Here is a 54,482-nt window from a genome sequence, read left to right as displayed (position 1 = left end):
GCGGGGCGAGGACACCGCCCGCGCGGCCCGCATCAAGGGCGACGCGCGGATGGCCCAGGTGCTGCGGCGCGCGGTCCGGGCCGGGGTGACGACGCCGGCGGAGCCGGTGGTCGTGGTCCGCGGTTCGCGCCGCTGGCGCGTCCCGGCGCACGAAGTGGCGGAGATGGTGACGGAGTTGCTGGCCCGGGACATCCGGTACGGCGCCGCCCGGGAGGCGCTGCCGCAGCGGATCGCGCACGCCGTCCTGACCCGGATGGAGGCGGCGGGCGAGGCCCCGGACGACCGCGTGCAGAACGCGGTGGCCCGCTCCGCCCCCGTCAAGGCCGTGGTCAAGGAGGTGTGGCCGCCGGTGGATCCGGCGAAGCTCGTCCTCCGGCTGCTGTCCGACCCGGAGTTCCTCGCCGCGAACGCGGACGGCGTGCTCTCCGCCGACGAGCAGAAGGAGATCCTCTGGGCGAAGCCCGCCCGGGGCGTGAAGTCGGCCCGCTGGTCCCCGGCCGACGCGGTCCTCGTCGACGAGGCGTCCGACCTGGTCGAACGCACCCACTCGCTGGGGCATGTCGTCCTCGACGAGGCCCAGGACCTCTCCCCCATGCAGTACCGGGCGGTCGGCCGCCGCTGCTCGACGGGGTCGGCGACGGTGCTGGGCGACCTCGCCCAGGGCACCACCCCGTGGGCCACCGGCACCTGGGCGGAGGCGCTGGGTCACCTGGGCAAGGGCGACGACGCGCGGGTGGAGGAGCTGACGGCCGGTTTCCGGGTGCCGCGCGAGATCATCGCGTACGCCTCGCGGCTGCTGCCGCGGATCGCGCCGGACCTCGCGGAGTCCACCTCGGTCCGGGAGGCGCCGGGCTCGCTCGTCGTCCGGCCCGTGGCGACTCCGGCGGAGCTGGACGCGACGGTCCTGGACGCGTGCCGGGAGGCGCTGACGCGCGAGGGGTCGGTCGGTCTGATCGCGGCGGACGCCCGCCTTCCGGCCCTGACCTCCGCCCTGTCGGCCGCGGGGATCGCGTATCTGTCGCCCGGCGAGGAGACGTCGGCCGCGGTGCGGCTGACCCTGGTGCCGGCGTCGCTCGCCAAGGGCCTGGAGTACGACTACGTGGTCCTGGACGAGCCGGCCGCCGTGGTCGACGGCGAGCCGGACGAGCGCACCGGCCTGCGCCGGCTGTACGTGTCGCTGACCCGCCCGGTCTCCGGCCTCACGGTCGTCCACGCGGCACCGCTGCCGGCCGCTCTGGCGGACTGACGCCGAGGGGGCGAGGGCCGACACCTTGGCGTGCCTCCGCACGCGCTCCGCCGGTCACGGGGTTCATCCTTCATCAGCTGTCGCCTGATGGCCGGAAGAGGCACTCCGCGCCCGCTGGCGAAGCTCCCGCGGCGGCACTCCATAGGTTCTGCGGAAGGCACGGCTGAAGTCCGTAGCGCGGAGGAAGCCCCAGCGTGCGGCGAGGGCGTTGATGGGCATGTCGTTCAGGGTCGGGTCGGTGAGGTCGTGGCGTATGCGTTCCAGGCGCCGGCGGCGGATGAAGGCGGCGAGGGTGTACTCCTCCTGCCGGAAGAGGCGGTGCAGGTAGCTGAGGGAGATGTGGTGCGCCTCGGCGATGGCAGGCAGCGTGAGTTCAGGATCGCTGAGGTTGTCCTCGATGAAGGCGCGGATCCGTAAGGTCAGGGTCCGCCGGCGGGTCTCCGGCTCCAGTGAGTCGTCCTGGTCCAGGGTGTGGGCGAGCAGTGAGGAGAGCAGGTCGACGATGGAGCCCAGTCGCGGGCCGTCCGCGGGGCCGTAGGGGCCGGTGCCCTGCCGCCGGCCGTCAGAGCGCCGCGCGCCACTCCTCCACCGCTGCCGCCGACACCGGCGCGGTCCACCCCTCCGGCCGGGCCGCGCTGCCGATGTGGAAGGCGTCGATCCCGGCGGCGCGCAGCGTCGGGAGGTGGTCGAGGCGGAGGCCGCCGCCGGCCATGATCCGGGGTTCGTACCCCGGATCGCCGGAGCGCGCCGCCTCGGCGAGGAGGGTCGGCAGGCCGTCGTCGACGCCCGCCGGAGATCCGGCGGTGAGGAAGGTGTCCACGCCCGGCAGCGCGGCGATCCGGGTGCGCAGCGCGTGCCGGTCGGCCGCCCGGTCGATCGCCCGGTGGAAGGTCCACGGGCAGCCGTCGATGACGGCCATCAGCATTTCGACGGCCACCAGGTCCGGGTGTCCCTCGTGGTCCAGGAAGCCGAGGACGAACGCGTCGGCCCCCTCCGCCCGCAGTTCCGCCGCGGTGCCGCACAGCCGGCGGATGTCCGCGACGCCGAACCCGGCCTGCGGACGGAGCATCACCCGCAGCGGGAGATCGACCGCGGCCCGGATCTCCGCGAACGCCTCCCGGGACGGGGTGAGCCCGTCGGACGCCATATCGGTGACCACTTCGAGCCGGTCGGCGCCCCCGGACCGCGCGGCGACCGCGTCCTCCGCGGTGAGGGCGATGACCTCGAGAATTGGTCTAGACATATGTCCAAGGTTGCCACAGGAGAACCCCCACCGGAAGCAGCCGCGCACGCCCGGGGCGGGGCCACGCCGCTCGCGGCCGGGCGGGACACCGGTCCCCGGGACGGACCACGGCACGGCGGGGAGGGCCCGTCCGGCGCCCGTGGCCCACAATTGATCCATGGCCCCCACCGCCGTTCACGACATACTCCTCGCCCGCTGGTCCGAGCTGTTGCGCAGGTGCCAGGAGGACGCGTCCCCGGACCCCGCCCCCTACGGCGAGAACCTGCTCGGCCGCTGGGCGGAGCCGCAGCGCCGCTATCACACCACCGACCACCTGCTGGCGGTCCTCGACCGCATCGAGGAGTTGGTCCACCACTGCGCCGACCCCGACGCGGTACGGCTCGCGGCCTGGTTCCACGACGCGGTCTACCGCCCGGACCGCTCGGAGAACGAGGAGCGCAGCGCACAGCTCGCCGAACGCGCCCTGCCCGAGGCCGGGGTGTCCGCCGCGCGGACCGCCGAGGTCGCCCGCCTCGTCCGACTCACCGTCACCCACGACCCGGCACCCGGGGACACCGACGGGGAGGTGCTGTGCGACGCGGACCTGGCCGTACTCGCCGGGCCCCCGCAGGCGTACGCGGCGTACGCGGCGGCCGTCCGCCAGGAGTACGGCTTCGTCCCGCACGACGCGTTCCGCGAGGGCCGGGCCGCCGTGCTGCGCCAACTGCTGGATCTGCCGCGGCTGTTCCGTACGGAGACCGGGCACGACCGCTGGGAGCGGACGGCGCGCCACAACATGGCCACCGAGCTGGAACTCCTCACCTCCACCTGACAGGGGTGCAGGGCCGGGGCGATGAGCGCCGAACCCCGGCCCGGACTCCGCCCGTCCGTCCCGCCCCCCCTCACGTCCCCTCGCGTCCCGTCCGTCCCGTAAAGAAGTGGTCGAGTCCGGTCACGCATGGCACAGTCACCGTCGTGACCCTGCTGGATCTGCTCGTCGACTTCGCGCGCACCGGCCGCCTCGGGCCGCTGCACTGCGGCATGCCGCTCGCCGAGGCTGTCGATGCAGCGCTTGGATGAAGCGATGACCCTGCATTCCGATGTGGCCGCGTTGCTGGCGGAGGCCGGCATCCTCGACGTGGACGTCGACGAAGCCGTCGCGGACGAGCACGTCCGATCGTCCGCATACCAACGCATCGTCTCGGTAACCACTTCCTCGCGGAGCCGCGACCGAGACCGCGCGACAGTGGCCACGATCCTGCGCGACCCCATGGAGATGGTGTCCAAGACGGCGGTGGTCCACCTCGTGGACAGGGTGGCGATGAAGATGACCGGTCCTGCCGAGTTCCGGCAGTGGTCGGCCGAACTGCTGCCGGAGGTCGACCAGCTCACGACGGAGGGCTACCGCGAGTTCATTCGCCGCCGCATCCATGACTGGCTGTTCCACCTGTCCGTCAAGGACGGCCATGTGCCGACGTCGGCCGAGTTGGCGAAGGTCACGTACTGGATGCAGCGCTTCCTCGCCACGGAGTCGACGTCGCCGGCGGTACTCGCCCTGCTCGCCGAGTCGGGCAACAGCAAGAAGATACGAAACATCGCGAAGAACCGAGCCGCAAGCCGCAAGCTGAGAACGCGATGAGTCGGTAGTGGCCATGGCCAGGCACGCCGACTGCCTCAGCCACAAGAACGGCGCCATGCCCGACGGTCATGCGGGAGAACCCGTCCAGGGACAGCGGTCACGCCAGGGGGAGAGATGACAACGGAGAACGAGCGACGGCCACTGACCACCCGGGCAAAGGTCGCCGCCGCGGCGGGAGTTCTGGCCTCGCTGGCGCTCCTCGGCTATGCCACCAAGCCGCAGTGGCAGCCCTGGTGGTTCGCGGAGACCGTCTGCGGCGGACACCTGTCGGCCGCAGACCTCGACGCGCTCCTTCCGGCCGAGCGGCTCCAGCCGGGCGAGGAGGCGTCCGGCCCCGACGAGGTGTCGTGCAGGCTGAACACCGAAGACGACCACTTCGTCCTGAATATCCACGCCTCCACCGACCCGGACGACGTGCGGGAGGAACTCGAGTCGTATTTCAGCATCCCGTTCGTCGACTCCCTCCCCTTCCCCAAGGGAATCCCGGGGTTCGAGGCCGACAGCCAACTGGCCATCCTGCAGGAGTGCCCGGACCTCCCCCGGGACGACCAGGGACGGAAGCGCCGGATGCTCACCAGGGCCATGGGGTCGTGGCCGGACCGCCCGACCGGCGCCGCCCTGCGGACAGCCGTGGCCATGGCCAACGCCTCCTCCGCCGAACTGGGCTGCGGCGCCGCGACGTTGCCGATGCCGGAGAAGCCGGCCCCGGCCGATCCCGCCGGAGTTCCGCCCCGGCAGGCGACGGGCGCCCTGTGCGGCTGGCTCGCCGACGCCCCGGCGCTGCCGAGGAACCGGTACGGCCGCCCGTGGAAGGCAGCCGCCCGGACGGGCCGGACTGCCCCGATCACCAGCTGCCGCCTGACCTCGGACGGGGAGAAGTCGGTGACGGTGGAGTTCGGCGGCTGGTACGGGGACTGGACCGACGAGCTCTTCCACACCCTCACCGTCTCCAGCGTCGACCTCCCCGACGGCGGCCCCCGCTCCACGGAACCGGTGATGAGCGAACACCTCGGACGGGCCACCGCTCGCTGCTCGGGCGAGTCCGCGAACTACTGGGTGTACGCCTCCTTCTCCGACCCCGAGCAGCACCTTCCGGCGCGGCGCCTGCGCGAGCTCCTGGTGGCGTTCGCCGAGGACCAGGCGGAGCGGCACGGCTGCACGGATCTCGAACTGCCCGGGAGGACCATCCACCCGGCGCGCTGACGCTGCCCGCCCTTCGGCGGCAGGCCGTCCACGGCGCCCGGAAACGCCGGGCACCGGCTCCCACTCGCCCGGTGCGCCCCGGTCCGTCCCGTCCGGCGCGCGCCCGGAATCGGACCCCGTCGGCTCAGCTCCGCTCCGTGCTCTTCCGCCGCCGCAGCCCCGCCTCCGTCAGCCGCCGCACCAGCTCCTTGCTCCCGACCTCGATCGCCCCGGCCCCGACCGCGTCCGCGTAGCGGTGGCTCGGCACGTCGTAGTGGTCGCGCTCGAACGCCCGTTCCGGCGCTCCGATCCGGGCCGCGAACGCGTGCAGCTCCTCGTAGGAGACGTCACTGACCAGGTGCGACCACATCCGGCCGTGTCCCGGCCAGGTCGGCGGGTCGATGTAGACCGCCACGGTTCAGCGCCCCAGGGCGGTGCCCAGCCGCCCCACGGCAGCGACGACGACGCCCGCCTTGCCGCAGACCCAGTGCGGGTCGGTGCCGAGGGCGGGTTCGATGTCCAGCGCGTGCGGGTCGCCGCCCTCGGTGCACACCGGGCAGAGCGGCCACCGCCCGTACCGTTCGAGCAGCGCGTCCTGGACGTCCTGGGCGATGAGCCCGACCACGTAGGCCACGCCGTCGGGCCACTGCTCGACCCACCACCTCCGGTGCACCACCGAGTCCTCGACGAGGGAGACGACGTCGGCCTGGGCCACACCTCCCGCGGTGAGATCGGCGATGACGAGGGCGCGCGCGGCGTGCAGGGCGGACTCGAGCTCCATGGGGCCATTGTCACGCCCCTGGACACGAGGGGTTGACTGCACCCTGGGCTGAAAATACCTTCCAATAGTGAGCAGCAATGTGAAGGAAACTTTCAGGAACAGTGCAGTCGGCGGGACCGGTGCCGTCGGCGCGCCGCGGACCGCCGCGCGCGGCGCGGCCGACCCGTCGTCCGCATCCGGCCCGCACCACTCGTCCGCCTCGCACGGCGCGCCCCGTACTCCCGCCCCGCCCGCGCCCGCGGCCCTCGCCGCCAAGGTCCGGACGCTCGGGCCGTCGATGACCCGCTCCATGCAGCGGGTCGCCGAGACCGTGGCCGACGACCCGGCCGGCTGCGCGGCGCTCACCGTCACCGCCCTCGCGGAGCGCACCGGCACCAGCGAGGCGACCGTGGTGCGCACGGCCCGCAGCCTCGGCTACCCCGGCTACCGCGATCTGCGGCTGGCGCTGGCCGGGCTCGCCGCCCAGCAGCAGTCCGGCGCCGCGCCCGCCGTCACCGCCGACATAGCGGTCGACGACCCGATCTCCTCCGTCGTCGAGAAGCTCGCCCAGGAGGAGCGGCAGTGTCTCGCCGACACCGCCGCCGGTCTCGACACCGCCCAGCTGGAGGCGGCCGTCGCCGCGCTCTCCGGCGCGCGCCGCATCGACGTCTACGGCATAGGCGCGTCCAACCTGGTGGCGCAGGATTTGGTGCAGAAGCTGCTGCGCATCGGCCTCATAGCCCACGCGCACGCCGACCCGCACCTGGCCGTCACCAACGCCGTGCAGCTGCGCGCCGGTGACGTCGCCATCGCCATCACCCACTCCGGCGGCACCACCGACGTCATCGAGCCGCTGCGGGCCGCGTTCGACCACGGCGCCACGACCGTCGCGATCACGGGCCGTCCGGACGCCCCGGTGGCGCAGTACGCGGACCACGTCCTCACCACGTCCACCGCCCGCGAGAGCGAGCTGCGGCCCGCGGCGATGTCCAGCCGGACGAGCCAGCTGCTGGTCGTGGACTGCCTGTTCGTGGGGGTCGCCCAGCGGACGTACGAGTCGGCGGCGCCCGCCCTGTCCGCCTCCTACGAGGCCCTGGCCCACCGCCACAATCCCAAACACCCGTGAATCACTCTCACTTCCGGGAGAGAGCCACCCCATGACCTCGACCGCCGACTCCGCCCGGCTCAGAGCCGAGCTGGACAGCCTGACCACCGAGGCGTTCCGCAGCGAACTGGCCGACATCGACCGGCTGCCCACCCTCGACATCGCGAAGATCATGAACGGTGAGGACACCACCGTCCCGGCCGCCGTCGCCGAACAGCTCCCCCGGATCGCCGCCGCGATCGACGCCGTCGCCGCCCGGATGGCCCAGGGCGGACGGCTGATCTACGCGGGCGCGGGCACCGCCGGACGGCTCGGGGTGCTCGACGCGAGCGAGTGCCCGCCGACGTTCAACACCGCCCCCACCCAGGTGCTCGGGCTGATCGCGGGCGGACCGGCCGCCCTGGTCACCTCCTCGGAGGGCGCGGAGGACGACGCGGAGCTGGCGGCCACGGACCTGGACTCCCTCGCGCTGGACCGGCTGGACACGGTCGTCGGCGTCTCCGCCTCCGGCCGCACCCCGTACGCCGTCGGCGCCGTCGAGTACGCCCGCTCCTGCGGCGCGCTGACGGTCGGGCTGGCCTGCAACAGCGGTTCACCGCTGGCCGACGCGGCGGACCATCCCATCGAGGTCGTCGTCGGCCCGGAGCTGGTGACCGGTTCGACGCGGCTCAAGGCCGGCACGGCGCAGAAGCTCGTGCTCAACATGATCTCGACGATCACCATGATCCGGCTGGGCAAGACGTACGGGAACCTGATGGTCGACGTCCGGGCCTCCAACGAGAAGCTGCGCGCCCGGTCCCGCCGGATCGTTTCTCTGGCCACCGGCGCGACCGAGGCGGAGATCGAGGCGGCGCTCACGGCGACCGGCGGCGAGGTCAAGAACGCCATCCTCACCCTCCTCGGCGGCGTGGACGGCCCGGCCGCGGCCCAGCTCCTCCGGGAGGCCGACGGCCACCTCCGGACGGCACTGCACGCGGCCCGGGGGACGGAGTGATCCCGGGCCCGGTCCTGTGCCCGGCCCCGCGCCGCCGGTCCAGGGCCGGCCACCGGCCCGGGGCCCGTCCGGCACCCCGAACCCGCCACGCCCCGAACGCCCGAACACCCAACCGCCTGACCGCCTGAGCGCGGCCACCTGACCGCGTGACAGCGGTGGACCGTCCTCCTGGGCTCCCGCTTTCCCCCTGGCCCCGCCCCGGATGCGACGGCCCGTCACACCCCGACGGCCCGTCACACCCGCCCCACTGGCTCCACCACCGGCTCCCTCACCGCACTCACGGACCCGTCACCACCCGTCGCACGGCACCACCCGTCGCACGGCACCCGCCCCGACCGCCGTGGACACCCAACCCCCCGCGAACCCCACCCTCCTGTACGGCACTGCCCCCACAGCACTGCCCCGCACAGCAAGGCACCCACATGGCACCAGACCCGGACCAGTACCGCGCCACCGCCGCCGCGATCCTTCCGCTCGTCGGCGGTGCCCGGAACGTCACCTCCGTCGCCCACTGCATGACCCGGCTCCGCCTGGGGCTGGCCGACCGCTCCCTCGTCGACGACGAAGCGCTCAGAGCCCTCCCCGGCGTCCTGGGCGTCGTCGAGGACGACACGTACCAGATCGTGCTCGGCCCGGGCGTCGTCGCCCGGGTGACGCCGGTGTTCGAACAGCTCGTCGAGAACGGACGGAACGCCGACGCCGTACGCACCGCCTGGACCGGCCAGGGCGGTGACCCCGAGGACTCGCGGCCCGCCGCCCCGGGCCACGGCCCGGTCACCGCCGGGGAACTCGCCGACCGGGGCGCCGCGATGCGCGCGGACCGCAAACAGCGCAACGCCACCCCGGTCAAGCTGTTCCTGCGGCGCATCGCCAACATCTTCGTCCCGCTGATCCCCGCCCTCATCGGCTGCGGCATCGTCGCGGGCATCAACGGCCTGCTGACCAACCTCGTCAGCACCGGCCACGCCGCTTGGGCCACCTCCCTCGTCCCCGCGCTCGCCGTCATCGCCTCCGGCTTCATGTCGCTCATCGCGGTCTTCGTCGGCCTCAACACGGCCAAGGAGTTCGGCGGCACGCCCGTGCTCGGCGGCGCCGTCGCCGCGATCATCGTCTTCCCGGGCGTGGCGGACGTCAGCGCCTTCGGCCAGAAGCTGGCCCCCGGTCAGGGCGGCGTCCTGGGCGCCCTGGGCGCGGCGCTGCTGGCCGTCCAGGTGGAGAAGTGGTGCCGCCGCTGGGTGCCCGGCACGCTGGACGTGCTGATCACCCCGACCGTCACCGTCCTGGTCTCCGGCCTCGTCACCCTCTTCGGACTGATGTACCTGGCGGGCGAGGTGTCGACGGCGATCGGCTCCTTCGCCGGCTGGCTGCTGGGCGCGGGCGGCGGCGTCGCCGGGTTCGTCCTCGGCGGCCTCTTCCTGCCGCTGGTCATGCTCGGCCTGCACCAGGCGCTGATCCCGATCCACACGACCCTGATCCAGGAGCAGGGCTACACCGTGCTGCTCCCCGTCCTCGCCATGGCGGGCGCGGGCCAGGTCGGCGCCGCGGCCGCGGTCTACCTGCGGCTCCGCCGCAACACCTCGATCCGCACCACCATCCGCTCCGCCCTCCCCGCGGGCCTCCTCGGCGTGGGCGAACCTCTGATCTACGGCGTTTCGCTGCCGCTCGGCCGCCCCTTCATCACCGCCTGCGTGGGCGGCGCGTTCGGCGGCGCCTTCGTCGGCGCGCTCAACCAGCTCGGCAACACGGTCGGCTCGACCGCCATCGGCCCGTCCGGCTGGGCCCTCTTCCCGCTCCTGGACGGCAACGGAGGCGCCGTGACAACCGTGGCCATCTACGCGGGCGGGCTGCTCGTCGGCTATCTCGCCGGTTTCCTGATCACCTACTTCTTCGGCTTCAGCACCCAGATGCTGGACGAACTGAACGCCGACCCGGCGAAGACGAAGCCCTCCGCCACCACAGGCGGCCCGGCCGCACCGTCGTCCACCCGCACCCCGCCCCCGGCCGACGACGACAGCCAGCGCCTGCCCACCTGATCCGGCGCCGCTGCCCTGGGACCTGGTGGCTGGGACTTGGTGGGCTGGGACTTGGTGGGCTGAGACCTGGTGGGCTGAGACGTGGTGGGCTGAGACGTGGCGGGCTGGGGCCTGGTGGGCTGGGACCGCCGCACCGTGACGGCCCGCGCCTCAGCCCCGCGGCCCCCGGGGCCCGTTCTCCATCCACGCCCGCCACGGACGGGTGATCAGCTCCCGATAGCTGCAGTGCGACGGATGCCGCCCCGCATGCCGCAGCGACCAGTCCTGGGCGTCGGTGACCTCCTCACCCGTCACCGACCGCTCGCCGCACACCGCGCACTCCATCGCGAAGGTGAACGGCTCGGCGTCCGGTTCACGGTCGGGGGCCAGCGTCCACCGCTCCCGCCGGATCACGGTGTGGGGGCTCACGGAAGCCTGCTCTCGCGGTTCAGCTCAGTGACCCGCGCCCGCAGCATGTCCGTGGGCCCCGCGGGCCGCAGCTCCTCGGGCGGACAGTCCCACTCCAGCCCGCCCCCGGGCGGCCTGAGCTGCACATACGGACCCTCGTGCCCCATGACGCGTCCGATCCGGTCCTCGCGCACGTCCACGACGTACGCGCCGGGTTCCGGGATCATGACCGCCGCTCCCGCAGTGCGGCCACCAGCTGCCGGGCCGTGGCGAGGTTGCAGCGCCCCAGGTCCACCAGCGGCGGAACGTCCCGCGCGGCCCACGACACGGGGTCGACCCGCAGCGACGGCAGGACGACGCCCGCCTCACCCAGCTCGGCCCGCAGTTCTCCCAGCGTCTCTTCGACCGCGTGTACGCCCTCGGTCGCCGCACGCGGTTCTTCGTCTGCCGTCATCGATTCCCCTTCCACGCTGAGTATTGGTGTTCTCCACACAGCGTGTTCATGCACGATTAGCCTGAACAGGGGTGAAAGCCCAGCAAGTCCCTGTGCATGACGAGGAGTCGAGTCATCATGCCCCCACGGAAGAAGCTGGATCCGTCCTCCTAGCCCCGCGCCCTCCTCGGTGCCGAGCTGCGCCACCAGCGCGAGAGGGCCGGCCTCACCCAGGATGAGCTGGGCAGACCGTTGTTCCTGAGCGGCTCGTTCATCGGCCGGCTCGAATCCGGGACCCGCCGCATGCACGCCGAGTACGCCCGGCAGATGGACGACACCCTGAAGACGGACGGCTCCTTCGAACGAAACTGCGAGGCCGCGACGAAATCCCGCCACCCCGACCGCTTCGCCGAGGCGGCGGAAGCGGAAGCGGTGGCGCAGACCATCAAGGAATACGCGCCCCTGCTCGTGCCGGGGCTGTTGCAGATACAGCGGGGGCAGCGGCGGGGACTGCGTCGAGGTCGCCGACGGCCTCACCGGCGTCGCCCCCGTCCGGGGACTCCAAGGACCCGGACGGCCCGGCGCCCGTGTTCCGGGCCGACGCCTGGGCCTCGTTCGTCCGAGCCGTGAAGGACGGGGAACTCCCCGCCTGAGCCCCGGGCTTCGGACTTCGAGCCTCGGAGTCCGAGCCCTCTTCCAGTGGAACGGGTGGGTGGATCACCACCCACCCACCCTCCCAATCACCGCGCATACCAGGCGAGATGACGAATGGTGACCGGTTTGCCACGAACGGTTGCGACGCTCTAGCGTTCCCGCATCAAGAAACAACCCCCGCCGGTGTTACCAGCACCGAACGGGGGTCTGACCACAAGATCGAGAGACCGATCTCATGGCTATCGAGCACTTTAATGCGCCCCTGCCCACCCCCGCACACCCCACGGCCAACCCGGGGTACGGAAAGCGGAACGCGCCCGAACAACGCCCGCCCCGTGCGAACGACTTCGCACACCTGCCCAGGCGCGAGGCATCCGTGGCGGCGTACCTCGACCGGCTCCCCGAAGGCGCGGACATCTCCGTGAAGACCTTGGCCAAGGTCCTGCCGGACCACGGCCAATGCGCTCTCCGCACCGTCCTGCGCCGCCTGTCGGAGGCCGGACACCTGCGCCGCGTCAACGAGCACGTCTTCGGCGAGAACGGCAGCCCCCACTGGGTGACCCGCACCTACTTCTCCCGCACCCCGAGGGACGACGCCTGGTGGGCGGCGTTCCGAACCGGAGAAGTACCCCGGGAACAGCCCCACTCCGAGCAGTCACCGACCCCGTCCACCCCGCACGCACCCCCTCCGCGCCCCCGGCAACCGTCACCCGCACCGCCGTCGCCACCCTCCCGACAGGCACCGCTCGCACCACCGCCGCCCTCCCGGCAACCGGCGCCCGAACCACCACCACCCTCCGGCCAGCGGTTATCCGCACCTCCACCACCACCCCCCCCTCCAGCCGACACCGGCACCCGCACCCGCACCCGCACCCGCACCCGCACCCCAACGACCGCCCCGCAGCCGCGCGTACAACGCCCTGGCCTCACTCGGCCGCACCGATCCGCGCCTGACCCTCTCGGCCGCCGACTGCACGGCCCTCGAACCCCTGGCCATCGAGTGGCTGACCCGCGACCCGGACGAGTCCCGGCTCGTCAGCGCGTTGACGGCGGGGCTCCCACCACAGGTCCACAGCCCCGGCGCGTTCCTCCGCCGCCGCCTCACCGACAAGCTCCCGCCCGAGCACCCCGAGCCCCTCGATCCCGCACCCGACAACACGCCGGGGAGCGCACCGCCCCCGCTCCGCGCCCCACTCCGCATCCTGGAATGCACGGTCTGCCGCGCCCCCGGCCACCCGGACGCCCTCCCCGGCGGCCTCTGCGCCACCTGCCGCGGCGAAGACCGCCCACGCCACGCGGCCGGCCTGTCCCCCGACGAAGTCCACACCCACGTCCAACGCCTCCGCGCCGCCACCCGAACCCCGGAGAGGACCCGACGGTGACGGCACCCTCCGCCCCGGACACCAGCACGCCTCGTCCTGCCCGGAAGGGAACGCCATGACATCGGAGAACATCGGAACCCACCGCGCACAGCTATCCGTCGAGGACTTCGAACAGCTCACCCGGTCAGCCCCTGAGCCGACTGCCCTCGAATTCCTGGGCGGCAGACCGGTGACCAAACCCGGTCGCGACGGCACCCACGGATGCATCCTCATGTGGCTGCTCAAGCAGTGCCTGCAACAACGCCCCGACCTGGCCCTCTACCCGGAGCAAGGCCTCAAGACGGAGCAGCACCGCAAGGGCCGCGCCCGCCCGGCCGGCTCGCTGGCCCCGGAAGGCTACTTCGCGGGACAGAGAGAGTGGTCCGAACCCAAGGGGGTGCTCATGGCCGTCGATGTGACACCACACGCCCCCGAAACCGACCCCCGCTACCGTACGGAAAAGCGCGACGGATACGCCGCGGCCGACATCTCCGTCCACCTCCTGATCGACCGCAGCGCCTGCACGGTCGCCGTCTACAGCGAGCCGGAAGGCGGAAAGTACCGCGGCCGGATGCCCTATCCGTACGGCGCCACCGTGGAAATCCCCGCACCGGTCGGGATCACGCTGGCGACCGAAAAACTCAAGGACTACACCCACTGACGGGACCCGAAAGACCACGTAGGCGCACCGTCTGCCACCTCCGCCCGGGTTCGCACCGACGCCCCGGCGGCGTGCCGAGTGGCGTCCCGGGCCGTGCGTAGGACCGATGGCCGAAGCCACCGCCCCATGTCACCCGGCACCCCGTGGCGGATCGATCTCGTGGCCCCGACCAGCAGGCCGCGCTGGACTTCTACGGCGAGCCGTTCGGCTGAGCTGCGGAGGCCCACTCGCTGACCGATTGGTTCCGGTTAGCGGAATTAGCCGAGAAACGGCATTGAAGCGCCAATTCAGCAGCCACCCATGACGCGAGCTTCTTATGGAACTCCATAGCAACAAGATCGCTTGACACTGCAAACAACCGCCCTCTAGGTTTCTTAGTGATCAAGCTCCGCACGGACCAAAGCGGAGCGAGACTTGGGGGAGTCATTTTGAATCGTGCGCTGAAGACCGGTGTGCTCACTGCGCTTATCAGTACGCTCACTGCAGGGTCTGCCGTCGCAGCACCAGCGGCCTCGACTCACAAGAACGAGACGGCTCGCGTCGCACCTGCCGGATTTTTCAAGCCCGGACCCAACACCATTGTCACGCACAGTTCCGTCACGGAAAAGGGCGCGTCAGACGCCGGAATCCCCGATGTGTCCACCAGGGAAGGCGGCTACACAGTCAAGAAGAGCGGCGCGAGCTACGAGCTTTGCGGACTCGACAAGATTGGCAAGACCAGCGGTGCCGGCAAGACCACACTCGTGCTGACGATATCCAAGTCTGTTTCTGCAGAGTGGTCGGCCTCGGTTGGGGTGGAGGCCGAGGTCGTATCGGCCGAACTCGGCTACAAGGTGACCAACAGCTACACCGTGGAAGACCAGACCCGCTTCGAGGTCCCCAAGGGGAAGTTCGGCACAGTTGAGGCGTTTCCGGTCTACACCGCGCAGGACTTCACCGTCTACAAGGACGGCAAGAAGCATGGATCGGGCCGAGCGATGAAGCCCACCGGCGTCTGCTGGAACCAGTGGACCGAGTAGGCCGCGAGCCGCACCGTGAGAGGGTGTCACCGATGACTAAGCGAACCACGGCACTGGTTGTCGGTGTCACCCTCGGGCTCATGTGCACCGCGTGCACAAGCGGGGAGGAAGAGCAGAAGAGGGTTCCTCCTCCTGCCTCCCCCGAACCGGCGACATTGAAGCGGTTGCCGGAAATCAGCATCAGCGGCGACCCGCTGGCCGGGCGAGAATCCGGGGAGTCGCCCGGAACTCAAAGGGTCCTCGGCGAGGTGTACAAGGGCAAAGCACGAATCATCGCCTACACCGAGGGCGACAAGTGCGGCGTACTGGTGTTGAATTCCGGACACAAAAAGGACGCTTCGATCAACTTGATCACCGGGTGGCCGGATCACAGGTCCGAGGGAAGTTCCAACCTTCCAGCCGGCCCCTACAGCACATCATCAGGGGCCGACTCGGAGGGCACTGGACGGGCATCACTGTCATGCGGAAAGAATGCCATGGTGGTCCAGTACTCCTCAGACGTACCGGCTTCGGTTTCGCGACAGCGCGGCTCGGTCACCACAGCCCCCTCGCCCGGAAAGAAGAACTTCTCTGTGGTTGTCGCGCCCCGAGGCATCAGGAAGAGCATTGTGGACGATCTGCCGGAAAGCTTTTAGCTTACGCAGTTTCCGGCGGCAGCCCGCATCGCTCATGCTCCCGCCAAGGAGCTGTCGCGCCTGAGGGGCCATTCGCATCTCGGTCACCGTGATGCAGAGTCGGGCACGGGCCGGGATTCCGCTTTCGACCAGGCTGTGCGGAAGACCTTGGAGTCGGCGTGGCGGAACACCATCGGCGTCGGTGCCCCTGGTCGGGACGGCCGCGCCCGGGGCGTTCGTCAACGGCACGGCACAGGAGACGCGCCCCGCGCATCGGTGTGGCCATTGAGGCCGGTCCGATGTGCCCCTGCCTCCGCCTCCGCCCGGGTTCGCGCCGACGCCCCGGCGGCGTGCCGAGTGGCGTCCCGGGCCGTGCGTAGGGAGGGTGGCCGAGGGGGCTGCTTGCCCACCGGCCGCCCCGGGGCGACCGGTCTCTACCAGGAGGCACCGATGTCCGAAGTCACCGCCCCGTACCAGCCCGGCACCCCGTGCTGGATCGATCTCGTGGTCCCCGACCAGCAGGCCGCGCTGGACTTCTACGGCGAGTTGTTCGGCTGGGCCGGAGAGGTCGGCCCGGCCGAGACCGGCGGGTACGCCGTCTGCACCCTGCGCGGGAATCCGGTCGCCGGGATCATGTCCGCACAGGCCATGGGCGACCAGCCCGCGCCGCCCCCGGTGTGGACCACCTACATCGCCTCGTCCGACGCCGAAGCCACCGAGCGGGCCATCGGCTCCGGCGGCGGCAATGTCATGGTCCCCACCATGGACGTGATGGACCTGGGCCGCATGCTCGTCGCGGCCGACCCGACGGGAGCCGTCTTCGGCGTCTGGGAGCCGAAGGAGTTCTTCGGAGCGGCCATCGTCAACGAGCCGGGCTCGCTGATCTGGAACGAGCTCAACACCAGCGACGTCCAGGCGTCCACCGCCTTCCTCTCCAGCGCCCTCGGCATCGAGACCACACAGATGGAAGGCGCGGAGAGCTATTACGCGATCTCCGCCCAGGGACGTACCGTCGGCGGGCTCCAGCCGCTGAGCGACCGGATGCCGTCCGGCACGCCCTCGCACTGGCTCGCCTACTTCTCGGTGGAGGACGTGGACGCGACGGTGTCCAAGCTGTCCGCCGCCGGAGGCACGGTGCTCAAGGCGCCGTTCGACATGGTGGCCGGCCGGATGGCCGTCGTCGCCGACCCGCAGTCGGCGGCCTTCGCGGTCATCGCCCCGAAGCCCATGTGAGCTGTCGGAGCCCGGCCCCTCCCGGAGACCGCACGTCCCGACGGCCCCTCCGAGAACTCCCCGGAAGCTCCCCGGGAAACGCCCGAGGGCGGCACCCGCGATGGGTGCCGCCCTCGGTCCGTACAGCTGTGAACAGCCGATCCGTCGAGACGGATCAGAAGTCCATGTCACCGCCCGGCATGCCGCCCGGAGCGGCCGCGGCGGCCTTCTCCGGCTTGTCGGCGATGACGGCCTCGGTGGTGAGGAAGAGCGCCGCGATGGAGGCGGCGTTCTGCAGCGCGGAGCGCGTGACCTTGGCCGGGTCGATGATGCCCTCGGCGACCAGGTCGACGTACTCGCCGGTCGCGGCGTTGAGGCCGTGACCCGGGGTCAGGTTGCGCACCTTCTCCACGACGACGCCGCCCTCGAGACCGGCGTTGACCGCGATCTGCTTCAGCGGGGCCTCGAGCGCGAGCTTGACGGCCTGCGCACCGGTGGCCTCGTCGCCCTCGAGCTCGAGCTTCTCGAACACGGAGACGGTCTGCAGCAGGGCCACGCCACCACCGGCGACGATGCCCTCCTCGACGGCGGCCTTGGCGTTGCGCACCGCGTCCTCGATGCGGTGCTTGCGCTCCTTGAGCTCGACCTCGGTCGCGGCACCGGCCTTGATGACGGCCACGCCGCCGGCCAGCTTCGCGAGGCGCTCCTGGAGCTTCTCGCGGTCGTAGTCCGAGTCCGAGTTCTCGATCTCGGCGCGGATCTGGTTCACGCGGCCCTGGACCTGCTCGCTGTCACCGGCACCGTCGACGATGGTGGTCTCGTCCTTGGTGATGACGACCTTGCGGGCGCGGCCCAGCAGGTCGAGACCGGCGTTCTCCAGCTTGAGGCCGACCTCCTCGGAGATGACGGTGCCACCGGTGAGGATGGCGATGTCGCCGAGCATGGCCTTGCGGCGGTCACCGAAGCCCGGGGCCTTGACGGCAACGGACTTGAAGGTGCCACGGATCTTGTTGACGACCAGGGTGGACAGCGCCTCGCCCTCGACGTCCTCCGCGATGATCAGCAGCGGCTTGCCGGACTGCATGACCTTCTCCAGCAGCGGAAGGAGGTCCTTCACCGCGGAGATCTTGGAGTTGACGATCAGGATGTACGGGTCGTCGAGCGACGCCTCCATACGCTCCATGTCGGTGGCGAAGTAGGCGGAGATGTAGCCCTTGTCGAAGCGCATGCCCTCGGTGAGCTCGAGCTCGAGCCCGAAGGTCTGCGACTCCTCGACGGTGATGACGCCTTCCTTGCCGACCTTGTCCATCGCCTCGGCGATGAGCTCGCCGATCTGGGTGTCGGCGGCGGAGATGGAGGCGGTCGAAGCGATCTGCTCCTTGGTCTCCACGTCCTTGGCCTGCTCGAGCAGCTGGGCGGAGACGGCCTCGACGGCCTTCTCGATGCCGCGCTTGAGGGCCATCGGGTTGGCGCCCGCGGCAACGTTGCGGAGGCCCTCGCGGACCAGCGCCTGGGCGAGGACGGTCGCGGTCGTCGTGCCGTCACCGGCGACGTCGTCCGTCTTCTTCGCGACCTCCTTGACCAGCTCGGCGCCGATCTTCTCGTACGCGTCCTCGAGCTCGATCTCCTTGGCGATGGAGACACCATCGTTGGTGATCGTGGGGGCGCCCCACTTCTTCTCGAGGACGACGTTCCGGCCCTTGGGGCCGAGGGTCACCTTGACGGCGTCGGCGAGCTGGTTCATCCCGCGCTCGAGGCCGCGCCGCGCTTCCTCGTCGAACGCGATGATCTTGGCCATGTGAAGTGGTCCTCCCGGACGTCGGGGGTCCCTGGCACAGGGTGCAAGGGGCGGATTGCTCCGGACCGCGCTGGCGCCCGCGACGGACGGCCTGCACACCTGGTGGTTTCCTTGTCCCACCCGGCCTGCGGGCCTCACCGACCCGGTCCTTCTGTCACTCTCAACGTCAGAGTGCTAACGCCAATGATTAGCACTCGACCCCCTCGAGTGCAAGCGCCTATAGGGCTTCCATGGGGGGTGGCGGTCGGGCGACAGGTGGGAGCGAGCACCCCGGAAGGGGCTCCATGGGGGGTGGCGGCCGGGCGACAGGTGGGAGCGAGCACCCCGAAGGGGCTCCATGAGGGGTGGCGGCCGGGCGACAGGTGGGAGCGAGCACCCCGAAGGGGCTCCATGAGGGGTGGCGGTCGGGCGACAGGTGGGACAACGCCCGCAGGGCTTCCCTGAGGGCCGGCGGTCGGGCGACGGATGAGAGACCCCCAAGCCCGTCGAGACGCGAGCCCGCCCGCCGACGCGCCGCACCCGACGCGGAGGTCGGAACAGAAGCGGGCCCGCTCCCCGGGGGGAAGCGGGCCCTGCGCTGCAGTCAGTCGGCGCGTATCAGCCGGCTACACGGACCATGTCCGCCTGCGGCCCCTTCTGGCCCTGCGAGATCTCGAACTCGACCCGCTGGCCCTCCTCGAGGGTGCGGTAGCCGTCCATCTGAATCGCGCTGTAGTGCACGAAGACGTCCGCACCACCGTCGACCGCGATGAAGCCGTAGCCCTTCTCCGCGTTGAACCACTTGACGGTGCCCTGAGCCATCCCTAACTCCCCTATTACTGGCCCTTGCACAGGACCGCACTCCGCGGACCCGGGTCAGACCTCACCTCCCGACAGGTAGGAGGTGTGCGCCGTAACGCGTCGACCGCGGCTGAATGTATCCGCACAGATGCCCTCTGCAACAGGTCAAACGGACGAGAATTCTGAGCAGGGCCGCAGGGAGCTATCCCCTGAATCACCGTGAAGTCAGGACAAGTTGGGTCAGACAAACGGGCATCAACGCGACAAATCGCACGCACACTTCGGGCACATCTTGTCGCGTTCTCATATGCGTTCGGCAGAGCGGCCGGTGGGGGATCGCTCAACTGTACCGCGATCAACCACACAGAATGGCCCCCTCCGTTTCTCTTACGGAAGGGGCCATTCCTATTACGCAAGGTTCTTGCGTTTATGGTTCAGCAGCCGCCGGCGACCGCCGGAATGATCGATACACCCGCACCGTCCGGCGTGGCCGTCTCCAGGCCCTCGCTGAAACGCACGTCGTCGTCATTCACATAGACATTCACGAATCGACGCAGCTTGCCGGTGTCGTCGAGCACCCGGGCACCGATGCCCTGGTGGTTCTTCTCCAGGTCCGCGAGCACCTCGCCGAGAGTCGCGCCCTCGGCGGGCACCTCGGACCGGCCGCCGGTGTACGTACGCAGGATCGTGGGGATTCGAACGTTGACGCTCATGCGAGGCCTGCCTCTCGGAACGAGTCAAGGGTGGGGCGGATGGTCGCGGACGGGCCCGTCGTCGGAGCCACGGCGTCCAGGGTCTTGAGGCCGTCACCGGTGTTCAGCACCACGGTCTCCTCGGCCGGGTCGATCCGCCCGGCCTCGATCAGCTTCCGCAGCACGCCCACCGTCACACCGCCCGCGGTCTCCGCGAAGATGCCCTCGGTGCGCGCCAGCAGCTTGATCGCGTCGACGACCTGCTCGTCGTTCACGTCCTCCACGGCGCCGCCGGTGCGGCGGCAGATGTCGAGCACGTACGGGCCGTCGGCCGGGTTGCCGATGGCGAGCGACTTGGCGATCGTGTCCGGCTTCACCGGGCGGACCACGTCGTGGCCGTCCTTGAAGGCCCGGGAGACCGGGGAGCAGCCCTCGGCCTGGGCGCCGAAGATCTTGTACGGCTTGTCCTCGACCAGGCCGAGGGCGATGAGCTCCTTCAGCGCCTTGTCGATCTTGGTGAGCTGGGAGCCGGAGGCGATCGGGATCACGATGTTGTCCGGGATCCGCCAGCCGAGCTGCTCGCAGATCTCGTACGCCAGCGTCTTCGAGCCCTCGCCGTAGTACGGGCGCAGGTTGACGTTGACGAAGCCCCAGCCCTCGCCGATCGGGTCGCCGATCAGCTCGCTGCAGAAGCGGTTGACGTCGTCGTACGTGCCCTCGATGCCGACCAGGTCGCCGCCGTAGACCGCGGCCATGACGACCTTGCCCGCCTCCAGGTCGTGCGGGATGAACACGCACGACCGGAAGCCGGCCCGGGCCGCCGCGGCGCCGACGGCGCCGGCCAGGTTGCCGGTGGAGGAGCAGGACAGCGTGGTGAAGCCGAAGGTGCGGGCGGCCTCCACCGCGATGGCGACCACCCGGTCCTTGAAGGAGTGCGTCGGGTTGCCCGAGTCGTCCTTCACGTGCAGACCGCCGGTGACGCCCAGCTCACGGGCGAGGTTGTCGGCCTGGACCAGCTTGGTGAAGCCCGGGTTCAGGTTCGGCTTGTCGGCGACGTCGGCGGGGACCGGCAGCAGCGGCGCGTAGCGCCAGATGCTGTCCGGACCGGCCTCGATGCGCTTCCGCAGGCCCTCGGGGTCGCCGCTCGGCAGGTCGTACGCGACCTCGAGCGGCCCGAAACACACCTCGCACGCGAAGATCGGGCCGAGGGCGAAACGCTCACCGCACTCGCGGCAGGACAGCGCGGCGGCGGGGCCGAGAGCGACGGGGGCGGAACCGGAGGTGGCGTCCTGGGAATCCGCGGACGAAGTGGCGGTAGCAGCTTGCACAGCCATGGAGGCGAGGCCCTTTCTCCTCATCTTCCTCGCGACGGACTTCGCCACGAGACGGAATTGGCACCTTCCCGAGCCGGGAGCCTCGCGTCTGAGACGAGACCGGCCGGAGGGTTGCCGGGGCTTCAACGGGCCGTTCCCTCTGCCCCTCTGGATGAGCGGTATGGCGCCGGGCGGGGCCCGGTGCGTTTGTCCGCGGCAGGCCACCCCGACATGAAGTGGACTTCCGCGTTGTTCAAGACTGTAACCGACGGCCCCCACGGTTGAGATAGTCGTCCGAACCGCGAGACGGATCACAGCGGACCATCGCCCGGTCACCCGCGGGCCGCCCCGCGAACACACCAGGGAGACGAAACACGTGCTGGAAGAGGTGGAGCGCTGGCTGGAGCACCACTCCTGGTCGGCCGCCGACCGGCCACTGAGCCGGCTCCTCGCCGCGAAGCAGGCGGCGGGCCCGTCCGGAACGGTCAGCGTGGTGCTCCCCGCCCTCGACGAGGAGGCCACCATCGGGCCGATCGTCGAGACCGTCCGGCGTGAGCTCATGAGCCCGGAGGTCCCGCTCGTCGACGAGCTGGTCGTGATCGACTCCGGCTCCGCCGACCGCACCGCCGCGGTCGCCGCCGCCGCCGGAGCCCGCGTCGTCCACCGCGACACGGTGCTGCCCCGGCTGCCCGCCCTGCCCGGCAAGGGCGAGGTCCTGTGGCGTTCGCTGCTGGTCACCCACGGCGAGATCGTCTGCTTCGTCGACGCCGACCTGCGCGACTTCTCCGCCCGCTTCGTCTCCGGCATCGTCGGACCGCTGCTCACCGACCCGGGCCTGCACCTGGTCAAGGCCATGTACGACCGGCCGCTCGGCGACACCGGCGACCGCGGCGGCCGGGTGACCGAACTCGTCGCCCGCCCCCTGCTCAACCTGCACTGGCCGCGGCTCGCCGGCTTCGTGCAGCCCCTCGGCGGGGAGTACGCGGCCCGCCGCTCCCTGCTGGAGCAGCTGCCCTTCCCCGTCGGCTACGGGATCGAGCTGGGCATGCTGGTGGACGCGCTGGACCTGGCCGGGCTCGACGCGCTGGCCCAGGTCGACGTCGGCGTGCGGCGCCACCGTCACCAGGACGGGCAGGCGCTCGGCCGGATGGCCGCCACGATCTACCGCACGGCCCAGGCCCGGCTGGCCCGCGGCCACCTCGTACGGCCCGTGCTCACCCAGTTCGACCGGGGGGCGGGGGGCGGGTTCACGCCGTCCGTGCACGAGGTGGCGGCCGAGGAACGCCCGCCGATGATCACCGTTCCGGAGTACCGGGAGGTGCGCGCCCGGGAGGCCGCGGGGCGGGGGCGGGTGGCCTGACCGGCGCGGCTCCCCGGGTCCGCGCGGGTCCGTCCGGTCCGCGCTCCCGCGGGCGCTCGGGCGCTCCGCGGGTACACCGGGGCGCCTCCGGACGGGCGCTGCCGGTGAGCGCTCCGTACGGGCTCCGCGACGCTCCGTACGGACCGTCGGTGACCCCTCCGGGTGACAAACCGCCCCTGTCCGCACGTTTGAGCGGATCTTTCGCGGGCTAGGCTCGCGACATGGTCGCAGAGCAGGCTGCCGAGGTACTCGTCGCGTCCAACCGCGGCCCCGTCGCGTACACCCTCGCCGAGGACGGCTCCCTGACCGCCAAGCGCGGCGGCGGCGGGCTGGTCTCGGGGCTGAGCGCGATCGGCTCCGGCACCGACGCGCTCTGGGTCTGCGCCGCCCTCGGCGACGGCGACCGCGAGGCGGTGCACCGCGCCGCGGGCGAACTCGACCCCGCCGACTCCGGCGGCCGGCGGGTACGGATGCTCGACATCGACCCGGAGACCTTCGCCGCGGCGTACAACGGCATCGCGAACTCGGTGCTCTGGTTCGTCCACCACATGCTCTACCAGACCCCGCTGGAGCCGGCCTTCGACGCCGAGTTCCGCGCCCAGTGGGCCGCCTACGAGCGCTACAACGAGGCCTTCGCGGAGGCGCTGGCCTCGGCGGCCGCGGAGGGCGCCGCCGTCCTCGTGCAGGACTACCACCTGTGCCTGGTCCCCGGCATGCTCCGGGACCGCCGCCCCGACCTGCGGATCGGCCACTTCTCCCACACGCCCTGGGCGCCCGTGGACTACTTCCGGCTGCTCCCCGACGACATCGCCGCCCAGCTGCTGCGCGGCATCCTCGGCGCCGACCGGGCCGCGTTCCTGACCCGCCGCTGGGCCCGCGCGTTCTCGGTGAGCTGCGCCGAGGTCCTGACCGGCAGCACCGTCGAGCCCGGCGGCCCGTCCGACGTCTCGGCGGTCGTGCACGGCGGCCGGACCACCCGGCTCGGGGTGCACGGGCTCGGCGCCGACGCGGACTTCCTGCTGGAGCGCTCGCACCGCCCCGACGTGGAGGAACGGCTCGCCGGCCTGCGCGAACAGGTCGGCCGGAGCGACGGCGAGGCCCGCAAGGTGATCGTCCGGGTCGACCGCACCGAGCTGTCCAAGAACATCGTCCGCGGGCTGCAGGCGTACCGCCGGCTCCTCGACGACCACCCCGAGTGGCACGGCCGCGTCGTGCACCTCGCCTTCGCCTACCCCTCCCGGCAGGACCTCGCCGTCTACCGCGACTACACCGCCGAGGTGCGGCGGGTCGCCGACGGGATCAACGCCGACTTCGGCACGAAGGGCTGGCAGCCGGTCGTCCTCCACGTGAAGGACGACTTCGCGCGCTCTCTGGCCGCCTACCGGCTGGCCGACGTCGCCCTGGTCAACCCGATCCGCGACGGCATGAACCTGGTGGCCAAGGAGGTGCCGGTCGTCTCCGACGAGGGCTGCGCGCTGGTGCTGTCGCGGGAGGCGGGGGCGTACGAGGAGCTGGGCGAGGCGGCGACGGTGGTGAACCCGTACGACGTGACGGGGACGGCGCGGGCGCTGCACCGGGCGCTGTCGATGCCGCGGGGGGAGCGGGCGGAGCGGACGAAGCGGCTGGCTGCCGCGGCTACGGCGTTGCCGCCGGAGCGGTGGTTTCTGGATCAGTTGGCGGCGTTGCGGGAGGGGTGAGGGGCGGCTCGGCGCCGGGCCGGGTTCTGCGGGGTGCGGGGTGCCTTGCCAGGCCGGGGTTCGGGGCGCGGGTGCTACGTGGGCGGGCGGGTGCCGGGGGGGGGGGGGGGGGGGGGGGGGGGGGGTGTTTTGGGGGGGGGGGGGGGGCGGGGGCCTCGGGGGTGGGGGGTTCCGGAACGTATATTTACGGCCCTGGGGGCCACAAATACACGGAAGCTTCCGGAACCCCCCACCCCTGCGGCCCCGTCACCCTCACGTCTCGTCCGCGGCTGACCCCCATCGCCGCTGAGCCAGGAACGGCCTCTCGGACTCGCCGTCCCCGCGGCTGGGTATGCCCCGGCACCGTCACGTCTCGTCGGCGGCCCTCACGTTCGTCGACGAATGACCGAGCCTGCGAAGGCAGGGGGTTGTTTACCGGTTCCGGAGGGTGTTGGCCAGGGCGGTGATCAGGGTGACCACGCCCGCGGGGCCGTCGACTACGAGGTCCGCGCGTTGGGCCAGTTCGTCGGCGCCTTCGCCCGAGGTGGCGGCGCTGCAGACCAGGAGGCCGGGGAGGCCTTCGGAGCGGAGTTTTTCCACGGCGCCGAAGGCCGCGAGGTCGCCCAGGTCGTCGCCGGCGTAGAGGACCGCGCCGGCGCCGGACTGCCGTAGGTACTCCTCCAGGGCCACGCCCTTGTCCATGCCCGGCGGGCGGAGTTCCAGGACCAGGCGGCCCGGTTCGACGACCAGGCCGTGCCGCTCGGCCAGGGCGTACAGGGGCTCGCGCAGGGATTCGAAGGCCCCCTGCGGGTCCTCGGCGCGGCGGGTGTGGACCGCGATGGCGCGGCCCTTGTCCTCCACGAAGGTGCCGGGCCAGCCGCCGTTGCGGTCGAGTACGCCCGGGAGTTCCGCCTGGACGGCGGCGACTCCGGGGTGCGGGGCGGGGGCGTGGACCTGGCTGGTCACGGCGTCCCAGCGTTCGGCGCCGTAGTGGCCGAGCACCACCAGGTGCTCCAGGCCCGGCACGCCCGCGAAACCGCCGTGCCGTACGGCGACCCCGGCCGGGCGGCCGGTGATCACCACGGCCGACTGGAGCAGCGGCGCCAGGCGGGCGAGGGCGGGGACGGCGTCCGGGTGGGCGCGGGCCCGGTCCGGGTCGGGCACGATCGGTGCCAGCGTGCCGTCGAAATCGAGTGCCACCACAGCCCGTTCGGGCCGCTCCAGGAGAGCGGCGAGGCCGTCGCGTCCGGCGGGGGTGGCAGGGGTCGGCAGGGAATCCGGGATGCTGCCCATGGGCCCGACCCTACCGGGGCCGGGCCCCGTGCGGGTCAGCGATTGCGGCGACGGGACTCGCGGACCCGGCGCAGCCGGTTGACGGTCACCGGGTCGTGCGCGAGGGCCCGCGGGTCGTCCAGCAGGGCGTTCAGGAGCTGGTAGTAGCGGGTCGGGGACATCCCCAGCTGCTCCCGCACCGCCCGCTCCTTGGCGCCCGGCCCCGGCCAGGTCCTGCGCTCCATGGCCAGGACGGCGCGGTCCCGGTCGGACAGGCTCTGCTCCTCCATGACCCCAATCTAACCGGCGCTACTCGGAGGCGTTCTCCATCGTGTCGGCGTCGCGCTGGAGCGCGCCGAGCACGCTGGACGGGTTGCCGTTCGGCTCGACGACGGTGCCGATGGAGCCCTTGAGCCGCTTGACGACCGGCCCCCAGGACCGCTTGCTCACCGGATAGAACTCGGCGGTGGGCAGCTGGTCGAGGAACTCCCACAGGTCCTTGTTCTTCCGGTCGGCGCGCATGGCCTCGGACGCCGAGGTGGTGACCGGCAGCAGGTCGTAGCGGTCCGCGAACTTCAGGACGTTGTCCTGGCTGTAGACGAAGTCGAGGAACTTGCCGACCGGCTCGCGGTTGCCCTTCTGCTTGAACGCCATCATCCAGTCGGCCACGCCGGTGGTCGCCTCGGACTCGCCGTTCTTGCCGGGCAGCGGCGCCATGCCGTACTTCACGTGCTTGGCCCGGGCCTGCTGCATCAGCGTCGGGTGACCGTTGAGCATGCCGACCTCGCCGCGGGTGAAGCCGTTGAAGACCTCCTGGCGGTTGGTCCGGCCGGGGTCGGCGTTGGTGAGGCCCTTGCCGACCATCTCGTCGCGCAGCCACTCGAACGTGCTGATGTTCGCGGGCGAACCGATCGTGTAGTTGCCGATGTTGTCGGTGTAGCCACCGCCGCCGCTCAGCATCCAGTTGAGCGTCTCGGCCTGCGGCTCCTCCTTGCCGAGCGGCAGCCCGTACGGGGACTTGACCCCGGCCCGCTTCAGCGCCTGGGCGTCCTGCTGGAGCTGGCTCCAGGTCTTCGGCGGTGCGGTGATACCGGCCTTGGCGAACAGCTTCTTGTTGTAGAAGAGCACCCGGGTACTGGAGGCGAACGGCAGTCCGTACTGCACCCGGTGGAGCTCGCCCGCCTTCGCGAGACCGGGCAGGAAGTCGGCCTGGGTGGGGATGGAGAGCAGCTGGTCCGACCTGTAGAGCTTGCCCTGGGCCGCGTAGTCCGCGTACGCGCCGATCTGGGCGATGTCCGGGGCGTCGCCCCGCTCGACCATCTCGGCGACCTTGCGGTCCACGTCGTTCCAGCTGTAGACCTCGACGTCGACCTCGACCTCGTCGTGCTTCGCCTCGAACTCGCGGGCCAGCTCGTTCCAGTACTTCTTGGAGCTGTTGGCCGACGAGTCGCCGTAGTCGGCCGCCACGAGCTTGATCGTCACATCGTCGCCGACCGAGCCGTCGCTTCCGCAGCCCGAAAGCGTGAGGGCCATGGCCATCGTGGTGCCTGTCGCTATGAGGCCCAAATACCGCCGCTGCACTGCGGATACCACCTTTGTTCCCGAATCTTTCGTACCGCGGGGCTCCCCCGGCCCTGCGCGGGGGCGCGGATCTCCGTCGGCGCGCCCCCCACAAGGTCTACACCACCGGATGTTCCGCTTCCGCAGCGCCCTTCCCTCTCCCAGCTCAGGACTGCTATCCACGAGGCGGACCCGAGTTCACTCCGCTTCGAAGGAGCACCGACCATGCCCGCAGCAGAGGAGTCCCGCACCGCGGCCGAGACGGCCACCCAACCCGCCTGCTGGCGCCGAGCGGTGACGGCCGCGGAGGGGGCGGAGGGCCTGCCGCGCCCGGGGGAACGGGTCGCGGTGACCGGCTGCGGCACGTCGTGGTTCATGGCGCAGGCCTACGCGGCGCTGCGCGAACAGGCGGGCCAGGGCGAGACCGACGCCTTCGCCTCCTCCGAGTTCCCGGCGGACCGCCACTACGACCGGGTCGTGACGATCACCCGCTCGGGCACCACGACCGAGGTCCTGACCCTGCTGTCCGCCCTCCGCGGCCGCACCCCGACCACCGCCCTCACGGCCGACCCGAAGACCCCGGTCATGGACGCGGCCGACGCCGTCGCCGTCCTGGACTGGGCGGACGAGGAGTCGGTCGTCCAGACCCGCTTCGCCACCACGGCGCTGGCCTTCCTCCGGGCCGGCCTGGAACGGCACGGCACCCTGCCCCCCGGCGTGAAGCCCGTCACCGAGGCCGCCGCGGACGCGGAGCTCGCCATCACTCAGCCCCTGCCGGCCGCGGTGCTCGGCGCGGAGCAGTGGACCTTCCTGGGCCGCGGCTGGACGTACGGCCTGGCCCAGGAGGCCGCCCTCAAGATGCGCGAGGCGGCCCGGGCCTGGACCGAGGCGTACCCGGCGATGGAGTACCGGCACGGCCCCATCTCCATCACCGGACCGGGCCGGGTCGCCTGGATCTTCGGCGACCTCCCCGAGGGTCTCTCCGGCGAGGTGGACCGCATCGGCGGCACCCTGATCGCCGACTCGGACGGCGGACTCGACCCGATGGCGGACCTGATCCGCGCCCAGCGCCTGGCGGTCGCCGTGGCGGAGTCCAAGGGCCACAACCCGGACCACCCCCGCAACCTGACCCGCAGTGTGATCCTCACCGACTGACCGCACAGCCACTACGCCACGTGGACGGCCCCGGAGAACGGCGCCACCGCACGCTGAACGAAAGCGTGCACGCCCGCGAACGGCGCGGCGGACGCGCAGGCGGTGCCACCCGGGGCCAGGCAAAGGCGACGTCGCACCACGACGGGTCCGGTCCGGACGCGAAGGCGCGGTGCCACCGGCCCGACCTGCACGTCAGGGCCACCGGACCGGGCGAACACGGCGGCGCGCCACGACGCCGCCGGCGGTCCGAACGTCAGGGCGCGGTGCCGCAGGGCTGGGCGAACGTCAGGGCGCGGTGCCGCAGGGCTGGGCGGACGTCAGGGCGCGGTGCCGCAGGGCTGGGCGGACGTCAGGGGGTGGGGGCGCAGGGCTGGGCGGACGTCAGGGGGTGGGGGCGCAGGGGTGGGGGGGTGGGGGCGGGGGGGGGTTTTTTTTGGGCCCCCCGGGCCCGGAAATTTCGGTTCGGGGGCGCCCCCCCCCCGGGGGGCCCCCGCCCGCGCGCGCGCGTCGTCGGCCCCCCCCCCCCCCCCAAAACCCCCCCCCCCCCCCCCCCCCCCCCCCCCCCCCCCCCACCCCCGAAACCCACCCCACACCCGCACCCACCCAACCGACGCCCGCACAACCGAACCGCAAGACCCCAAACGCGCGCCGCAAGGCGACAACGTCCCCCACGACAACCCCACAGTGGACTAGACCTCTCCCCCCGTCCCGCGGGACACTGGCCCCGTGAAACACGTCATCGCCCTCGATGTGGGAGGCACCGCCATCAAGGCCGCCCTCGTGGCCGCGGACGGCACACCCCTGCACGAGGACCGTCGGCCCACCGGCCGCGACCGCGGCCCCGACTCCGTCGTCGCGTCGGTCCTCGACTTCGCGGCGCACCTGCGGGACGTCGGCCTCGACCGGTACGGGGAGCCCGCCTCCGCCGCCGGAGTCGCCGTCCCCGGCCTGGTCGACGAGCCCGGCGGCATCGCGCGCTACTCCGCCAACCTCGGCTGGCGCGACGTCCCGCTGCGCGCCCTCCTCACCGAACGGCTGTCGACCCCGACCGCACCCCGCTCCACCACCGCACCCCGCACCCCCACCACCGGCCCGAGCTCCAGCCCCCACTCCCCCACCACCGGCCCGAGCTCCAGCCCCCACTCCCCCACCACCGGCCCGAGCCCCAGCCCCCACGAAGGCCCCACCCCCGTAGCCCTCGCCCACGACGTCCGGACCGGCGGTCTCGCCGAGGGCCGGCTCGGCGCCGGCCGGGGTGCCGACCGGTTCCTCTTCGTACCGCTCGGCACCGGCATCGCCGCCGCCATCGGCATCGACGGCCGGATCGAGAGCGGCACGCACGGCCGTGCGGGTGAGCTCGGCCATGTCGTCGTCCGCCCCGGCGGCCTGCGCTGCGGCTGCGGCCGGCGGGGCTGCCTGGAGACGCTCGCCTCCGCGACCGCGGTGTCCCGCGCCTGGGCCGAGGCCGGTGACGACCCCTCGGCGGACGCGGCGGACTGCGTCAAGGCCGTCGAATCGGGTGACCCCCGTGCCGCAGACGTGTGGAACACGGCGGTCGACGCCCTCGCCGACGGCCTCGTCACCGCCGTCAGCCTGCTGGCCCCCCGCACACTGATCATCGGCGGCGGCCTGGCGCGGGCCGGGCGGACGCTGTTCGCACCGCTGCGCGCGGCGGTCGAGGCCCGGCTCACCTTCCAGCACGTCCCCCACATCGTTCCGGCGGCCCTCGGGGACACCGCCGGATGCCTGGGCGCAGGTCTGCTCGCCTGGGACCTTCTCACCGCGGAGGTAACCGCCTGATGGTGGCTCGCAAGGTTCTCACCGGCGCCCGCGTGGTGCTGCCGACCGGTGTCGTCGAGGGCGGTCGGGTCACGGTCGACGGCCGCACCATCACCGGCACCGGCGCCCCGGCCCGTCCCGAAGCCCGCCCCGACGCCCCTCCTCACCCGGACCACCAGGACCGGGCCCGAGGCGAACCCCCTTCCACCCCCCGCCACACGAGACCCGCGGCCGAACACGCCGTCGAGCCCACCACGTACGCCGAACACCCCGAGCGCACCGAGCGCACCGAGCGCACCGAGTACGACGCGTACACCACATACCCCCTTCCCCCCGACCACTGGATCGTCCCCGGCTTCGTCGACATCCACGTGCACGGCGGCGGTGGCGCCTCCTTCTCCGCCGGGACGGCCGAGGAAGCCCTCACCGTCGCCGGCACCCACCGCCGCCACGGCACCACGACGATGCTCGCCTCGACCGTCACCGGCGACCTCGACGACCTGGCCCACCAGGCGTCCGCCCTCTCCGAGCTCGTGGAGCAGGGCGACCTCGCGGGGCTGCACTTCGAGGGGCCGTTCATCGCCCGGAACCGCTGCGGCGCCCACGAGCCGTCGCTGCTGCGCGACCCGGCCCCGGCGGACGTCCGCAAGCTCGTCGACGCCGCGCGGGGCACCGCCCGCATGATGACCCTGGCGCCCGAGCTCCCCGGCGGGCTGGAGTCCGTGCGGCTCCTCGCCGACCAGGGCGTCATCGCGGCCGTCGGCCACACCGACGGGTCGTACGAGGCCACGCGCCGGGCCGTGGAGGCCGGCGCGCGCGTGGCGACGCACCTGTTCAACGCGATGCCGGGCCTCGGCCACCGGACGCCCGGCCCGGTCGCCGCGCTGCTGGAGGACGAGCGGGTCACCGTCGAGCTGATCAACGACGGGGTGCATCTGCACCCGTCCGTGCTGGGGCTCGCCCTCCGCGGGGCCGCGGGCCGGATCGCCTTCATCACGGACGCCATGGGCGCCGCCGGGATGGGCGACGGCCGGTACCCGCTCGGCCCGATGGAGGTGGAGGTCAGGGACGGGGTCGCCCGGCTGGTGCAGGGCGGTTCGATCGCGGGCTCCACGCTCACCCTGGACACCGCGTTCCGGCGGGCCGTGACGGTCGACGGGCTGCCGGTCGAGCAGGCCGTCGAAGCAGTCTCGGCGACCCCCGCGCGGCTGCTCGGACTGGACGGCCGGGTGGGCTCCCTGGAACCGGGCAAGGACGCCGATCTGGTGGTCCTGGACGGGGAGTTCGCGCTGGTCGGAGTGATGCGCAAGGGAGATTGGGTGGTTTCACCCGAACTGGGCTGAGGGTTCCCGTGGTTGGCCTGTGGAGGTCCGCGGGAGGTCTGGGCCAACCGTCGCTGTTTTGGCATGATCGCTCGCGCACTTGTCCGCCTGCGCCGGTCATCGGCAGCCGCGCGCACTACGGGAGGGGACCGTTGATCCTCACGGTCACGCTGAACGCCGCCCTCGACATCACGTACCGCGTGCCGCGGCTGCGGGCCTCGGCCACGCACCGGGTGGCCGAGGTGTCGGAGCGGGCGGGCGGCAAGGGGCTGAACGTCGCCCGGGTGCTCGCGGCGCTCGGGCACCGGGCGGTCGTCGCGGGATTCGCCGGCGGGCCCACGGGCGCGGTGCTGCGGCAACTGCTGGCGGAGGACCACGGACCGGGCACGGTCGTCGACGCGCTGACCCCGACCGCCGGGGCGAGCCGCCGGACCGTGGGCGTCGTGGACGCCTCGTCCGGGGAGACCACGCAGCTCAACGAGGCCGGGCCGACGATCGACCGGTCCGAGTGGGACGCCTTCCGCGCCACCTACGCCCGGCTCCTCGGCGACGCCGAGGCCGTCGCGCTCTGCGGCAGCCTGCCGCCGGGACTGCCGGTCGGCGCCTACGCACAGCTCGTCCGGGAGGCCCAGGCGGCCGGCGTCCCGGTGCTGCTGGACACCAGCGGCGAGCCGCTGCGCCGGGGCATCGCCGCCCGGCCGGACCTGGTCAAGCCGAACGTGGACGAGCTGACCGGCCTGACCGGCTCCACCGAGCCGCTGCGCGCCGCGCACGACGCGCGCCGCCGGGGCGCCCGCGCGGTCGCGGCGTCCCTGGGCGCGGCGGGCATGCTCCTGGTGACGGCGGACGGCAGCTGGCAGGCGGCGCCGCCGCGCCCGGTCCGCGGCAATCCGACGGGTGCCGGCGACTCGGCCGTGGCGGGCCTGCTCTCCGGCCTGGTGGCCGGGCTGCCGTGGCCGGAGCGGGTGGCGCGGGCGGTGGCGCTGTCGGCGGCGACCGTCCTGGCCCCGGTCGCGGGCGAGTTCGACCGTGCCGCGTACGAGGATCTGCTGCCGCGGGTCGAGGTGTCGGACGGGGCGGCGGCAGCGTGACGGGCCGACGCGGGGGTGGCCTCCCCCGGCCCGGCCCGGGGCGCGGTGTCCGGAAGCCCGGCGCCGCGAAGTGCAGCGTCAGGAACCCCGGTGTCCGGAAACCCGGTGTCCGGAAGCCCGGTGCCCAGAGGCGCAGTGTCCGGAGGCGCAGTGACCGGGAGCCCGGTTTCCGGAAGCTCGGGGTCCGGAAGCTCGGGGTCCGGAGGTGCGGTATTCGGCGACCGGGCTGATCCGGCCCGGGACATCGGGCCGGGCCGGCCCGGGATTGGGGACGCAATGCCACTCGTCGGTACGGGCGAACTCGTCATGCGGGCGCGGGCCGCGGGCCACGCTCTGGGCGCGTTCAACGTGATCACCCTGGAGCACGCGGAGGCGATCGCCGCGGGCGCGGAGGAGGCCGGCGTCCCCGCGGTGCTCCAGGTCTCGGAGAACGCCGTGCGCTTCCACGGCGGCCGGCCGGCCCCGATCGCGGCCGCCGCGGCGGCCGTCGCCCGGGCATCGACCGCCGAACTCGCCCTCCACCTCGACCATGTGGTCTCCCCGGAACTGCTGCACGCGGCGCACTCCGCGGGCTTCGGCTCGGTGATGGTCGACGCCTCGAAGCTGAGCTACGCGGACAACGTCAAGGCCACGGCGGAGGCGGTGCGTTGGGGCCACGAGCGGGGCATCTGGGTGGAGGCCGAGCTCGGCAGAGTGGGCGGCAAGGCCGGTGAGCCGCCGCTGGACGCCCACACACCCGGCGTCCGGACCGATCCGGCCGAGGCGGCGGCGTACGTCGCGGAGACGGGCGTGGACGCCCTGGCCGTGGCGGTCGGCAGCACGCACGCGATGACGGAGCGGACCGCCGTCCTGGACCATGCGCTGATCGCCCGGCTCCGGGACGCCGTGCCGGTCCCGCTGGTGCTGCACGGCTCCTCGGGCGTCCCGGACGACGAACTCCGCCGGGCCGTCGCCGCCGGCATGGTCAAGATCAATGTCGGGACGGCGCTCAACACCGCGTTCACCGGCTCGCTGCGCGGCTCCCTGGAGTCGGACCCGTCCGTGGTCGACCCCCGCCGCTACCTGCGTCCGGCACGGGACGCGATGGCCGGGACGGTGGCGGCCTTCCTGCGGCTCCTGACGGCCGGCAGCGCGGACTCCGGGCCCGCGCACGCCGGGACGGAGACGGCAGCGACGGCGGGCGGCGACACGGACCAGCGCCCGGCGCGGCAACCGGGCGCGTAGCCGGGACGCGCAACCGGACCGTGCGCCCGGAGTCCCCGGTTACCCCGCCGCCCGGCCGCACACGGGCTCGGGGCCCGCCGCACGCAAGCGACGGGCCCCGAGGGTGCGTTGAGGAAGCGCGCGGGTCAGTCCTGGACCTGGCCCGACTTCAACTGCACGTAGTCCAGGTTGAAGTTGCACTTGTCGTTCGGCCCGCAGGAGAACTCGATGGTGTTGGTGCCCTTGTTGAGCTGCAGCCAGTCGTACCGCTTGGTCCAGCCGCGCTCCCACTGGCCTTCCTTGGCGCCGGTGTAGTTCTTCAGCTTGAGCGGCTGGGACCGGGGCTGGCTGTTCACCGTCAGCGTGGCGTCGGTGTCCTTGCCCGGGACCCCGTAGCCGGTGAACAGCGTGTACTGGCCGGCCTTCGGGACGTCCACGGTGTACGTGACGGTGTCGCCGGGGCGCTCCATCTTGACGTAGGCGCCGCTCTTGGAGTGGGCGTTGGGGATCTCGCGGCCGACCGCGGCCGTGCCGCCCAGCCGCAGCGAGGCGCCGTCCCGCTGGTCCGAGGCGAACTTCTTCGGCCCCTTGCCCGAGGGCTTCTCGGGCTCCACCTTGTCGGCGCCGGAGTCGCCGGGCGCGGAGTCCCCGGCCTCGTTCTTCCCGGTCTCGTCGTCCTTGGTGTTGGTGAGCATGGCGACACCGATGCCCACGACCACCACCGCGACGACCGCGATCGCACCGACGAGCAGGCCCTTGCTGTTGGGGCCGCGGCCGCCGCCCTGGCCCTGCGGTCCGGACCGGCGCGGCGCGCCGCCGGAGAGGGTCTCGGGGGCCGCGTAGTGCGCGTTCGGCTGCTGCTGACCGTACGGCTGGCCGGGCGCCTGCGGGGGTGCCTGCCGCTGGCCGTACTGGCGCTCGCCGACGCGGGAGACCTGGTTGTACGAGGTGCGGGGGACACCGGGCTGGCCGGTCGGGCCGGGGTAGCCGTAGCCGCCGGTCCGGGGAGCCGCGCCCGCGTCGTCCGTCGCGCCGTCGCCGCCCTCCGAGCGGTACAGATAGCCGAACGGATCGTCGTTCTCAGGCGTGCTCGCGCCGTTGTTGCCGGCCGTCATCCCCTGTCACTCCCCAACTGGTTCTCGGACCATCGGCGCTCTTGATCAGATGCGCCCTGACAGCTCCTATCAAGGCCGGGGCGGCCCCGACAGAGTCTGTGCTGTCCGGATGGCCAATGTTCACGATGGATTCACTGCCGGCGTTCCAGCGGCGGCACCGCCGACGCCCGAGCCTACCCGCTCACCCGCTCGGACGTTCACTCCTGCGGCAAGGGTGCGGGCAGCGCTCGACACGGCTGCGCCTGCCCGGTGCCGGGTCCGCCATGCTCCGCGGACGCCCCGGTGAGACGCGTCTCACCCCGTGGCGGACCCGGCTCGGGGCGCGGTCCGGCGGAGCCCGGAAGCCGTCGTTCCACGCGGTCCCGGTCCGATGGCCCCCGGCACCGAGGCCCCGGGCAGCCCGCCCGTCGGCCCGCTCCTCAGCCCGCCCGCCGGTGCTGCTTGGCCCGGGACCGCTTCTCCACGTACATCCGCTGGTCCGCCGAGGCCAGGACCTCTTCCGCCGACATGCCGCAGCCCGCCCAGGAGATCCCGATGCTGGCGCCGACCCGGACCGCCCGGCCGTCGACCCGGATCGGCGGGATGATCGCGTTGCGCAGCCGGACCGCCAGGTCCTGGGCGTCCGCGCGGCCGAGGCCGTCGGCCAGGACGACGAACTCGTCGCCGCCGAGCCGGGCCACCGTGTCGCCGTCCCGGACGCCGTTGGTGAGCCGGCGGGCGACCTCGATCAGCACCGCGTCACCGGTGTGGTGCCCGAAGCGGTCGTTGATCGACTTGAACCCGTCGAGGTCGCAGAAGAGGACCGCGAGCCCCTTGGAGCCGTCGTCGGTGTCCGGGTCCGGGGCGACGGTGTGCACATGGTGGTCGTACGAGGCGGGCGGCGGGCCGCCGAACGGGGCGTCGAAGGCGTCCGCCCGGAAGCCGTGCTCGTCGGTCTCCACCCCGTCCGGGTCGCCGCCGTAGGCCGCGCCGCCGTACACCCCGCCGGCCGCGTCGAGGGTCGCGCTGCTCGCCCCGTGCGGGGACGGCGGCCGGGTGCACAGCCGGGCGCCGAGCCGGGCGCGCAGCTCGGCGCTGTTGGGCAGCCCGGTGAGCGAGTCGTGGCTGGCGCGGTGCGCGAGCTGGAGCTCGTGGCGCTTGCGCTCCTCGATGTCCTCGACGTGGGTGAGCAGGAAGCGCGGCCCGTCGGCGGCGTCGGCGACGACGGAGTTCCGCAGCGAGACCCAGACGTACGTGCCGTCGCGCCGCGCCAGCCGGAGCTCGGCGCGGCCGCCCTCGGCGGAGGTGCGCAGCAGGGTCCCGATGTCCTCGGGGTGCACCAGGTCGGAGAAGGAGTAGCGGCGCATCGCGGAGGCCGGGCGGCCGAGGAGGCGGCAGAGGGCGTCGTTGGTGCGGAGCAGCCGGCCGTGCTGGTCGCCGCCCATCTCGGCGATGGCCATGCCGCTGGGGGCGTACTCGAAGGCCTGGCGGAAGCTTTCCTCGCTGGCACGGAGGGCCTGCTGCTCGCGTTCGAGCCGGACGAGGGCGCGCTGCATGTTGGCGCGCAGCCGGGCGTTGCTGATGGCGATGGCGGCCTGGAAGGCGTACATCTGGAGGGCTTCGCGCCCCCAGGGGCCGGGCCTGCGGCCGTTGCGCGGCTGGTCGACGGATATGACCCCGAGCAGCTCCTCGCCGGAGGAGTACATGGGAGCGAGCAGCCGGTCCATGGGGTGCCACTCGTCGACGAACCGGGGCTGGGGGCCGTCGCTGCGCCACTGCGGTATGTCGTCGTCGTCCAGCACCCAGCCCTCGGTGTGCGGGATGAAGCGGAGTTCGCCCCACTGCTCGCCCATGGTGAGCCAGCGCTCCCAGGCGGTCCGGGCGCCGACCCGGCCGGCCATCAGGGCCTCGGCGCCGGAGTCTCCCGCGACGGCGGCGACGACGAGGTCACCGTCGGGGCGGACCAGGTTCACGGCCGAAAGTCCGTACCCCAGGCCGTTGATGATGCCGTTGGCGACGGTCTGCAGGGTGTCCGCCAGGCTGCGGGCGGTGTTGAGGTCCGCGACGACATGGTGGAGCTGGCGCAGCGTCGCAAGCCGGACGTAAGGCTCCGACTCGGTTTCCATCGCTCGCACCCCCCGAGACCTGACACAACTCCAGAGTCCTAGTCGTCCGATTACCACGGTCACTGAATCACAGCGAGCTGTTCACCCGGTACACAGGGTCAACAATTCCTGCCAGCTGTGACTCAAGTCACAGCACATGATGAACGGTTGAGGTAGTGGGTCGGGAGCGCTTCTGACACTTATTGAACGCAAATTCGAAAACGGATGGCGCCCTTCCGCGCGGTCTCGGCCATCGGACCTAGGTCCCGCCTGGGCCCCGGGGCCGATGCGGACCGGATCTGGTGCCGGATAGCGTTCCTGGCGTGTTGCAGCAGACTCCTTCCCCTCGTGCCGAGACCATCCCCCATGCTGATGGGGTGAGTGACGACGTATTCCGTGCCGCCATGTCCCGGCTGGGCGCGGGCGTGGTGCTGGTGACCGCGTTCGATCCGGAGGACGGACCGAGCGGCGAGGACGTCGGCATGACGGCGACGTCGTTCGTTTCGGTGTCCCTCGATCCGCCGCTCGTGATGGTGAGCGTTCGCAACGATTCACGGATGGACGACCTGCTGGAGCGGCAGCCGCTGTGGGCGGTCTCCGTCCTGTCCGAGAGCCAGCGTCAGATCGCCGGACGGTTCGCGATGAAGGGCCGGATCAGCGACCGGCTGCTCTTCGGCGACCTCTCGCACGAGCGCGGCGAGGTCGCCGGCGCGCCGCTCGTCGACGGGGCGCTGGCCGTTCTGGAGTGCCGGACGGAGCAGCGCGTGCCGGCGGGCGACCACACGCTGGTGATCGGCCGGGTGCTGACCGCCCGCACGCCGAGCACGGAGGGCGGGCCGCTGCTCTACTTCCGGGGGCGGTACCGGCATCTGGGGTAGGGCCGCTGGTCCGGACCCCGCGAGCCCGGTGGCCGGCGCCGATCCGGCCGGGTCGTTCGGATTCCGCCGGGCCCGCGGGGCCGGACCTCCGGGGAGGAACCCGGGCCCCGGCTCACGGCCCAGGACCCACCGGAGCCGGCCGGAATCCGGGCCGCCGGCGGCGCCGCGCGTGCGGGCGCCCCGGTCACCAGTCGCGGCCGGAACGGCCCCGCTTCGTGTCACCGCGCTGCTTCTTCTCCCGAAGCCGGCGCTCGTTGATGCCGCGCGGCACCCGCGTCTTGCGCCGCGGGCGCGGCGGTGGCGCGGTGGCCTCGGCGAGCAGCGCCGCCAAGCGGACGGCCGCGGTCTCCCGGTTGCGCCACTGGGAGCGGTGCTCGGCGGCCCGTACGGACACGACGCCGTCCGTCAGCCGCCCGGCGAGCCGCTCCAGCGCCCGGTCCTTCCAGACCTGGGGCAGCGCGTCGGTCCGCGCCAGGTCGAAGCGGAGCTCGACCCGGCTGTCGCTGGTGTTGACGTGCTGGCCGCCGGGTCCGGACGAGCGGGAGAAACGCCACATGAGCTCGGCCTCCGGCAGGGAGACCGAGCCACGGATGACGTAGGGCCCGGACATGCGTCCCATAATCCCGGCTCGGGGCCGCCGCGTCACCTCCTTTCCCGGTGCAGCTCCTTTCCCGGTGCAGCCCGGCCCGTCCCGCCCCCGGCGCCCGGTGACGGCGCCCCGCGAGGGACCCCGATGCGGATTCCGGGTAAAGAAAGTAAAGCGATCCGGAACCCTGTGCCGACCTCGCCGCGTTATGAAGGGTGACGGTAGCTTCGTCACCGGCACGAAGCCCGACACACTGACGAGGAAAGGGACATCCCCATGGCTGTAAGCCTGTCCAAGGGCGGCAACGTCTCGCTCACCAAGGAGGCGCCCGGCCTCACCGCCGTCACGGTCGGCCTCGGTTGGGACGTCCGCACCACCACCGGCACGGACTTCGACCTCGACGCGAGCGCGATCGCGGTCAACCCCGGCGGGAAGGTCGTCTCCGACGGCCACTTCGTCTTCTTCAACAACAAGTCCACCCCGGACCAGACCATCGTGCACACCGGTGACAACCGCACCGGCGAGGGCGCGGGCGACGACGAGGCGATCAACGTCAACCTGGCGGGCCTCCCCGCCGACGTCGAGAAGATCGTCTTCCCGGTCTCGATCTACGACGCCGAGAGCCGCAGCCAGAACTTCGGCCAGGTGCGCAACGCCTACATCCGCATCGTCAACCAGGCCGGCGGCGCCGAGGTCGCCCGCTACGACCTGAGCGAGGACGCGGCCACCGAGACGGCCATGGTCTTCGGCGAGCTCTACCGGAACGGCGCGGACTGGAAGTTCCGCGCGGTGGGCCAGGGCTACGCCTCCGGCCTGGCGGGCATCGCCCAGGACTTCGGCGTCAACGTCTGACGCACGCTCGTCCGCTGACCTGCCGTCGGCCCCCGGATCCTCGCCGACCGGGGGCCGTCGCGTTAGCGTGCCGCGCATGATCCTCGAACCGCTCACGGTCACCGACGACGGGGTCCACGGGCCGCTCGGGCCCCACGGGCTGCCCGCGCCGCTGCTCGACGAGCTGACCACGCTCTACCGCTCCGACCCCGTCTTCCAGCGGATCAGCGGGGACTTCCCCGACCCGGAGGACATCCGGCCCGAGCAGGTGGCCGCGAGCCTCGCCGAGGAACTGGCGCACCCGTCGTCCGAGGTGCTGCTCGCCCGCGAGGGCCACCGGCTGCTCGGCGTGGCCATCACCCTGGCCGAGCACCCGGACCCCGACGACCCCGACCCGTGGATCGGCCTGCTGATGGTGCACGGCCAGGAGCAGCGCACCGGGTACGGGCGGGAGCTGGCCGGGCTGGTGGAGGACCGGCTCCGGGCGGGCGGCGCGGACGGCGTACGGCTGGCCGTACTGGAGAGCAACCCCAGGGCACTGGCCTTCTGGACCGCGCTGGGCTACGAGATCATCGACCACCGCGAGGACCGGCGGCTGCACCGCCCGTGTCTGATTCTGCGGAAGCGGCTCACCGAGCGCTGAGCACCCGCCGCTGAGCAACACAGCGCCGGGCACGCGGCGCTGAGCGGGGAGAGCTCAGTCCGCAGAGCTCAGCACGCCGGGCTGAGCACGGAGAGCCGAGCACCGTCCGCTTCACGGCGCCGGCGGGCCGCCGGCCCGTACCGCGAGTGCCCTCAGCCAGTGAGGTGCGAGTCCATGCCAGGGGCACGCCCGGGCGTTCCCGAGGCGGCTCGCTTCGGGGGTGCGCCCGCACCTGCGCCCGCGCCCACCGCACCGGCGCAACGGCGCAACGGCGCAACGGCGCACCATCAACTCCCCTCACCTGCACGGAATTTCGCATTCCATCGCCGCGGCAGCTCCCCCCCTCCCCGTCACTTCCCTTCCCGCCCGGACAAATGCCCGGATTTCAGCCTGCATCAGCTCAGTTCGGCTCGTATAACGAACATGTCCTGACGTAAATGGAGAACGTCAGGTCAAATCTGTGTTGCTTACCTGTCAAAAAGAATCAACCAATGGCACGCTCAGCTCGGCTCGTTCGCCTCCGCGGACGGGCCGGTCCTCCCCTGCGCATCTTTCGGGGCAGGGCCGTTCTTCGGCATCACTCAGCACCGCACCCGCACCTCCTGTTTCGCCGGGCCGTCCCACCCAGGGCGGCCCGCCCCCACGAACGGGCCGCATTGCCGGCGGCCCTCCTTCAAGGAGACCGAGTGAGACGCACGCCCAACTCTCCCCGGAAGCACGCGCTTCGCGCCGCGGCCCTGGTGGCCTCGGCCGCCATGGTCGCCGTCGGCGTCCAGACGGGCACGGCGAACGCCCAGCCCGACCGCACGTCCGGAACCACAGCCCTGACGCTGTCCGGATCGCAGCGCGCTTCCGCGATCAAGGCCGCGCAGGCCGACGCCTCGGCCCAGGCCGACGCGCTGGGCCTCGGCGGCAAGGAGAAGCTCCTCGTCCGCGATGTGATCAAGGACGCGAACGGCACGGTCCACACCCGCTACGAGCGCACCTTCGACGGGCTGCCGGTCCTCGGCGGCGACCTCGTGGTCCACGAGAAGAAGGACGGCGCCCGGAGCGTCACCAAGGCCGCCCGGGCCGCGATATCCGTGGCGGGCACCGACGCGGAACTCCCCGCCTCCGCGGCGAAGAAGTCCGCCCTCGAGGCCGCCGCCGACGGCACCACGAAGACCGCGGCCGACGCGGCTCCCCGCAAGGTGATCTGGGCGGCCTCCGGCAAGCCCGTGCTGGCCTGGGAGACCGTGGTCACCGGGCGCCAGCACGACGGCACCCCGAGCAAGCTGCACGTCATCACCGACGCGACGACCGGCAAGCGGCTCTTCGCGGACGAGCGGATCGAGACCGGCACCGGTACCGGCGACTACAGCGGCCGGGTCACCCTCGGCACCCGGAGGAGCGGCGGCTCGTACGAGCTCCGGGACACCGCCCGCGGCGGGCACCGCACCAACGACCTGAAGCAGGGCACCTTCGGGACCGGCAGCCTGTTCAAGGACGCCGACGACGTCTGGGGCGGCGGGCGGCAGAGCGCCGCCGTCGACGCCCACTACGGCGCCGCCACCACCTGGGACTTCTACAAGAACGTGCTGGGCCGCAACGGCATCAGGGACGACGGCGCCGGCTCGTACTCCCGCGTCCACTACGGCGACAGCTACGTCAACGCCTTCTGGGACGACGACTGCTTCTGCATGACCTACGGGGACGGCGACGACAACGCGAACCCGCTGACCTCGCTGGACGTCGCCGCCCACGAGATGAGCCACGGCGTCACCTCCAACACCGCCGGGCTCAACTACAGCGGCGAGTCGGGCGGCCTCAACGAGGCGACCTCCGACATCTTCGCCACCTCCACGGAGTTCTACGCCAGGAACCCCGCGGACCCGGGCGACTACCTCATCGGCGAGAAGATCGACATCAGGGGCAACGGCACCCCGCTGCGCTACCAGGACGAGCCGAGCAAGGACGGCGCCTCCGAGGACTACTGGTTCCCGGGCATCGGCAACGAGGACGTCCACTACTCGTCCGGCCCCGCCAACCACTTCTACTACCTGCTGTCCGAGGGCAGCGGCGCCAAGACCCTCAACGGCGTGCGCTACGACAGCCCGACCTACGACGGCTCCACGGTGCGGGGCATCGGCCGGGCCAAGGCCGAGCAGATCTGGTACACGGCCCTGACCACGTACATGACGTCCACCACCAACTACAAGGCCGCCCGCAAGGCGACCCTGCGGGCGGCGGGTGACCTGTACGGGACGACGAGCACGGAGTACAAGGCGGTTGCCGCCGCCTGGACCGCGATCAACGTCAAGTAGCCCTCCGCGCAGGGCCACCCGCCCGAGCGGCGGGTGACTCGGCAGGAGGACGCGGGCCGCACCGTACGCCACGGTGCGGCCCGTTGCGCGGGTGCGTCCGCTTCGGTGGCGCTTCCGCTTCGGTGGCACGTCCGCTTCGGTGGTGCGGCGTCCCTTCCGCGACGCGGGCCCATCCCCGGTGTTGGGCCGCTCCGCCCCGGTGCTGATCTCCTGGCCCCGGTGCGGTCGTTCTGTTCCGGCCGCCCACGCAATTACGCTGCGGGGCATGACACAACACGTACGCGGTGTGGTTGCTCCCGGCAAGGGCGAGCCGGTCCGGGTCGAGACGATCGTGATCCCGGACCCCGGCCCGGGCGAGGCGGTGGTGAAGGTACAGGCCTGCGGGGTGTGCCACACCGACCTGCACTACCGGGAGGGCGGCATCAACGACGAGTTCCCGTTCCTGCTCGGACACGAGGCGGCGGGCGTGGTGGAGTCCGTCGGTGACGGCGTGACCGATGTGGCCCCCGGCGACTTCGTGATCCTCAACTGGCGTGCGGTGTGCGGGGAGTGCCGGGCCTGCAAGCGCGGCCACCCCTGGTACTGCTTCGCCACCCACAACGCCCGCCAACCGATGACGCTGAAGGACGGCACGGCGCTCTCCCCGGCCCTCGGCATCGGCGCCTTCGCCGAGAAGACCCTGGTCGCCGCCGGACAGTGCACCAAGGTCGACCCGTCGGCGAGCCCGGCCGCGGCGGGGCTGCTCGGCTGCGGCGTGATGGCGGGTCTCGGCGCGGCCATCAACACCGGCAACGTGGGCCGCGGCGACTCGGTCGCGGTGATCGGCTGCGGCGGCGTCGGCAACGCGGCCGTCGCCGGGGCCCGGCTCGCCGGAGCTTCGAAGATCATCGCGGTGGACGTGGACGAGCGGAAGCTGGAGCTGGCCCGCTCCCTGGGCGCCACGCACACCGTCAACGCCCGCACGGCCGACGTGGTCAAGGGCGTCCAGGAGCTGACCGGCGGCTTCGGCGCGGACGTCGTCATCGAGGCGGTCGGCCGCCCGGAGACGTACCAGCAGGCCTTCTACGCCCGGGACCTGGCCGGAACGGTGGTCCTCGTCGGGGTGCCCACCCCCGAGATGCGGCTGGAGCTGCCGCTGCTCGACGTCTTCGGGCGCGGCGGCGCGCTGAAGTCGTCCTGGTACGGCGACTGCCTGCCGTCCCGCGACTTCCCCGTGCTGATCGACCTCTACCTCCAGGGGCGGCTCGACCTCGACGCGTTCGTCTCGGAGACCATCGGGCTGGACGACATCGAGGAGGCGTTCGCGAAGATGCACCGCGGGGACGTGCTGCGTTCGGTGGTGGCGTTCTGATGACGGTCCACTCCTCGGTCCGGGTCGACCGGCTCGTCACCTCCGGCACGTTCTCCCTCGACGGCGGCACCTGGGAGGTCGACAACAACGTCTGGCTGGTCGGCGACGACAGCGAGGTCTACGTCATCGACGCGGCGCACGACGCGGACGCGATCCTCACCGCCGTCGGGGACCGCCGGCTGCTCGGCATCATCTGCACGCACGGCCACGACGACCACATCGACGCCGCCCCGGAGGTCGCGGAGCGGGCGGGCGCGCCGATCCTGCTGCACCCGGACGACGACGAGCTGTGGCGGATGCGGCGCCCGGACCTCCGGCCGGACGCCGCGCTCGCCGACGGCGAGGTGCTGAACGTGGGCACCGCCGAGCTGCACGTCCTGCACACCCCCGGGCACAGCCCCGGCGCGGTCTGCCTCTACGCCCCGGAGCTGGACACCGTCTTCTCCGGCGACACCCTCTTCCAGGGCGGGCCGGGCGCCACCGGCCGGTCGTTCTCCTCGTTCCCGACGATCATCGAGTCGATCCGGGAGCGGCTGCTGGCCCTGCCGCCGGAGACGGTCGTCCGGACCGGACACGGCGACTCCACCACCATCGGTGACGAGGCGCCGCACCTGGACGAGTGGATCGCCCGCGGGCACTGAGCCGCTTCGCCTCCGGCGGTCCGGCATACCGATCGGGCCGCCGACGCCGGTCCGGGCCGGGCTCCCGACGCCGGGCCGGGCTTCCGGTCCGGCCGCGCCGGCGCCGGTCGGGACAGCGGGCGCCGATCCGTCCCCCGGCCCGGCGCGGGCGCGGGGCCACCCGGCCCGGCGCCCGGGGCCGCCCCGCCGGGCACGGCGTCACCGGGAGAGGCGGCGGGAGACCGGTGCCTCCGGTCGTGACACCATCGATGGGTGATCGACCTCGGCTATTCGCTCTCCCACCGCTTCCCGGACCCGCCGCAGACGGACTACCGCACGGCGGACGTCCGCACCCTGCGGCACGACCTGTTCTGCGGAGACGTCTACCTCGCCGACACCAAGGCCGACCGGGAGCTGTCCACAGCCTGGGGATGGGTGCCGGTGCTCGACTTCGCCTGGGCCCTGTGCGACATCGTCGAGCAGCTCGACCGCGACCCCCGGGGCAGCCGTTCGCACCGCGCCCAGTACGCCGAGCTCGACTTCACCGAGTCCGCCGACCGGATGTGCTTCGAGCGGCGGTTCGGCTGGGTGGACGTCACGGCCGACTGGATGCCCGCCGACGAACCCCCGCTGACCTTCAACCACGGCGCGCTGCGCCGCGAGGCCCGCGACTTCCTGCACGACCTGATCGCCGACCTCACCGACATGCACGACGGCCTCGGCGACAACCCCGTCGTCTGGGACCTCCAGGCCCGCTTCCGCCGGGTCTGACACCGGCCGCTCCACGGCCCACCGCCACGATCCAGCGCTGCGGCACACCTCCACAGACCGCGGCCCGGATCACTCCCGGCACCCGCCGACGCCCGCCCCCGCGCCACGGACGGCCCCGCGTCACTCCCCCGGATTCTCCACCCGTACGCCGATCTGTGCCGCGAACGCCGGTGCCAGGTCGAGCAGTTGGGCCGGGCTGATCACGGCGCCCGCCAGCCGCTCCACCCCCCGTGCGATGTCCAGCTCCGTCACCGCGCGCAGATCGACCTCGCTCAGCTCCGCGCCGTGGAAGTCGGCCGCCCGCAGCGTGCAGTCCCGGAACTCCACCCGCTCCAGGCGCGCCTCCCCGAAGTCGGCCTCGATCAGCACACAGCCCTCGAACACCACGTCCTTCAGGGACGCCGTCCGCAGGTTCAGATAGTCGATCTTGCCGCCCCGGACCAGGACCCGCTCCAGCACGGCGCCGTGCAGCTGGGTGCCGCCGAGCCGCGGCTCGGTCAGCTCCACATCCCGCAGCAGGCCGCGGGACAGATCCGTCCCGACGCCCCGCACCTCGTCCAGCACGCAGTCGACGAACCGCGCGCCGGACAGCCGGGCCTCGTCCAGCCCGCAGCGGTACACCCCGCAGTCCATGAACCGCGCCCCGCCCCCGTCCCGGCCGCCGAGGTCGAGATCCGCGAACGCCAGCCCGTCGTAGTCCCCCTCCGGCTCCGGGCCGTCTCCCGTGAACGGCCGCAGCGGCGGCAGCCGCACCTCGGGCCGCCGCACCCCGCCGGCCGGTTTCCTGCGCCGCACCATGCGTCACCACCTCCCGGCCCCATGGTGTCCCACGGCACCGACAGCGCACGGTGAACGCCCGCCCCGCCCCCTTGGCACCGCCTTCGACGGGAGTCAATATAGATGTATGCCTAAATTGATGGAGGCGACGGCCACCGGGCTTCCGGCGCCCTGCTGCCCCCCGTTGACCTCCCCGGATCTGTCCGAGAAGGACGCGGAAGCCATGGCCGCGATGTTCAAGGCACTCGCGGACCCGGTGCGCCTGCGCCTGTTCTCCCGCGTGGCGTCGCACGAGGGCGGGGAGGCCTGCGTCTGCGACATCCAGGACGTCGGGGTGTCGCAGCCGACCGTCTCGCACCATCTGAAGAAGCTGCGCGAGGCCGGGCTGCTCACGGCCGAACGCCGGGGCACCTGGATGTACTACCGCGTCGCGCCCGGCGCCCTGACCGCCATGGCCGCGATGTTCACCGGTCCGCGCTGACGCCCGCACCCGCGCCGCGACCGGACGAGGACTCCCGGCAGGGCGGGGGCGGATTGCCGGGTGGGGGCTCCCGGCCGGGCGGGGGCGGATCGCCGGCCGCCGGAGCCGCCGCGCCGCGGAACGTGCTCCGGTAGGCGCTCGGCGACACCCCCAGCGCCGCCTGGAAGTGCTGGCGCAGCGACGCCCCCGTACCGAACCCGGCGTCCGCCGCGACCCGGTCCACCGGCAGACCGGTCTCCTCCAGCAGCTGCCGGGCCCGTTCGAGACGCCGCTGGGTCAGCCACTGCACCGGGGTGATGCCGACCTCCTCCCGGAACCGGCGGCTGAACGTCCGGACACTCATCGACTCCTGCGCGGCCAACTCCCGCAGAGAGAGCGGCCGGTCGAGCCGGCGCAGCGCCCAGGCACGGGCCGTACCGGTGGAGGACTGCCGCGTCTCGGGCACCGGCCGGTGGATGAACTGGGCCTGGCCACCGTCCCGGTGCGGCGGGACGACCGTACTGCGGGCGACCTCGTTGGCCACCGCGGCGCCGTGATCGCGCCGGATCATATGAAGGCAGAGGTCGATGCCCGAGGCCTCCCCGGCGGAGGTGAGCACATCGCCGTCGTCGGTGTAGAGCACGTCCGGATCGAGCTGCACCGCCGGGTACAGCTCCCGGAACCGGTCGGCGGACTTCCAGTGGGTGGTCGCCGGGCGCCCGTCGAGCAGCCCGGCCGCGGCCAGCGCGAAGGCCCCGGTGCAGATCGAGGCGGTCCGGGTGCCGGGCCGGATCCGGGAGAACGCCTCCGCCGGCGGACGGCTCGGCCGGACCTCGCCCGCGGCCCCGTCCTCCTCGTGCGACGCCGGAACGATCACCGTGTCCGCGGTGCCCAGCAGCTCGGGCCCGTGCTCCACCAGGATCGGGAAATCGGCGTCCGTCCTGATCTCCCCCGGGACGGGTGCGCAGGTCAGGACCTCGTACAGCCGCTCTCCCCCGCCCGGCGCCCGCGCCGAGCCGAACAGCTGGTGCACCAGCCCCAGCTCCATCGGCAGCACACCGTGCCGGACGAGCACCACGACCCGGTGCCGTCCCGGACCTGTGGAGCCGGAGTGCACAGAACCACCCATGGCGCGATTCTTTCACACCATGGCCATCCGGCCACTCGTTGCGGCGGAACCCGCCGCACATGCTGTTCCTGTGGCACCGAACGACAGGTCGTCGCCCCGGCGCCCGGGCCACGGCTCGGACGCGGGGCCCGACGCACCACGGCACCACGACCACCGCACCCCGACCACCGCACCACGAACCGGCCGGTGCGAACCGGCAACCGGCACGAACCGGAAGGAGCGTTTCCTGTGAACGTCCTGTGGGTGTTCGCCCACCCGGAACAGCGGTCCCTCAGCGGCTCACTCCGCGACGAAGGCGTCCGCGCCCTCACCGAGGCAGGCCACGCCTGCCGGATGTCCGACCTCTACGCGATGGGGTGGAAGGCGACCGTCGACCGGGACGACTACCCGCGCCACGACCCGGAGGAGCGGCTGATCATCGGCACGGCCTCCCGGCAGGCCCACCGCACCGGCACCCTCAGCCCGGACATCCGGGCCGAGCAGGAGAAACTCGACTGGGCGGACACGGTCGTCCTGCAGTTCCCGCTCTGGTGGTACTCCGCGCCGGCCATCCTCAAGGGCTGGTTCGACCGGGTCTTCGTCAAGGGCTTCGCCTACGGCGTCCCCGACCCCCGGCGCCCGGGCCGCAACCTGCGGTACGGGGAGGGCGGGCTCGCGGGGAAGCGCGCCCTGGTCGTCGTCACCGTGGGCAGCCCGGAGGCCTCGTTCGGCCCGCGCGGCGCCCACGGCCAACTGGACCAGGTGCTGTTCCCGTTGCTGCACGGCACGCTCTGGTACACCGGCATGGCGGTGCTGCCCCCGGTCGCGGTGTACGGCGCCGAACGCGTCTCCCCGGAGGCCTACGCCGAGGCCGCGACCCTGCTCAGGGAGCGGCTGACGGCCATCGAGGACACACCCCCCATCCCGTACCGCACCCAGAACGGCGGCGACTACGACGACGCCCTGGTCCTCCGCCCCGAGGTGGCCCCGGAGGCCACCGGCCTGGAGGCGCATTACGCCTGCTGAAGGGGCCGTCCGCTCCACCGGCCGGCCCCTCGCTCCGCCGGGCCGCGGGTGCCGGGCTTCGTGTGCCGGGCTTCGTGTGCCGGGCCGGTGGGGCGCCGGGCCGGTTGGGTGCCGGGCCGGTTGGGTGCCGGGCCGGTGAGGCGGTGGGCCGGTAGGCCGGTGGGGCCGGGCCGGGCGTGGGTGCCGCATCCGCCGCCGGCTTCGGCCTCAGGCCCCCGCTTACTTGGCCGACTTGGCGGCCCTGGCGGCCCGCTTGGCCTCCTGCTTGTAGGCGCGCACCTTGTCCAGCGACTCGGGCCCGGTGATGTCGGCCACCGAACGGTACGAGCCCTCGTCCCCGTACGAGCCCGCCGCCTCCCGCCAGCCCTCGGGCGTCACACCGAGCTGCTTGCCCAGCAGGGCCAGGAAGATCTGCGACTTCTGCTTGCCGTAGCCGGGCAGCGCGTTCAGCCGCCCCAGCAGCTCCTTGCCGCTCCCGACGTCGCGCCACACCGCACTCGGATCACCGTCGTAGTGGTCGACCAGGTACTGGCAGAGCTGCTGCACCCGCTTGGCCATCGAGCCCGGGTAGCGGTGCACGGCGGGCTTCTCCGACAGCAGCGCGGCGAACGCCTCGGGGTCGTACGCCGCGATCGCCTCGGCGTCCAGGTCGTCCCCGCCCATGCGCTGAGCGATCGTGTACGGCCCGGAGAAGGCCCACTCCATCGGCACCTGCTGGTCGAGCAGCATGCCCACCAGCGCGGCCAGCGGGCTCCGGCCGAGCAGCTCATCGGCCTCCGGCTGCTGCGCGAGCCGCAGTGTCACATCCATGGCCGCCCGTCCTCACCTTCCGTCGGTTCGCCGCAGATCCCGGCCCGACCGGGGAGAACGGCGGCCCGGGGACCTGCGCGACACAGATTCCGCTGGCACCACGCTAAGCGGTCCGCCGCACGGGGGCGATTCCTGCCGCTCCACCGCGTGCCTCCGTGCCGCCGTGGCCGGACGTCACCGCGGCCGTGTCCGCCGGCGGGACCCGCATCCCCCGAGCTCCCCCCATCGGCGGAGGCGAATCATCCCTCGGTGCGATCTTCGTTCCGCGATCCTGCGGAACCGTGGAACCGGCCCGTCCGCTCACGGCCTCCTGACAGAAGGACCAACATCCAACTCCGAAAGGGAAGTTGACACATATGCGCAAGTCCATCACCGCCGGCCTGACCGGCGCGCTGGTCGCCGTCACCGCGCTGGCGGGGACCTCCGTCGCATCGGCCGAACCGCAGCCGAAGGCCGGCTGCCCCAACATCGGGTACCCCATGACGACACTGCAGGTCCGCGACAAGCCCTTCTCGAGCGGCCGGGCGCTGGGCACCGTCGCGCAGGGCAAGAGGATCTGCATCTACGGGGCCACCAGCCACGGCGGCAAGGCGACCGAGTGCGGGGACACCTCGCATGTGTGGCTGGAGACCAAGGCTCCCGGCGGCAGCACCCGCCGCGGGTGGGTCTTCGAGCCCTGCGTCCGCCACTGAGCGCACCCGGAACCGGCTGAGAGCCGGTCAGCAGCCCCTCGGCACAGCCGGACGGCACCTCCTCGGCCGGCCCGGCGGCCGGGGGGCTTCGCCGTTGCCCTCTCCGGCCGGCGCGGAGGGGCCCGACGCAACGCACCCGCCGGCAGCCACCTCACCCCCGCGCAGAACCTCCCACCAGCACCAGGCGCGCACACCGCCGGCAGGCGCGGGCAGCCCCCGCCACCGCCGCGTGCGACACCGCGGCAAGCCCCCCGGCGAACGCCAACAGCGGCCAGTCCGTGGCCAGGAGACTGGCGCCGGCCAGCATGAGTGTCGCGACCGCCATGGCGATGCTGGTGGTCGTGCCGGCCCAGGCGACCGCGCGGGGCAGCGCCTGCGGCGTGGGCAGGCGGCGGGCGAGGTGGCCGGTGGCCGCCAGCGCGACGGCGGCCAGCAGCGCGGCGACGGTCGCGACCCCGGCCAGATGAACGGCCAGCAGCTGCGCCGTACGGAACCACTCCCACGCCTGCGCGTGGCCGGCGGTCCGGGCCAGGTACCAGCAGGCGATCAGAAAGGGCGCCGCGAGAGCCACGACGCGCGCGGTGTGCCGCGCCTGAACGATGGTCAGTTCCCGCTGACAGCTCGGCACGAGCTCGTCGGCGGGCCCGAACTCCCGCACCGCTTCCCGTGCGGCACGCGCATACGGCACCTCGTCACCCTGATGGGCCGCGGCGGTGTCCACGAGCCCGCCGCGGATCTCCTCGATCATCCGGGCCTTGGCGCGGACCGGGCCGTGCAGGGCGGCCGTCAGGGTTCCGACGTAGTCGTCGATGGGGTCGGCCGGCCGGCCGACGGCGGTCACATCGCCTCCGCGGGCGGTGCCGCGGGGTTCAGGACCGAGCCGATCGCCGCGGTGAACTCGTTCCACGCCGTCCGCTCCCCGGCCAGGGTGGCCCGCCCCGCGTCCGTCAGCGCGTAGCAGCGCCGGCGCCGTTCGCCGGACGACTGCCAACTGCTGCTGAGCAGCCCGAGCCGCTCCAGCCGGTTCAGGGCCGGATAGATCGTCCCCGTGCGCAACTCCAGTGCGCCGCCGCTGCGTTGCTGGACCGCGGCGATGATCGCGTATCCGTGCAGCGGCCCCGGTTCGAGCACGGCCAGCAACAGTCCGTCCAGGTGCCCTCGCACCGCGTCTGCCCTCATGGGTAGGCAGCCTACCCAAAGAAGCTGTAGGTAGTGTATGTATTGGCAGCCAACATATACAGCTTTCCGACGACTGGGAGGCACCGCAGTGACCAAGCTGCTGCTGTCCGTACACGTCCTCGCCGCGATACTGACGGTCGGATCGATCGCCGTGGCCGCTTCGCTCTTCCCCCGCTACGCGCTGCAGGCGGCCGGGGGCACGGATCCCGACGGGCGGGCCGCCGGAGTCGCCGCGCTGCTGCACCGGATCTGCCGCGGCTACGCCGTCGCCGGCCTCGCGGTACCCGTCTTCGGGATCGCCACCGCCGCCCAGCTCGGCGTCCTCACCGACGCCTGGCTGATCGCCTCACTGGTACTGACCACCCTCGCGGCGGGCCTCCTCGCCCTGGCGATCCTCCCCGGCCAGCGGCGCCTGCTGGCACCGCCCCGCACGCCGGACGGGGACGCGGAGGTGGAGGTGGAGGAGAAGGCGGCCCCGGACGAACTGCGCCCCGTGGCAACCCGGCTGACCATGCTCACCGGCGTGTTCAACCTCCTGTGGGCGGTCGTCGTCATCCTGATGATCATCCGGCCCGGCTCCACCACGGGAGCGTGACCGCCGTGCGCACCCTCCGCCTCGCGGCCGCCGTCGAGGCCGCCTCCTTCGTGGCCCTGCTGGGCAACCTCTGCACCGCGCACATCCCGACGATCACGACACTCGTCGGCCCCCTGCACGGCACGGCCTACCTCGCCGTCATCGCGGCCACCGCGCTGACGGCCACGGCCCCGACGAGCGCCCGGTGGCAGTCCGCCGTCCCCGGAGTCGGCGGCCTGCTCGCCCTGCGGCTGATCGGGCGGAGAACCCCCCAGCGCACCTGACCGTCCGAGAGCCCCGCCGCTCGGTCCTTCCCCACTCCGCACGAGGGGCGGCCGGCCGGGACGGAACCCGCCCCGCGCGGCCGTTCTCGCACCCCCTACAGCTGACGCAGCCACGCGTTGACGAGCAGCACCCCCAGCAGCGCGAACACCACGGACAGCGCGACCGGCCACCAGGGCCGCCGGCCACCCGACGCCGGCGGCTCCAGGGCCCGGTCGGCGGCCGAGACACCCCGGAGCACGCCAAGCGCCGCCAGCACCACCGGCACGGCGACCAGCGCATGAACCACCCACGCCCCCACCAGCGTCGGCCCGCCCCACGAGTGCTCGTAGTCGTGCGCGTCGATCAGCGGATACAGCAGCCCGTTGGCGGTCGCCTGCCCCGCCAGCAGCGCCACGGCCCAGCCGAACAGCCCCAGCGCGACACCGCACCCGCCCCGGAGCACCGTGCCGCCCCGGCCCTGCCCGATGCCTGCCACCAGCCTGCCGACGGCAGCCGGGAACAGCACCAGCCCCCGCCCCGCGCCACGCCATGCGGAGGTGCCGACGAGACCCGACACGACCGGCACCCACCTGCTGCGATTCGCCCCGCGGGGCCGCGTGTTGACCATGCGACAAGCCAACCAACGCACCAGCGCCGACTCCATCGTGCGGGCACGAGGAAACACCCTTCGTGCTGGCCACACCCTCCGGACCTCACGGAAGGGCGCCAGGAACGGACAGCGCCCCGCACGCCGGTCGGATTCCACCGGGGCCGGGCGCCCCCGGTGCCCTTCCGGGCCGGGTGCACCCGGAAGGGCACTCAGCAGGACTCCTCGCACCAGGCGCCCCGCACGCCAAGGGGACACGGCTGCCGGGTGCCCGCACGTCAGGGTGCACGGCTGCGGGCCGAGCCGTACGCCGTGGTCCTCGCGGCGCCCGTTCCCCGGTCACCGCGCCACGGGGGCGCCCCTGCGCGTGTAGCGGCCGGGTGCGATGCCCACGAGCCGTTTGAAGTGCCGGGTCAGGTGCGACTGGTCGTAGAACCCGACCTCGGTCGCCACTTCCGCGGGCAGCCGGCCGTCGAGCAACAGCCGTCTGGCGCGGTCGACACGGCGGGCCATCAGGTACTGGTGCGGGGCAATGCCGAAGGCGGCGCTGAAGGCCCGGACCAGGTGGGTCGGATGGGCGTGCAGCAGCTCGGCCGCCTCGTCCAGAGTCGCCCCCCGGACCAGCCGTTCGTCGAGGAGTTCCCGCAGATCCTCGGCCACGCCGCGGCCGGGCTTCGGCGGACGCCGGACGAGCCGGGGCCGCAGGTGGCCGCGCAGCCGTTCGCCGATCAGGGCGAGACGGCTCTCCGCCTCCAGTTCGTCGCCCCGGTGCGCGAGGGCCGTGTGCAACTGCCCGACGCGTCGGCGCAGGAGCGGGTCGGCGAGGTCCGGGCCGTCGGCCGCTGGGCCGATGAAGCTCTCGTTCAGCAGGCTCTGGTCCAGGTAGAGCACCCTCTTGCGGAAGCCCTGCGGGGTGGCGGGTGAGCCGTTGTGCGGAATGTGCGGCGGGAGCAGCGACACCGTGTCGTCCGGGGTGCCGCACGCGCGACGATTCAAGTCGTAGCGGACCGCGCCGTCGTCAACGATCAGCAGGGTCCACACGTCGTGGACGTGCATGGGGTACGCGTGCTCGGTCAAGTGGGCGTGGAAGACCTCCACCACACCCGAGACCGGCGGACGCCACGCGGAGATCTCCTGCCGGCCCACCATGCAAGGAATGTACAAGACCGTACGACAGTCCGGTCGGCAGTCTCGGAGCATGACCACCGAGCACACGCCCGTACGTTTCGACACCAAGATCGCCGTCCTGCTGCGCGAGGACCTGGAGCCCTGGCAGCGGCTGAACGTGACCGCGTTCCTGGTCAGCGGTCTCGGCTCGGAGCTCCCCGAATTGATCGGCGAGCCGTACGCCGACGCCGACGGCACCGCCTACCTGCCGATGTTCCGCCAGCCCGTCCTGGTCTTCGAGGGGGCCAAGGAGACGGTGACCGCCGCACACGGCCGCGCCCTGTCCCGCTCACTGCCACGGGCGGTGTTCACCTCCGACCTCTTCGCCACCGGCAACGACCGGGACAACCGCGCGGCGGTGCGGGCCGTACCGAGGGACCAGCTGGACCTGGTGGGTCTCGCCGTGCACGGCCCCCGCAACGCGGTCGACAAGGTGATCAAGGGCGCCCGGATGCACCCCTGAGCGCCATGCGGCAGGCCGGGCAGCGGGAGCGGGAGAGCCCGGGCGGGAGAGCCGGGCGCCGCTCCCCCGCTCACCTCCCTCCCGAAGCGCGGCTCGCAGACGCGGCGACAGCCGATCGGCACCGCGATGGCCGCAGGCCGACCACGGGCTGCCGTATCAACCACCCACGGCCTGAACAGGGTTGGCCCGCAACCCGCTCAGCGGCTCGCCGTACCCGTCTCCGCGCACCGCACGCAGGTACTCGCCGCCGGGCGCGCCTCCAGTCGCTCGACCGGAATCGGCTCCCCGCACCCCTCGCACCGCCCGTAGTCACCGCGCTCCAGGCGCTCCAGCGCCCGGTTCAGGTCGGCCAGCTGATCGTGCGCCTTCGCCAGCAGGGCGGCGACATGGGCGCGCTCGAAAGCGGTGCTCGCCCCCTCGGGATCGTGCTCGTCGTCCACCGCCACCAGGGCGTTCGCCGCGACGATCGCGTCGAAGTCCCGGCTCAGGGCCGCGATCCGGTCACGCGTACCGGCCCGCTCGGCCACCAGACGCTCGCGCACGGCCTCCCGCTCGGGGAAGGAACCGACGTCACCGGACGCATCACCCATGCCCTGGAGAACGCCGACGCCCGGGACCGCATTCCACACCCGCCCCGGACCATGATCGGC

Annotated in this window: 57 protein-coding genes, 2 pseudogenes and 1 riboswitch (1 of these 60 cut by a window edge); of the genes and pseudogenes, 34 read left to right on the top strand and 25 right to left on the bottom strand. The window is 72.6% G+C overall.

The genetic code is table 11. The features are described 5' to 3' along the window. Positions 1-1,246, top strand: the 3' portion of a protein-coding gene (locus ACFYYR_RS16640) for a HelD family protein (protein ID WP_388852971.1). Its footprint begins 986 nt before the window's first position; only the last 1,246 of its 2,232 coding nucleotides appear in the window; its start codon lies beyond the left edge, outside the window; it ends in the stop codon at positions 1,244-1,246. Positions 1,247-1,309: 63 nt separating this feature from the next. Here the strand turns inward: ACFYYR_RS16640 and ACFYYR_RS16635 are convergent, their stop codons facing one another. Beyond that, positions 1,310-1,570: a helix-turn-helix domain-containing protein gene (locus tag ACFYYR_RS16635; RefSeq protein ID WP_388853542.1), complete on the bottom strand. Its 261-nt coding sequence runs from the start codon at positions 1,568-1,570 to the stop codon at positions 1,310-1,312. On the opposite strand from ACFYYR_RS16635, the gene ACFYYR_RS16630 reads away from it, so the two are divergent. Next, positions 1,493-1,663 (top strand): hypothetical protein, encoded by a 171-nt coding sequence (locus tag ACFYYR_RS16630; RefSeq protein ID WP_388852968.1) that lies wholly within the window; start codon positions 1,493-1,495, stop codon positions 1,661-1,663. The two genes, ACFYYR_RS16635 and ACFYYR_RS16630, sit on opposite strands and share 78 nt — an antisense overlap. Before the next feature lie 145 nt (positions 1,664-1,808). Here ACFYYR_RS16630 and ACFYYR_RS16625 read toward each other — a convergent pair whose 3' ends face one another. Continuing rightward, positions 1,809-2,489, bottom strand: a complete 681-nt coding sequence (locus tag ACFYYR_RS16625; RefSeq protein WP_388852965.1) for a copper homeostasis protein CutC — start codon at positions 2,487-2,489, stop codon at positions 1,809-1,811. A 157-nt stretch (positions 2,490-2,646) separates the two neighbouring features. Here ACFYYR_RS16625 and ACFYYR_RS16620 point away from each other — a divergent pair, with 157 nt between their 5' ends. From ACFYYR_RS16620 to ACFYYR_RS16610, 3 genes are all read left to right on the top strand, one after another. After that, on the top strand, positions 2,647-3,300 hold the full coding sequence (locus ACFYYR_RS16620) for a hypothetical protein (protein ID WP_388852962.1): 654 nt from the start codon (positions 2,647-2,649) through the stop codon (positions 3,298-3,300). A 252-nt stretch (positions 3,301-3,552) separates the two neighbouring features. Continuing rightward, entirely contained in the window at positions 3,553-4,107 is a 555-nt protein-coding gene (locus tag ACFYYR_RS16615; protein WP_388852959.1) for a hypothetical protein, read from the top strand. Positions 4,108-4,221: 114 nt separating this feature from the next. Continuing rightward, positions 4,222-5,310: a hypothetical protein gene (locus tag ACFYYR_RS16610; protein WP_388852956.1), complete on the top strand. Its 1,089-nt coding sequence runs from the start codon at positions 4,222-4,224 to the stop codon at positions 5,308-5,310. 124 nt (positions 5,311-5,434) lie between these two features. Here ACFYYR_RS16610 and ACFYYR_RS16605 read toward each other — a convergent pair whose 3' ends face one another. Next, positions 5,435-5,704: a DUF4031 domain-containing protein gene (locus ACFYYR_RS16605; RefSeq protein WP_388852952.1), complete on the bottom strand. Its 270-nt coding sequence runs from the start codon at positions 5,702-5,704 to the stop codon at positions 5,435-5,437. A gap of 3 nt (positions 5,705-5,707) precedes the next feature. Then, complete coding sequence (locus ACFYYR_RS16600) at positions 5,708-6,070, bottom strand: hypothetical protein (protein ID WP_388852949.1); 363 nt, start codon at positions 6,068-6,070, stop codon at positions 5,708-5,710. 67 nt (positions 6,071-6,137) lie between these two features. On the opposite strand from ACFYYR_RS16600, the gene ACFYYR_RS16595 reads away from it, so the two are divergent. The 3 genes from ACFYYR_RS16595 to ACFYYR_RS16585 all read left to right on the top strand — a co-directional run bounded on the left by ACFYYR_RS16595 (position 6,138) and on the right by ACFYYR_RS16585 (position 10,181). Next, positions 6,138-7,175, top strand: a complete 1,038-nt coding sequence (locus ACFYYR_RS16595) for a MurR/RpiR family transcriptional regulator (protein WP_388852946.1) — start codon at positions 6,138-6,140, stop codon at positions 7,173-7,175. A 31-nt stretch (positions 7,176-7,206) separates the two neighbouring features. Beyond that, complete coding sequence (gene murQ, locus ACFYYR_RS16590) at positions 7,207-8,148, top strand: N-acetylmuramic acid 6-phosphate etherase (protein WP_388852943.1); 942 nt, start codon at positions 7,207-7,209, stop codon at positions 8,146-8,148. Positions 8,149-8,570: 422 nt separating this feature from the next. Next, positions 8,571-10,181 carry a PTS transporter subunit EIIC gene (locus ACFYYR_RS16585; protein ID WP_388852940.1) on the top strand — a complete coding sequence of 537 codons (1,611 nt, stop codon included), beginning with the start codon at positions 8,571-8,573 and terminating at the stop codon, positions 10,179-10,181. A gap of 150 nt (positions 10,182-10,331) precedes the next feature. Here ACFYYR_RS16585 and ACFYYR_RS16580 read toward each other — a convergent pair whose 3' ends face one another. Genes ACFYYR_RS16580 through ACFYYR_RS16570 form a run of 3 tightly spaced genes read right to left on the bottom strand, consistent with a single transcriptional unit; the run spans position 10,332 to position 11,022 of the window. Continuing rightward, on the bottom strand, positions 10,332-10,589 hold the full coding sequence (locus ACFYYR_RS16580; RefSeq protein WP_388852937.1) for a hypothetical protein: 258 nt from the start codon (positions 10,587-10,589) through the stop codon (positions 10,332-10,334). Continuing rightward, positions 10,586-10,795 (bottom strand): hypothetical protein, encoded by a 210-nt coding sequence (locus ACFYYR_RS16575; protein ID WP_351514954.1) that lies wholly within the window; start codon positions 10,793-10,795, stop codon positions 10,586-10,588. Before ACFYYR_RS16575 ends, ACFYYR_RS16580 begins: the two co-directional genes overlap by 4 nt. Next, on the bottom strand, positions 10,792-11,022 hold the full coding sequence (locus tag ACFYYR_RS16570) for a hypothetical protein (RefSeq protein ID WP_388852934.1): 231 nt from the start codon (positions 11,020-11,022) through the stop codon (positions 10,792-10,794). Before ACFYYR_RS16570 ends, ACFYYR_RS16575 begins: the two co-directional genes overlap by 4 nt. Before the next feature lie 177 nt (positions 11,023-11,199). Between ACFYYR_RS16570 and ACFYYR_RS16565 the strand changes: the two are divergent. The 6 genes and pseudogenes from ACFYYR_RS16565 to ACFYYR_RS16540 all read left to right on the top strand — a co-directional run. Next, positions 11,200-11,493 (top strand): annotated as a pseudogene (locus ACFYYR_RS16565) (multiprotein-bridging factor 1 family protein); the annotation flags it as partial. Between the two features lie 95 nt (positions 11,494-11,588). Next, positions 11,589-11,654, top strand: coding sequence for a hypothetical protein (locus tag ACFYYR_RS16560; RefSeq protein ID WP_388853539.1), 66 nt, complete (start codon positions 11,589-11,591; stop codon positions 11,652-11,654). Between the two features lie 1,438 nt (positions 11,655-13,092). After that, a complete protein-coding gene (locus ACFYYR_RS16555) occupies positions 13,093-13,677 on the top strand; it encodes a Uma2 family endonuclease (RefSeq protein WP_388852931.1) in 585 nt (194 codons plus the stop codon). Between the two features lie 377 nt (positions 13,678-14,054). Beyond that, positions 14,055-14,696, top strand: coding sequence for a hypothetical protein (locus ACFYYR_RS16550; protein WP_388852928.1), 642 nt, complete (start codon positions 14,055-14,057; stop codon positions 14,694-14,696). A 32-nt stretch (positions 14,697-14,728) separates the two neighbouring features. Next, positions 14,729-15,331 carry a hypothetical protein gene (locus tag ACFYYR_RS16545; protein WP_388852925.1) on the top strand — a complete coding sequence of 201 codons (603 nt, stop codon included), beginning with the start codon at positions 14,729-14,731 and terminating at the stop codon, positions 15,329-15,331. 429 nt (positions 15,332-15,760) lie between these two features. Further along, a complete protein-coding gene (locus tag ACFYYR_RS16540; protein ID WP_388852922.1) occupies positions 15,761-16,543 on the top strand; it encodes a VOC family protein in 783 nt (260 codons plus the stop codon). Between the two features lie 154 nt (positions 16,544-16,697). On the opposite strand, the gene groL is transcribed toward ACFYYR_RS16540, so the two are convergent. From groL to thrC, 4 genes are all read right to left on the bottom strand, one after another. After that, positions 16,698-18,320 carry a chaperonin GroEL gene (gene groL, locus ACFYYR_RS16535; protein WP_351514937.1) on the bottom strand — a complete coding sequence of 541 codons (1,623 nt, stop codon included), beginning with the start codon at positions 18,318-18,320 and terminating at the stop codon, positions 16,698-16,700. A 597-nt stretch (positions 18,321-18,917) separates the two neighbouring features. After that, on the bottom strand, positions 18,918-19,121 hold the full coding sequence (locus ACFYYR_RS16530) for a cold-shock protein (RefSeq protein WP_003986833.1): 204 nt from the start codon (positions 19,119-19,121) through the stop codon (positions 18,918-18,920). Positions 19,122-19,534: 413 nt separating this feature from the next. Beyond that, entirely contained in the window at positions 19,535-19,813 is a 279-nt protein-coding gene (locus ACFYYR_RS16525; protein ID WP_388852918.1) for a MoaD/ThiS family protein, read from the bottom strand. Then, positions 19,810-21,126, bottom strand: a complete 1,317-nt coding sequence (gene thrC / locus ACFYYR_RS16520) for a threonine synthase (RefSeq protein ID WP_388852915.1) — start codon at positions 21,124-21,126, stop codon at positions 19,810-19,812. Before thrC ends, ACFYYR_RS16525 begins: the two co-directional genes overlap by 4 nt. A gap of 17 nt (positions 21,127-21,143) precedes the next feature. Beyond that, positions 21,144-21,284: riboswitch (SAM riboswitch) on the bottom strand. Between the two features lie 197 nt (positions 21,285-21,481). Between thrC and ACFYYR_RS16515 the strand changes: the two genes are divergently transcribed. Together ACFYYR_RS16515 and ACFYYR_RS16510 are read left to right on the top strand one after the other, a co-directional pair. Beyond that, the gene (locus ACFYYR_RS16515; RefSeq protein WP_388852912.1) at positions 21,482-22,465 is read left to right on the top strand and encodes a glucosyl-3-phosphoglycerate synthase; all 984 of its coding nucleotides are present in this window, start codon (positions 21,482-21,484) and stop codon (positions 22,463-22,465) included. Positions 22,466-22,686: 221 nt separating this feature from the next. Further along, entirely contained in the window at positions 22,687-24,162 is a 1,476-nt protein-coding gene (locus ACFYYR_RS16510; protein WP_388852909.1) for a trehalose-6-phosphate synthase, read from the top strand. Positions 24,163-24,573: 411 nt separating this feature from the next. Here ACFYYR_RS16510 and otsB read toward each other — a convergent pair whose 3' ends face one another. The 3 genes from otsB to ACFYYR_RS16495 are packed head-to-tail and all read right to left on the bottom strand — an operon-like array spanning position 24,574 to position 26,946. Continuing rightward, positions 24,574-25,434, bottom strand: coding sequence for a trehalose-phosphatase (otsB, locus tag ACFYYR_RS16505; protein ID WP_388852906.1), 861 nt, complete (start codon positions 25,432-25,434; stop codon positions 24,574-24,576). Between the two features lie 35 nt (positions 25,435-25,469). Then, the gene (locus tag ACFYYR_RS16500; RefSeq protein ID WP_351514928.1) at positions 25,470-25,703 is read right to left on the bottom strand and encodes a DUF3263 domain-containing protein; all 234 of its coding nucleotides are present in this window, start codon (positions 25,701-25,703) and stop codon (positions 25,470-25,472) included. A 19-nt stretch (positions 25,704-25,722) separates the two neighbouring features. Next, positions 25,723-26,946 (bottom strand): ABC transporter substrate-binding protein, encoded by a 1,224-nt coding sequence (locus ACFYYR_RS16495; RefSeq protein WP_388852903.1) that lies wholly within the window; start codon positions 26,944-26,946, stop codon positions 25,723-25,725. Positions 26,947-27,198: 252 nt separating this feature from the next. Here ACFYYR_RS16495 and ACFYYR_RS16490 point away from each other — a divergent pair, with 252 nt between their 5' ends. The 5 genes and pseudogenes from ACFYYR_RS16490 to ACFYYR_RS16470 form a co-directional block, all read left to right on the top strand. Beyond that, the gene (locus ACFYYR_RS16490; protein ID WP_388852900.1) at positions 27,199-28,128 is read left to right on the top strand and encodes an SIS domain-containing protein; all 930 of its coding nucleotides are present in this window, start codon (positions 27,199-27,201) and stop codon (positions 28,126-28,128) included. Positions 28,129-28,854: 726 nt separating this feature from the next. Next, complete coding sequence (locus tag ACFYYR_RS16485; protein ID WP_388852897.1) at positions 28,855-29,928, top strand: ROK family protein; 1,074 nt, start codon at positions 28,855-28,857, stop codon at positions 29,926-29,928. Further along, on the top strand, positions 29,928-31,250 hold the full coding sequence (nagA, locus tag ACFYYR_RS16480) for an N-acetylglucosamine-6-phosphate deacetylase (protein WP_388852894.1): 1,323 nt from the start codon (positions 29,928-29,930) through the stop codon (positions 31,248-31,250). Before ACFYYR_RS16485 ends, nagA begins: the two co-directional genes overlap by 1 nt. Before the next feature lie 131 nt (positions 31,251-31,381). After that, positions 31,382-32,320, top strand: coding sequence for a 1-phosphofructokinase family hexose kinase (locus ACFYYR_RS16475; protein ID WP_388852891.1), 939 nt, complete (start codon positions 31,382-31,384; stop codon positions 32,318-32,320). A gap of 276 nt (positions 32,321-32,596) precedes the next feature. Next, a pseudogene (locus tag ACFYYR_RS16470) lies at positions 32,597-33,439 on the top strand (ketose-bisphosphate aldolase); the annotation flags it as partial. A gap of 230 nt (positions 33,440-33,669) precedes the next feature. Here the strand turns inward: ACFYYR_RS16470 and ACFYYR_RS16465 are convergent. Together ACFYYR_RS16465 and cdgB are read right to left on the bottom strand one after the other, a co-directional pair. Then, positions 33,670-34,638 carry a carbohydrate-binding protein gene (locus tag ACFYYR_RS16465; protein WP_388852888.1) on the bottom strand — a complete coding sequence of 323 codons (969 nt, stop codon included), beginning with the start codon at positions 34,636-34,638 and terminating at the stop codon, positions 33,670-33,672. 419 nt (positions 34,639-35,057) lie between these two features. Beyond that, positions 35,058-36,743 (bottom strand): diguanylate cyclase CdgB, encoded by a 1,686-nt coding sequence (gene cdgB / locus ACFYYR_RS16460; RefSeq protein ID WP_388852885.1) that lies wholly within the window; start codon positions 36,741-36,743, stop codon positions 35,058-35,060. Positions 36,744-37,045: 302 nt separating this feature from the next. Here cdgB and ACFYYR_RS16455 point away from each other — a divergent pair, with 302 nt between their 5' ends. Continuing rightward, positions 37,046-37,600, top strand: coding sequence for a flavin reductase family protein (locus tag ACFYYR_RS16455; RefSeq protein ID WP_388852882.1), 555 nt, complete (start codon positions 37,046-37,048; stop codon positions 37,598-37,600). Between the two features lie 184 nt (positions 37,601-37,784). On the opposite strand, the gene arfB is transcribed toward ACFYYR_RS16455, so the two are convergent. Continuing rightward, the gene (arfB, locus tag ACFYYR_RS16450) at positions 37,785-38,210 is read right to left on the bottom strand and encodes an alternative ribosome rescue aminoacyl-tRNA hydrolase ArfB (RefSeq protein ID WP_388852879.1); all 426 of its coding nucleotides are present in this window, start codon (positions 38,208-38,210) and stop codon (positions 37,785-37,787) included. A gap of 252 nt (positions 38,211-38,462) precedes the next feature. Here arfB and ACFYYR_RS16445 point away from each other — a divergent pair, with 252 nt between their 5' ends. From ACFYYR_RS16445 to ACFYYR_RS16420, 6 genes are all read left to right on the top strand, one after another. Further along, positions 38,463-39,038, top strand: a complete 576-nt coding sequence (locus tag ACFYYR_RS16445) for a TerD family protein (protein WP_388852877.1) — start codon at positions 38,463-38,465, stop codon at positions 39,036-39,038. A gap of 76 nt (positions 39,039-39,114) precedes the next feature. Further along, complete coding sequence (locus ACFYYR_RS16440; protein WP_388852873.1) at positions 39,115-39,660, top strand: GNAT family N-acetyltransferase; 546 nt, start codon at positions 39,115-39,117, stop codon at positions 39,658-39,660. Positions 39,661-40,415: 755 nt separating this feature from the next. Then, positions 40,416-41,963 carry a M4 family metallopeptidase gene (locus ACFYYR_RS16435; RefSeq protein ID WP_388853536.1) on the top strand — a complete coding sequence of 516 codons (1,548 nt, stop codon included), beginning with the start codon at positions 40,416-40,418 and terminating at the stop codon, positions 41,961-41,963. Positions 41,964-42,228: 265 nt separating this feature from the next. Then, positions 42,229-43,314 carry an S-(hydroxymethyl)mycothiol dehydrogenase gene (locus ACFYYR_RS16430; RefSeq protein WP_388852870.1) on the top strand — a complete coding sequence of 362 codons (1,086 nt, stop codon included), beginning with the start codon at positions 42,229-42,231 and terminating at the stop codon, positions 43,312-43,314. After that, the gene (locus ACFYYR_RS16425; protein WP_388852867.1) at positions 43,314-43,955 is read left to right on the top strand and encodes an MBL fold metallo-hydrolase; all 642 of its coding nucleotides are present in this window, start codon (positions 43,314-43,316) and stop codon (positions 43,953-43,955) included. The genes ACFYYR_RS16430 and ACFYYR_RS16425 overlap by 1 nt, the downstream gene beginning before the upstream one ends. A 252-nt stretch (positions 43,956-44,207) precedes the next feature. Next, the gene (locus ACFYYR_RS16420) at positions 44,208-44,705 is read left to right on the top strand and encodes a hypothetical protein (RefSeq protein WP_388852864.1); all 498 of its coding nucleotides are present in this window, start codon (positions 44,208-44,210) and stop codon (positions 44,703-44,705) included. 120 nt (positions 44,706-44,825) lie between these two features. Here ACFYYR_RS16420 and ACFYYR_RS16415 read toward each other — a convergent pair whose 3' ends face one another. Next, entirely contained in the window at positions 44,826-45,503 is a 678-nt protein-coding gene (locus ACFYYR_RS16415) for a pentapeptide repeat-containing protein (protein ID WP_388852861.1), read from the bottom strand. 106 nt (positions 45,504-45,609) lie between these two features. Between ACFYYR_RS16415 and ACFYYR_RS16410 the strand changes: the two genes are divergently transcribed. Then, on the top strand, positions 45,610-45,963 hold the full coding sequence (locus ACFYYR_RS16410; protein WP_351512333.1) for a metalloregulator ArsR/SmtB family transcription factor: 354 nt from the start codon (positions 45,610-45,612) through the stop codon (positions 45,961-45,963). On the opposite strand, the gene ACFYYR_RS16405 is transcribed toward ACFYYR_RS16410, so the two are convergent. Next, positions 45,947-47,071: a GlxA family transcriptional regulator gene (locus ACFYYR_RS16405; protein ID WP_388852858.1), complete on the bottom strand. Its 1,125-nt coding sequence runs from the start codon at positions 47,069-47,071 to the stop codon at positions 45,947-45,949. The two genes, ACFYYR_RS16410 and ACFYYR_RS16405, sit on opposite strands and share 17 nt — an antisense overlap. A gap of 228 nt (positions 47,072-47,299) precedes the next feature. Between ACFYYR_RS16405 and ACFYYR_RS16400 the strand changes: the two genes are divergently transcribed. After that, positions 47,300-48,076 carry an NAD(P)H-dependent oxidoreductase gene (locus ACFYYR_RS16400; RefSeq protein ID WP_388852855.1) on the top strand — a complete coding sequence of 259 codons (777 nt, stop codon included), beginning with the start codon at positions 47,300-47,302 and terminating at the stop codon, positions 48,074-48,076. Between the two features lie 219 nt (positions 48,077-48,295). On the opposite strand, the gene ACFYYR_RS16395 is transcribed toward ACFYYR_RS16400, so the two are convergent. Beyond that, on the bottom strand, positions 48,296-48,886 hold the full coding sequence (locus ACFYYR_RS16395) for an HhH-GPD-type base excision DNA repair protein (protein ID WP_388852852.1): 591 nt from the start codon (positions 48,884-48,886) through the stop codon (positions 48,296-48,298). A 356-nt stretch (positions 48,887-49,242) separates the two neighbouring features. Between ACFYYR_RS16395 and ACFYYR_RS16390 the strand changes: the two genes are divergently transcribed. Next, positions 49,243-49,578 carry a hypothetical protein gene (locus tag ACFYYR_RS16390; RefSeq protein WP_388852849.1) on the top strand — a complete coding sequence of 112 codons (336 nt, stop codon included), beginning with the start codon at positions 49,243-49,245 and terminating at the stop codon, positions 49,576-49,578. Positions 49,579-49,729: 151 nt separating this feature from the next. Here the strand turns inward: ACFYYR_RS16390 and ACFYYR_RS16385 are convergent, their stop codons facing one another. Both ACFYYR_RS16385 and ACFYYR_RS16380 read right to left on the bottom strand, forming a co-directional pair. Then, positions 49,730-50,419, bottom strand: a complete 690-nt coding sequence (locus ACFYYR_RS16385; RefSeq protein WP_388852846.1) for a permease prefix domain 1-containing protein — start codon at positions 50,417-50,419, stop codon at positions 49,730-49,732. Beyond that, a complete protein-coding gene (locus tag ACFYYR_RS16380) occupies positions 50,416-50,757 on the bottom strand; it encodes a PadR family transcriptional regulator (protein ID WP_388852843.1) in 342 nt (113 codons plus the stop codon). The genes ACFYYR_RS16385 and ACFYYR_RS16380 overlap by 4 nt, the downstream gene beginning before the upstream one ends. Positions 50,758-50,845: 88 nt before the next feature. Between ACFYYR_RS16380 and ACFYYR_RS16375 the strand changes: the two genes are divergently transcribed. Beyond that, positions 50,846-51,352, top strand: coding sequence for a DUF2269 family protein (locus tag ACFYYR_RS16375; protein ID WP_388852840.1), 507 nt, complete (start codon positions 50,846-50,848; stop codon positions 51,350-51,352). Positions 51,353-51,357: 5 nt separating this feature from the next. After that, a complete protein-coding gene (locus tag ACFYYR_RS16370; RefSeq protein WP_388852837.1) occupies positions 51,358-51,615 on the top strand; it encodes a DUF3817 domain-containing protein in 258 nt (85 codons plus the stop codon). 95 nt (positions 51,616-51,710) lie between these two features. Here the strand turns inward: ACFYYR_RS16370 and ACFYYR_RS16365 are convergent, their stop codons facing one another. After that, positions 51,711-52,172 (bottom strand): hypothetical protein, encoded by a 462-nt coding sequence (locus ACFYYR_RS16365; RefSeq protein ID WP_388852834.1) that lies wholly within the window; start codon positions 52,170-52,172, stop codon positions 51,711-51,713. A gap of 369 nt (positions 52,173-52,541) precedes the next feature. After that, positions 52,542-53,351, bottom strand: coding sequence for an AraC family transcriptional regulator (locus tag ACFYYR_RS16360; RefSeq protein ID WP_388852831.1), 810 nt, complete (start codon positions 53,349-53,351; stop codon positions 52,542-52,544). A gap of 49 nt (positions 53,352-53,400) precedes the next feature. Between ACFYYR_RS16360 and ACFYYR_RS16355 the strand changes: the two genes are divergently transcribed. Beyond that, a complete protein-coding gene (locus ACFYYR_RS16355; protein ID WP_388852828.1) occupies positions 53,401-53,832 on the top strand; it encodes a DUF2000 family protein in 432 nt (143 codons plus the stop codon). Between the two features lie 197 nt (positions 53,833-54,029). Here ACFYYR_RS16355 and ACFYYR_RS16350 read toward each other — a convergent pair whose 3' ends face one another. Then, positions 54,030-54,422 (bottom strand): TraR/DksA family transcriptional regulator, encoded by a 393-nt coding sequence (locus tag ACFYYR_RS16350; RefSeq protein WP_388852825.1) that lies wholly within the window; start codon positions 54,420-54,422, stop codon positions 54,030-54,032. Positions 54,423-54,482 lie beyond the last annotated feature (60 nt).

Source organism: Streptomyces sp. NPDC001922, from assembly GCF_042891165.1.
Taxonomy (GTDB): domain Bacteria; phylum Actinomycetota; class Actinomycetes; order Streptomycetales; family Streptomycetaceae; genus Streptomyces.
This window is presented reverse-complemented; position numbering and strand designations above follow the sequence as displayed.

What these genes read in the sequence shown, in the direction of transcription:
- ACFYYR_RS16625 (WP_388852965.1), bottom strand. Translation starts at nt 2,489, where the DNA reads ATGTCTAGACCAATTCTCGAGGTCATCGCCCTCACCGCGGAGGACGCG.
- ACFYYR_RS16620 (WP_388852962.1), top strand. Translation starts at nt 2,647, where the DNA reads ATGGCCCCCACCGCCGTTCACGACATACTCCTCGCCCGCTGGTCCGAG.
- ACFYYR_RS16615 (WP_388852959.1), top strand. Translation starts at nt 3,553, where the DNA reads ATGACCCTGCATTCCGATGTGGCCGCGTTGCTGGCGGAGGCCGGCATC.
- ACFYYR_RS16610 (WP_388852956.1), top strand. Translation starts at nt 4,222, where the DNA reads ATGACAACGGAGAACGAGCGACGGCCACTGACCACCCGGGCAAAGGTC.
- ACFYYR_RS16600 (WP_388852949.1), bottom strand. Translation starts at nt 6,070, where the DNA reads ATGGAGCTCGAGTCCGCCCTGCACGCCGCGCGCGCCCTCGTCATCGCC.
- murQ (WP_388852943.1), top strand. Translation starts at nt 7,207, where the DNA reads ATGACCTCGACCGCCGACTCCGCCCGGCTCAGAGCCGAGCTGGACAGC.
- ACFYYR_RS16585 (WP_388852940.1), top strand. Translation starts at nt 8,571, where the DNA reads ATGGCACCAGACCCGGACCAGTACCGCGCCACCGCCGCCGCGATCCTT.
- ACFYYR_RS16575 (WP_351514954.1), bottom strand. Translation starts at nt 10,795, where the DNA reads ATGATCCCGGAACCCGGCGCGTACGTCGTGGACGTGCGCGAGGACCGG.
- ACFYYR_RS16570 (WP_388852934.1), bottom strand. Translation starts at nt 11,022, where the DNA reads ATGACGGCAGACGAAGAACCGCGTGCGGCGACCGAGGGCGTACACGCG.
- ACFYYR_RS16555 (WP_388852931.1), top strand. Translation starts at nt 13,093, where the DNA reads ATGACATCGGAGAACATCGGAACCCACCGCGCACAGCTATCCGTCGAG.
- ACFYYR_RS16545 (WP_388852925.1), top strand. Translation starts at nt 14,729, where the DNA reads ATGACTAAGCGAACCACGGCACTGGTTGTCGGTGTCACCCTCGGGCTC.
- ACFYYR_RS16540 (WP_388852922.1), top strand. Translation starts at nt 15,761, where the DNA reads ATGTCCGAAGTCACCGCCCCGTACCAGCCCGGCACCCCGTGCTGGATC.
- groL (WP_351514937.1), bottom strand. Translation starts at nt 18,320, where the DNA reads ATGGCCAAGATCATCGCGTTCGACGAGGAAGCGCGGCGCGGCCTCGAG.
- ACFYYR_RS16530 (WP_003986833.1), bottom strand. Translation starts at nt 19,121, where the DNA reads ATGGCTCAGGGCACCGTCAAGTGGTTCAACGCGGAGAAGGGCTACGGC.
- ACFYYR_RS16525 (WP_388852918.1), bottom strand. Translation starts at nt 19,813, where the DNA reads ATGAGCGTCAACGTTCGAATCCCCACGATCCTGCGTACGTACACCGGC.
- thrC (WP_388852915.1), bottom strand. Translation starts at nt 21,126, where the DNA reads ATGGCTGTGCAAGCTGCTACCGCCACTTCGTCCGCGGATTCCCAGGAC.
- ACFYYR_RS16510 (WP_388852909.1), top strand. Translation starts at nt 22,687, where the DNA reads ATGGTCGCAGAGCAGGCTGCCGAGGTACTCGTCGCGTCCAACCGCGGC.
- otsB (WP_388852906.1), bottom strand. Translation starts at nt 25,434, where the DNA reads ATGGGCAGCATCCCGGATTCCCTGCCGACCCCTGCCACCCCCGCCGGA.
- ACFYYR_RS16500 (WP_351514928.1), bottom strand. Translation starts at nt 25,703, where the DNA reads ATGGAGGAGCAGAGCCTGTCCGACCGGGACCGCGCCGTCCTGGCCATG.
- ACFYYR_RS16495 (WP_388852903.1), bottom strand. Translation starts at nt 26,946, where the DNA reads ATGGCCCTCACGCTTTCGGGCTGCGGAAGCGACGGCTCGGTCGGCGAC.
- ACFYYR_RS16490 (WP_388852900.1), top strand. Translation starts at nt 27,199, where the DNA reads ATGCCCGCAGCAGAGGAGTCCCGCACCGCGGCCGAGACGGCCACCCAA.
- nagA (WP_388852894.1), top strand. Translation starts at nt 29,928, where the DNA reads ATGGTGGCTCGCAAGGTTCTCACCGGCGCCCGCGTGGTGCTGCCGACC.
- ACFYYR_RS16465 (WP_388852888.1), bottom strand. Translation starts at nt 34,638, where the DNA reads ATGACGGCCGGCAACAACGGCGCGAGCACGCCTGAGAACGACGATCCG.
- cdgB (WP_388852885.1), bottom strand. Translation starts at nt 36,743, where the DNA reads ATGGAAACCGAGTCGGAGCCTTACGTCCGGCTTGCGACGCTGCGCCAG.
- arfB (WP_388852879.1), bottom strand. Translation starts at nt 38,210, where the DNA reads ATGTCCGGGCCCTACGTCATCCGTGGCTCGGTCTCCCTGCCGGAGGCC.
- ACFYYR_RS16445 (WP_388852877.1), top strand. Translation starts at nt 38,463, where the DNA reads ATGGCTGTAAGCCTGTCCAAGGGCGGCAACGTCTCGCTCACCAAGGAG.
- ACFYYR_RS16440 (WP_388852873.1), top strand. Translation starts at nt 39,115, where the DNA reads ATGATCCTCGAACCGCTCACGGTCACCGACGACGGGGTCCACGGGCCG.
- ACFYYR_RS16435 (WP_388853536.1), top strand. Translation starts at nt 40,416, where the DNA reads ATGGTCGCCGTCGGCGTCCAGACGGGCACGGCGAACGCCCAGCCCGAC.
- ACFYYR_RS16430 (WP_388852870.1), top strand. Translation starts at nt 42,229, where the DNA reads ATGACACAACACGTACGCGGTGTGGTTGCTCCCGGCAAGGGCGAGCCG.
- ACFYYR_RS16425 (WP_388852867.1), top strand. Translation starts at nt 43,314, where the DNA reads ATGACGGTCCACTCCTCGGTCCGGGTCGACCGGCTCGTCACCTCCGGC.
- ACFYYR_RS16415 (WP_388852861.1), bottom strand. Translation starts at nt 45,503, where the DNA reads ATGGTGCGGCGCAGGAAACCGGCCGGCGGGGTGCGGCGGCCCGAGGTG.
- ACFYYR_RS16410 (WP_351512333.1), top strand. Translation starts at nt 45,610, where the DNA reads ATGCCTAAATTGATGGAGGCGACGGCCACCGGGCTTCCGGCGCCCTGC.
- ACFYYR_RS16405 (WP_388852858.1), bottom strand. Translation starts at nt 47,071, where the DNA reads ATGGGTGGTTCTGTGCACTCCGGCTCCACAGGTCCGGGACGGCACCGG.
- ACFYYR_RS16395 (WP_388852852.1), bottom strand. Translation starts at nt 48,886, where the DNA reads ATGGATGTGACACTGCGGCTCGCGCAGCAGCCGGAGGCCGATGAGCTG.
- ACFYYR_RS16390 (WP_388852849.1), top strand. Translation starts at nt 49,243, where the DNA reads ATGCGCAAGTCCATCACCGCCGGCCTGACCGGCGCGCTGGTCGCCGTC.
- ACFYYR_RS16380 (WP_388852843.1), bottom strand. Translation starts at nt 50,757, where the DNA reads ATGAGGGCAGACGCGGTGCGAGGGCACCTGGACGGACTGTTGCTGGCC.
- ACFYYR_RS16360 (WP_388852831.1), bottom strand. Translation starts at nt 53,351, where the DNA reads ATGGTGGGCCGGCAGGAGATCTCCGCGTGGCGTCCGCCGGTCTCGGGT.
- ACFYYR_RS16355 (WP_388852828.1), top strand. Translation starts at nt 53,401, where the DNA reads ATGACCACCGAGCACACGCCCGTACGTTTCGACACCAAGATCGCCGTC.
- ACFYYR_RS16350 (WP_388852825.1), bottom strand. Translation starts at nt 54,422, where the DNA reads ATGGGTGATGCGTCCGGTGACGTCGGTTCCTTCCCCGAGCGGGAGGCC.